The sequence below is a fragment of the Nocardia exalbida NBRC 100660 genome (assembly GCF_000308575.1).
Taxonomy (GTDB): Bacteria; Actinomycetota; Actinomycetes; order Mycobacteriales; family Mycobacteriaceae; genus Nocardia; species Nocardia exalbida.
Map to the genome: position 1 here is coordinate 1 of NZ_BAFZ01000008.1, position 56,897 is coordinate 56,897.

General features: G+C 69.2%; 53 protein-coding genes, 1 tRNA gene and 1 pseudogene (1 of these 55 running past the window's edge). 36 read left to right on the forward strand and 19 right to left on the reverse strand.

Translation table 11 applies throughout. The annotated features are described in order from the left end of the window. Positions 1-11: 11 nt before the first annotated feature. From ON29_RS03580 to ON29_RS03605, 6 genes are all read left to right on the forward strand, one after another. On the forward strand, positions 12-1,073 hold the full coding sequence (locus ON29_RS03580) for an MCE family protein (protein ID WP_040864702.1): 1,062 nt from the start codon (positions 12-14) through the stop codon (positions 1,071-1,073). 82 nt (positions 1,074-1,155) lie between these two features. Then, the gene (locus tag ON29_RS03585; RefSeq protein WP_040864703.1) at positions 1,156-2,427 is read left to right on the forward strand and encodes an MCE family protein; all 1,272 of its coding nucleotides are present in this window, start codon (positions 1,156-1,158) and stop codon (positions 2,425-2,427) included. Continuing rightward, positions 2,424-3,677, forward strand: a complete 1,254-nt coding sequence (locus ON29_RS03590; RefSeq protein ID WP_040864704.1) for an MCE family protein — start codon at positions 2,424-2,426, stop codon at positions 3,675-3,677. The genes ON29_RS03585 and ON29_RS03590 overlap by 4 nt, the downstream gene beginning before the upstream one ends. Further along, complete coding sequence (locus ON29_RS03595) at positions 3,674-5,098, forward strand: MCE family protein (RefSeq protein ID WP_040864705.1); 1,425 nt, start codon at positions 3,674-3,676, stop codon at positions 5,096-5,098. The genes ON29_RS03590 and ON29_RS03595 overlap by 4 nt, the downstream gene beginning before the upstream one ends. After that, positions 5,095-5,988 carry an Rv1363c family protein gene (locus ON29_RS34435; protein ID WP_157172640.1) on the forward strand — a complete coding sequence of 298 codons (894 nt, stop codon included), beginning with the start codon at positions 5,095-5,097 and terminating at the stop codon, positions 5,986-5,988. The genes ON29_RS03595 and ON29_RS34435 overlap by 4 nt, the downstream gene beginning before the upstream one ends. Before the next feature lie 14 nt (positions 5,989-6,002). Then, positions 6,003-6,491, forward strand: a complete 489-nt coding sequence (locus ON29_RS03605) for a hypothetical protein (protein WP_040864754.1) — start codon at positions 6,003-6,005, stop codon at positions 6,489-6,491. A 19-nt stretch (positions 6,492-6,510) separates the two neighbouring features. Here the strand turns inward: ON29_RS03605 and ON29_RS03610 are convergent, their stop codons facing one another. The 4 genes and pseudogenes from ON29_RS03610 to ON29_RS36335 form a co-directional block, all read right to left on the reverse strand. Next, complete coding sequence (locus ON29_RS03610; RefSeq protein ID WP_083863217.1) at positions 6,511-7,968, reverse strand: sensor histidine kinase; 1,458 nt, start codon at positions 7,966-7,968, stop codon at positions 6,511-6,513. After that, positions 7,965-8,696, reverse strand: a complete 732-nt coding sequence (locus ON29_RS03615) for a response regulator transcription factor (protein ID WP_040864706.1) — start codon at positions 8,694-8,696, stop codon at positions 7,965-7,967. The genes ON29_RS03610 and ON29_RS03615 overlap by 4 nt, the downstream gene beginning before the upstream one ends. 67 nt (positions 8,697-8,763) lie before the next feature. After that, positions 8,764-10,227: pseudogene (locus ON29_RS03620) on the reverse strand (alpha,alpha-trehalose-phosphate synthase (UDP-forming)); the annotation flags it as partial. Positions 10,228-10,386: 159 nt separating this feature from the next. Beyond that, on the reverse strand, positions 10,387-10,557 hold the full coding sequence (locus tag ON29_RS36335) for a hypothetical protein (RefSeq protein ID WP_168434172.1): 171 nt from the start codon (positions 10,555-10,557) through the stop codon (positions 10,387-10,389). 189 nt (positions 10,558-10,746) lie between these two features. Between ON29_RS36335 and ON29_RS03625 the strand changes: the two genes are divergently transcribed. From ON29_RS03625 to ON29_RS03635, 3 genes are all read left to right on the forward strand, one after another. Beyond that, positions 10,747-11,565: an alpha/beta fold hydrolase gene (locus ON29_RS03625; protein ID WP_040864707.1), complete on the forward strand. Its 819-nt coding sequence runs from the start codon at positions 10,747-10,749 to the stop codon at positions 11,563-11,565. 169 nt (positions 11,566-11,734) lie between these two features. Further along, the gene (locus tag ON29_RS03630; protein ID WP_011207082.1) at positions 11,735-11,977 is read left to right on the forward strand and encodes an MbtH family protein; all 243 of its coding nucleotides are present in this window, start codon (positions 11,735-11,737) and stop codon (positions 11,975-11,977) included. Positions 11,978-12,195: 218 nt separating this feature from the next. After that, positions 12,196-12,270: transfer RNA gene (locus ON29_RS03635), tRNA-Thr, on the forward strand. Between the two features lie 213 nt (positions 12,271-12,483). Here the strand turns inward: ON29_RS03635 and ON29_RS35575 are convergent. Beyond that, on the reverse strand, positions 12,484-12,651 hold the full coding sequence (locus ON29_RS35575) for a hypothetical protein (protein ID WP_157172641.1): 168 nt from the start codon (positions 12,649-12,651) through the stop codon (positions 12,484-12,486). Continuing rightward, the gene (locus ON29_RS35580) at positions 12,648-12,812 is read right to left on the reverse strand and encodes a hypothetical protein (protein ID WP_157172642.1); all 165 of its coding nucleotides are present in this window, start codon (positions 12,810-12,812) and stop codon (positions 12,648-12,650) included. The genes ON29_RS35575 and ON29_RS35580 overlap by 4 nt, the downstream gene beginning before the upstream one ends. Positions 12,813-13,000: 188 nt before the next feature. Between ON29_RS35580 and ON29_RS03640 the strand changes: the two genes are divergently transcribed. From ON29_RS03640 to ON29_RS34440, 3 genes are all read left to right on the forward strand, one after another. Next, positions 13,001-13,747, forward strand: coding sequence for a helix-turn-helix domain-containing protein (locus tag ON29_RS03640; protein ID WP_040864708.1), 747 nt, complete (start codon positions 13,001-13,003; stop codon positions 13,745-13,747). A 138-nt stretch (positions 13,748-13,885) separates the two neighbouring features. Continuing rightward, positions 13,886-14,374 carry a helix-turn-helix domain-containing protein gene (locus ON29_RS03645; RefSeq protein WP_040864709.1) on the forward strand — a complete coding sequence of 163 codons (489 nt, stop codon included), beginning with the start codon at positions 13,886-13,888 and terminating at the stop codon, positions 14,372-14,374. 339 nt (positions 14,375-14,713) lie between these two features. Beyond that, entirely contained in the window at positions 14,714-16,423 is a 1,710-nt protein-coding gene (locus ON29_RS34440) for a glycoside hydrolase domain-containing protein (RefSeq protein ID WP_083863218.1), read from the forward strand. Positions 16,424-16,476: 53 nt separating this feature from the next. On the opposite strand, the gene ON29_RS03660 is transcribed toward ON29_RS34440, so the two are convergent. Next, complete coding sequence (locus ON29_RS03660) at positions 16,477-16,902, reverse strand: HIT family protein (RefSeq protein ID WP_040864710.1); 426 nt, start codon at positions 16,900-16,902, stop codon at positions 16,477-16,479. 38 nt (positions 16,903-16,940) lie between these two features. Next, the gene (locus ON29_RS03665) at positions 16,941-17,318 is read right to left on the reverse strand and encodes a PH domain-containing protein (RefSeq protein ID WP_040864711.1); all 378 of its coding nucleotides are present in this window, start codon (positions 17,316-17,318) and stop codon (positions 16,941-16,943) included. A gap of 131 nt (positions 17,319-17,449) precedes the next feature. Between ON29_RS03665 and purD the strand changes: the two genes are divergently transcribed. Then, positions 17,450-18,721, forward strand: coding sequence for a phosphoribosylamine--glycine ligase (purD, locus tag ON29_RS03670; protein ID WP_040864712.1), 1,272 nt, complete (start codon positions 17,450-17,452; stop codon positions 18,719-18,721). Positions 18,722-18,924: 203 nt separating this feature from the next. Here purD and ON29_RS03675 read toward each other — a convergent pair whose 3' ends face one another. Next, the gene (locus ON29_RS03675) at positions 18,925-19,911 is read right to left on the reverse strand and encodes a M23 family metallopeptidase (protein ID WP_040864713.1); all 987 of its coding nucleotides are present in this window, start codon (positions 19,909-19,911) and stop codon (positions 18,925-18,927) included. Between the two features lie 54 nt (positions 19,912-19,965). Between ON29_RS03675 and ON29_RS03680 the strand changes: the two genes are divergently transcribed. The 4 genes from ON29_RS03680 to ON29_RS03695 all read left to right on the forward strand — a co-directional run bounded on the left by ON29_RS03680 (position 19,966) and on the right by ON29_RS03695 (position 23,960). Further along, on the forward strand, positions 19,966-21,135 hold the full coding sequence (locus ON29_RS03680; protein ID WP_085994824.1) for a pyridoxal phosphate-dependent aminotransferase: 1,170 nt from the start codon (positions 19,966-19,968) through the stop codon (positions 21,133-21,135). A gap of 127 nt (positions 21,136-21,262) precedes the next feature. After that, a complete protein-coding gene (locus ON29_RS03685; protein WP_245548814.1) occupies positions 21,263-21,961 on the forward strand; it encodes a TetR/AcrR family transcriptional regulator in 699 nt (232 codons plus the stop codon). 6 nt (positions 21,962-21,967) lie between these two features. Further along, entirely contained in the window at positions 21,968-23,389 is a 1,422-nt protein-coding gene (gene purB, locus ON29_RS03690; protein WP_040864715.1) for an adenylosuccinate lyase, read from the forward strand. A gap of 148 nt (positions 23,390-23,537) precedes the next feature. Then, positions 23,538-23,960 (forward strand): HIT family protein, encoded by a 423-nt coding sequence (locus ON29_RS03695; protein ID WP_040864716.1) that lies wholly within the window; start codon positions 23,538-23,540, stop codon positions 23,958-23,960. A gap of 38 nt (positions 23,961-23,998) precedes the next feature. Here ON29_RS03695 and ON29_RS03700 read toward each other — a convergent pair whose 3' ends face one another. Then, a complete protein-coding gene (locus ON29_RS03700) occupies positions 23,999-25,087 on the reverse strand; it encodes an alkene reductase (protein WP_040864717.1) in 1,089 nt (362 codons plus the stop codon). A gap of 46 nt (positions 25,088-25,133) precedes the next feature. Between ON29_RS03700 and ON29_RS03705 the strand changes: the two genes are divergently transcribed. The 3 genes from ON29_RS03705 (at position 25,134) to ON29_RS03715 (ending at position 28,531) form a co-directional block, all read left to right on the forward strand. Beyond that, positions 25,134-25,505 (forward strand): MerR family transcriptional regulator, encoded by a 372-nt coding sequence (locus tag ON29_RS03705; protein ID WP_040864718.1) that lies wholly within the window; start codon positions 25,134-25,136, stop codon positions 25,503-25,505. Positions 25,506-25,515: 10 nt separating this feature from the next. After that, positions 25,516-27,687, forward strand: coding sequence for a S9 family peptidase (locus ON29_RS03710; protein ID WP_051174841.1), 2,172 nt, complete (start codon positions 25,516-25,518; stop codon positions 27,685-27,687). Positions 27,688-27,829: 142 nt separating this feature from the next. Then, positions 27,830-28,531, forward strand: a complete 702-nt coding sequence (locus tag ON29_RS03715; protein WP_040864761.1) for a DUF2334 domain-containing protein — start codon at positions 27,830-27,832, stop codon at positions 28,529-28,531. Positions 28,532-28,651: 120 nt separating this feature from the next. On the opposite strand, the gene gad is transcribed toward ON29_RS03715, so the two are convergent. After that, positions 28,652-30,043, reverse strand: coding sequence for a glutamate decarboxylase (gene gad, locus ON29_RS03720; protein WP_040864719.1), 1,392 nt, complete (start codon positions 30,041-30,043; stop codon positions 28,652-28,654). 204 nt (positions 30,044-30,247) lie between these two features. Here gad and ON29_RS03725 point away from each other — a divergent pair, with 204 nt between their 5' ends. Beyond that, the gene (locus ON29_RS03725) at positions 30,248-31,603 is read left to right on the forward strand and encodes a dipeptidase (RefSeq protein WP_040864720.1); all 1,356 of its coding nucleotides are present in this window, start codon (positions 30,248-30,250) and stop codon (positions 31,601-31,603) included. A 2-nt stretch (positions 31,604-31,605) separates the two neighbouring features. Here the strand turns inward: ON29_RS03725 and ON29_RS03730 are convergent, their stop codons facing one another. Continuing rightward, on the reverse strand, positions 31,606-32,250 hold the full coding sequence (locus tag ON29_RS03730) for an MBL fold metallo-hydrolase (RefSeq protein WP_040864721.1): 645 nt from the start codon (positions 32,248-32,250) through the stop codon (positions 31,606-31,608). A 131-nt stretch (positions 32,251-32,381) separates the two neighbouring features. Here ON29_RS03730 and purS point away from each other — a divergent pair, with 131 nt between their 5' ends. The 4 genes from purS to ON29_RS03750 all read left to right on the forward strand — a co-directional run bounded on the left by purS (position 32,382) and on the right by ON29_RS03750 (position 35,862). Then, positions 32,382-32,618 carry a phosphoribosylformylglycinamidine synthase subunit PurS gene (gene purS / locus ON29_RS03735; protein WP_040864762.1) on the forward strand — a complete coding sequence of 79 codons (237 nt, stop codon included), beginning with the start codon at positions 32,382-32,384 and terminating at the stop codon, positions 32,616-32,618. Continuing rightward, positions 32,615-33,292 (forward strand): phosphoribosylformylglycinamidine synthase subunit PurQ, encoded by a 678-nt coding sequence (purQ, locus tag ON29_RS03740; protein ID WP_040864722.1) that lies wholly within the window; start codon positions 32,615-32,617, stop codon positions 33,290-33,292. Before purS ends, purQ begins: the two co-directional genes overlap by 4 nt. 602 nt (positions 33,293-33,894) lie before the next feature. Further along, positions 33,895-34,326 carry a MarR family winged helix-turn-helix transcriptional regulator gene (locus tag ON29_RS03745; protein WP_040864723.1) on the forward strand — a complete coding sequence of 144 codons (432 nt, stop codon included), beginning with the start codon at positions 33,895-33,897 and terminating at the stop codon, positions 34,324-34,326. Between the two features lie 237 nt (positions 34,327-34,563). Further along, the gene (locus tag ON29_RS03750; protein WP_040864724.1) at positions 34,564-35,862 is read left to right on the forward strand and encodes a M18 family aminopeptidase; all 1,299 of its coding nucleotides are present in this window, start codon (positions 34,564-34,566) and stop codon (positions 35,860-35,862) included. Here the strand turns inward: ON29_RS03750 and ON29_RS03755 are convergent. Then, entirely contained in the window at positions 35,811-37,124 is a 1,314-nt protein-coding gene (locus ON29_RS03755; RefSeq protein WP_083863219.1) for a glycosyltransferase 87 family protein, read from the reverse strand. The genes ON29_RS03750 and ON29_RS03755 overlap by 52 nt on opposite strands. A 128-nt stretch (positions 37,125-37,252) precedes the next feature. Between ON29_RS03755 and purL the strand changes: the two genes are divergently transcribed. Next, positions 37,253-39,547 carry a phosphoribosylformylglycinamidine synthase subunit PurL gene (gene purL, locus ON29_RS03760; protein ID WP_040864725.1) on the forward strand — a complete coding sequence of 765 codons (2,295 nt, stop codon included), beginning with the start codon at positions 37,253-37,255 and terminating at the stop codon, positions 39,545-39,547. 61 nt (positions 39,548-39,608) lie between these two features. On the opposite strand, the gene ON29_RS03765 is transcribed toward purL, so the two are convergent. Next, positions 39,609-39,899: a YiaA/YiaB family inner membrane protein gene (locus ON29_RS03765; RefSeq protein WP_040864726.1), complete on the reverse strand. Its 291-nt coding sequence runs from the start codon at positions 39,897-39,899 to the stop codon at positions 39,609-39,611. 153 nt (positions 39,900-40,052) lie between these two features. On the opposite strand from ON29_RS03765, the gene ON29_RS03770 reads away from it, so the two are divergent. From ON29_RS03770 to ON29_RS03780, 3 genes are read left to right on the forward strand one after another with little or no spacing between them, the layout of a single operon-like run. After that, complete coding sequence (locus ON29_RS03770; RefSeq protein ID WP_040864727.1) at positions 40,053-41,786, forward strand: alpha/beta hydrolase; 1,734 nt, start codon at positions 40,053-40,055, stop codon at positions 41,784-41,786. A 32-nt stretch (positions 41,787-41,818) separates the two neighbouring features. Continuing rightward, positions 41,819-42,439 carry a CPBP family intramembrane glutamic endopeptidase gene (locus tag ON29_RS03775; RefSeq protein ID WP_245548815.1) on the forward strand — a complete coding sequence of 207 codons (621 nt, stop codon included), beginning with the start codon at positions 41,819-41,821 and terminating at the stop codon, positions 42,437-42,439. A 22-nt stretch (positions 42,440-42,461) separates the two neighbouring features. Continuing rightward, positions 42,462-42,881: a sterol carrier family protein gene (locus ON29_RS03780; protein WP_174371780.1), complete on the forward strand. Its 420-nt coding sequence runs from the start codon at positions 42,462-42,464 to the stop codon at positions 42,879-42,881. 181 nt (positions 42,882-43,062) lie between these two features. On the opposite strand, the gene ON29_RS03785 is transcribed toward ON29_RS03780, so the two are convergent. After that, positions 43,063-44,331: a YhgE/Pip domain-containing protein gene (locus tag ON29_RS03785; protein WP_040864729.1), complete on the reverse strand. Its 1,269-nt coding sequence runs from the start codon at positions 44,329-44,331 to the stop codon at positions 43,063-43,065. A gap of 216 nt (positions 44,332-44,547) precedes the next feature. On the opposite strand from ON29_RS03785, the gene purF reads away from it, so the two are divergent. The 6 genes from purF (at position 44,548) to purM (ending at position 53,160) form a co-directional block, all read left to right on the forward strand. Then, positions 44,548-46,140: an amidophosphoribosyltransferase gene (gene purF / locus ON29_RS03790; protein WP_040864730.1), complete on the forward strand. Its 1,593-nt coding sequence runs from the start codon at positions 44,548-44,550 to the stop codon at positions 46,138-46,140. Positions 46,141-46,590: 450 nt separating this feature from the next. Further along, the gene (locus tag ON29_RS03795) at positions 46,591-48,126 is read left to right on the forward strand and encodes an ABC transporter substrate-binding protein (RefSeq protein ID WP_051174842.1); all 1,536 of its coding nucleotides are present in this window, start codon (positions 46,591-46,593) and stop codon (positions 48,124-48,126) included. Between the two features lie 122 nt (positions 48,127-48,248). Next, positions 48,249-49,262: an ABC transporter permease gene (locus tag ON29_RS03800; protein WP_040864731.1), complete on the forward strand. Its 1,014-nt coding sequence runs from the start codon at positions 48,249-48,251 to the stop codon at positions 49,260-49,262. 35 nt (positions 49,263-49,297) lie between these two features. Further along, positions 49,298-50,272, forward strand: a complete 975-nt coding sequence (locus ON29_RS03805) for an ABC transporter permease (RefSeq protein ID WP_085994826.1) — start codon at positions 49,298-49,300, stop codon at positions 50,270-50,272. Beyond that, positions 50,265-51,953: an ABC transporter ATP-binding protein gene (locus ON29_RS03810; protein ID WP_040864732.1), complete on the forward strand. Its 1,689-nt coding sequence runs from the start codon at positions 50,265-50,267 to the stop codon at positions 51,951-51,953. Before ON29_RS03805 ends, ON29_RS03810 begins: the two co-directional genes overlap by 8 nt. 130 nt (positions 51,954-52,083) lie before the next feature. Then, positions 52,084-53,160, forward strand: a complete 1,077-nt coding sequence (purM, locus tag ON29_RS03815; RefSeq protein ID WP_040864733.1) for a phosphoribosylformylglycinamidine cyclo-ligase — start codon at positions 52,084-52,086, stop codon at positions 53,158-53,160. 148 nt (positions 53,161-53,308) lie between these two features. Here purM and ON29_RS03820 read toward each other — a convergent pair whose 3' ends face one another. The 4 genes from ON29_RS03820 to ygfZ form a co-directional block, all read right to left on the reverse strand. Continuing rightward, positions 53,309-53,518, reverse strand: coding sequence for a DUF3073 domain-containing protein (locus ON29_RS03820; RefSeq protein WP_040864734.1), 210 nt, complete (start codon positions 53,516-53,518; stop codon positions 53,309-53,311). Between the two features lie 175 nt (positions 53,519-53,693). Then, a complete protein-coding gene (locus ON29_RS03825; RefSeq protein ID WP_040864735.1) occupies positions 53,694-54,647 on the reverse strand; it encodes an asparaginase in 954 nt (317 codons plus the stop codon). After that, positions 54,644-55,363 carry an MOSC domain-containing protein gene (locus ON29_RS03830; RefSeq protein WP_040864736.1) on the reverse strand — a complete coding sequence of 240 codons (720 nt, stop codon included), beginning with the start codon at positions 55,361-55,363 and terminating at the stop codon, positions 54,644-54,646. The genes ON29_RS03825 and ON29_RS03830 overlap by 4 nt, the downstream gene beginning before the upstream one ends. 101 nt (positions 55,364-55,464) lie before the next feature. Beyond that, on the reverse strand, positions 55,465-56,628 hold the full coding sequence (gene ygfZ / locus ON29_RS03835) for a CAF17-like 4Fe-4S cluster assembly/insertion protein YgfZ (RefSeq protein WP_051174843.1): 1,164 nt from the start codon (positions 56,626-56,628) through the stop codon (positions 55,465-55,467). Between the two features lie 134 nt (positions 56,629-56,762). Between ygfZ and ON29_RS03840 the strand changes: the two genes are divergently transcribed. After that, positions 56,763-56,897, forward strand: the 5' end (the start) of a protein-coding gene (locus tag ON29_RS03840; RefSeq protein ID WP_040864737.1) for an aminodeoxychorismate lyase. 786 nt of this gene lie beyond the right edge of the window; 135 of the gene's 921 nt are visible here — the first part of the coding sequence; its start codon is at positions 56,763-56,765; the stop codon falls past the right edge of the window.

Here is a 56,897-nt window from a genome sequence, read left to right on the forward strand (position 1 = left end):
GCGGACAACCGATGAAAGAGCAGCGATCATCCGCCATCACCATCGGCATCGTCGGCCTCGTGCTCGCGGTGGCGGTGGCGTTGTCGGCACTGCAATTCGACCGCCTGCCGTTCATTCGTTCCGGCGCGACGTTCACCGCCTACTTCGCCGACGCGGGCGGCCTGCTCCCCGGTGACGCGGTGCAGGTCGCGGGCGTGCGGTCCGGACGGGTGGAGGAGGTCGGCCTGGACGGCGCGAAAGTGCTCGTCCGGTTCACCCTCTCCGAGTCGATCGTGCTGGGTGAGAAGACCTCGGCGGCGATCAAGACCAACACGGTGCTCGGACGCAAATCGCTGGAGGTGACGCCGTCCGGCCCCGGCGCGCTGCACACCGACGAAACCATCCCGCTGGAGCGCACCACGTCGCCGTACTCGCTGAACGAGGCGCTGAGCGACCTGGCGGGAACGGTGCACGACCTGGACCTCGATCGGGTCGACCAGACCCTCGACGCGCTCTCGGCGACCTTCGCCGACACCCCCGCCCCGTTGCGCTCGGCGCTCGACGGCGTCACCGCGCTCTCCCGCAGCATCAACGCCCGCGACCAGGCGCTGACCGATCTGCTGAAGCGGGCGCAGAGCGTGACGAAGATCCTCGCCGACCGCGGCAACCAGATCAACGCGCTGATCCTGGACGGCAACGAGCTGCTCGGCGAGCTGGACCGGCGGCGCACCGCGCTCGGGCAGCTGATCGTCTACGTCAACGGACTCGCCCAGCAGCTGTCCGGCCTGGTCGCCGACAACGAGGCACAGCTCAAACCCGCCCTCGACAAACTCAATTCGGTGCTGGCGCTGTTGCAGCGCAACAAACAGAACCTCGCCGACGCGCTGGACGGTCTCGGCCCGTTCGCCGCCGCGCTCGGTGAGCAGGTTGGCAGCGGCCCCTACTTCCAGGCGTACGTGATCAACGCCGCGAGCAAGACGCTGCAACCGCTGGTGGACGCGCTCGTGTGGCCGCAGCACCTGCCGAACGATCTGCAGAGCTACCTCACGCCGTCCCCGTCGATCGAACCCGCGATACAGGAGCCGCCGCGATGAGTGGGCATTACCCGTCCATCCTGTACCCGTCTCGAGCCGTCGATAGATCCGCGCCGGCCACGGGGGAGTCGCGTCCGGGGGGATGCGCATGCTGAACGGCGTACGGAAACTGCCCCGTTGGGCGCTGGTGCTGGCCGGAGTGGTCGTCGCGGCGCTCGTGGTCGCGGTCGCGTGGAACGGCATAACCCGGATCGGGACCACCAAGGTCACCGCGTATTTCCCGTCCACATCGGGCTTGTACGCCGGTGACGACGTGCGGGTGCTCGGCGTCAAGGTCGGCCGGATCGACTCCATCGAGCCCGGCGCCGACCGGGTGAAGGTGACCATGACCCTCGATCGCGGAATCGACGTCCCCGCCGACCCGAAGGCGGTGATCATCTCGCCGTCGCTGGTCTCGGCGCGTTTCATCCAGATCGCGCCCGCCTACACCGGTGGCCCGAAGCTGAAGGACGGCAGCGTGATCCCGATCGAGCACACCGCGGTGCCGGTCGAGTGGGACGACATCAAGTCCGAGCTGTCCAAGCTGGCCACCGCCCTCGGTCCGGTCGGTGACGACAAGCAGGGGTCCTTCGGCCGCTTCATCGACACAGCCGCCGACAACCTCGACGGCAACGGGCAGCGGTTCCGCGACACCCTGCGGGAACTGTCGGCCACTTTGAGCACGCTCTCCGACGGGCGCACCGACCTGTTCGGCACGGTGCGCAACCTGCAGAAGTTCGTCGACGTGCTGTCGGCGAGCAACGAGCAGATCGTGCAGTTCGGCGGACGGCTGGCGTCGGTGTCCTCGGTGCTGGCCGGGGTCTCGGCCGATCTCGGCGCGGGGCTGGACAATCTGGACGCCGCGATCGTCGACGTGCGCCGGTTCATCGACGGCAGCGGCGCCGAACTCACCGAAGGCGTGCAGCGGCTGGCCGACGCCACCCAGGTGCTGGTCGACAAACGGCCCGAACTGGAACGCGTACTGCACTCCGGCCCGACCGCGCTGGTGAACTTCTACCAGATCTACAAGCCGGCCCAAGGCACCCTGACCGGCGCGATCGCGCTGAACAACCCGGCCGACCCGCTCGGGTTCCTGTGCGGCTCGGTCCGCGCGCTGGAGACCAACGACGCCGATCGCAGCGCCGACCTCTGCGCGCAGTACCTCGCTCCGGTGATCAACAGCCTGAGCATGAACTACGTGCCGATCATGACGAACCCGGCCAGCGGCGTGACCGCGTTCCCCGACCAGCTGGTGTACACCGATCCCAGCCTGGCCGATCGGGTGCAGAGCCAGACTCCCGCACGGCCGCAGCCCGCTCCGGTGAGCGTGCCCAGCGGTCTCGCCGGACTGGCCATTCCGGGAGGAGTGCGATGACGCCGACGCGGCGATTGCACCGCACCGCCACGGTCGCGGTGGGGCTGGCGGTGGCGCTCGGCGTCTCCGGCTGTGAGTGGGACGGACTGAATTCACTGCCGATGCCCGGCACCGAGGGCACCGCGCCGGGATCCTACGAAGTGCGTATCCAGATGCCGAACGTGACCACGCTGACCCGGAATTCCCCCGTCCGGGTGCACGACGTGGCGGTCGGCGCGGTGTCGAAGATCGAGGTGGAGGACTGGCACGCGCTGGTCACGGTCAAGCTGAACCCGGACGTGCAGTTGCCGGCGAACGCCGTCGCCAAGATCGGGCAGACCAGTTTGCTCGGGTCGAACCATCTCGAGCTCGCCGCGCCGACGGATCAGGCTCCCGAAGGCCGGTTGCGGGCGGGCGATGTCATCCCGCTGGCGCGGGCCGGGACCTATCCGACCACCGAGCAGGTGCTGTCCTCGCTGTCGGTGGTGCTCAACGGCGGCGGCGTCGCGCAGCTGGAAACCATCACCCACGAACTCAATTCGGCGCTCACCGGGCGCGAGGAGGCCATCCGCGACCTGTTGCCGCAGCTGAACGAGCTCACCACGAACCTGGACCGCCAGACCGGCGACATCATCGCGGCGATGAGCGGGCTGGACCGGCTCGGCGGTCAGCTCGCCGAGCAGCGTGAGGTGGTGGCGGCGGCCATCGAGCAGATCCATCCGGCGTTGACCGTGCTCGCCGACCGCCGCGCGAACATCACCAGGGCGCTCACCGCGCTCGGCGAGCTGAGCGACGTCGTCCGGCGCATCGTCGACGCCAGCGGCGAGGACCTGAAGGCCAACCTGCGCAGCCTCGTGCCCGCGCTGAAATCGCTGTCGGACACCGGCGGCGACCTGACCGAGGCGCTGAAGATCCTGGCGACCTTCCCGTTCCCGATGAAGAACCTGGACCACGCGATCAAGGGCGACTACCTGAACCTGTTCATGACCGTGGACATCACCGGCAAGCGGCTGGATTCGAACTTCCTCACCGGCACGCCGCTGGGCGGACGGTTCGGCGGCGTGGAAGGCGCTCTCGGCAGCTTCGCGCCGGGCACGGCCGCGCAGAACGGCGACCCGGCCACCGGGCCGTTGCAGGCGCCGCCGCCCACGGCGAGCCAGCCCGCCCCGACCATCCCGGGACTGCCGCCGATCCCCGGCCTGCCCGCCATTCCCGGATTGACCGTGCCCATGCCGGGCAACTCCGCGCCGCAAGGGGGTCCGGGCCAGTGACGCTCACCCGGTTCGTCCGTACCCAGCTGATCATCTTCTCCGTGCTGACGGTGATCGGCCTGGTGGTCATGGGCGGCACATACGTGAAGGTGCCCGCGATGTTCGGCATCGGGCGCTACGAGGTCACGGTGAAACTGGCCGCGACCGGCGGCCTGTACCCGACGGCCAATGTCGCCTATCGCGGCACGAACGTCGGCGTGGTGAAGGAGGTCCGGCTCACCCCGGTGGGCGTGGACGCGAAACTGTCCATCGCCAGCGACTACAAGATTCCCTCCGACGTCGACGCGTGGGTCCGCAGTGTCTCCGCGGTGGGCGAGCAGTACGTGGACCTGGTCCCCGCCGAGCATCGCACCGGCGGGAACCTGCGCGACGGCAGCATCATCCCGGTGGAGCGCACCAAGCTGCCGCAAGACGTCGGCGCGCTGCTGGACCAGGCCGACCGGTTGCTGTCGAGCGTGGCGGACACCCGGCTGCGGCAGGTCATCGACGAGGCGTTCCTCGCGTTCAACGGCGCCGGACCGGACCTGCAACGATTCATCGACTCCGCGTCGCTGCTGGTGCAGGAGGCGCAGGCGAACGCCGAACCGACGAAGCAGTTGCTCGACCAGATCGGGCCGCTGCTGGATACCCAGACCCGTTCGGACGCGGCGATCCGTTCCTGGACCGCCGATCTGGCGACCGTCACCGACCAGCTGCGCGGTCACGACCCCGCGCTGCGCGGTGTGTTGCGCGAGGGACCGTCCGCGATGCAACGGGTGACCAACCTGTTCGAGGATCTGCGTCCGACGCTGCCGCTGCTGCTGTCGAACCTGGTCAGCGTCGGCCAGGTCGCGGTCACCTACCACGCGGGACTCGAGCAGATCCTGGTGGTCTATCCGCCGCTGGTCGCCGCGCTGCTCACCGCGGTACGCGGCCCGCTCGAATACGGAGCCCTGGTCGACTTCATGGCGTTGGTCAACGACCCGCCCGCCTGCACGACCGGCTTCCTCCCGCCCGACCAGCGCCGCTCGCCGAGCGAACTCGACACCCCGCCCACGCCTTCCGGCCTGTACTGCAAGGTGCCGCAGGACGCTCCCGAAGCGGTGCGCGGCATCCGGAACACGCCGTGCGCCGAAGTGCCCGGTGTGCGCGCCCCGACGCCGGAGATGTGCCGGACCGGGTACGTTCCGTTGGGTGACAACCCGCCGTTCGGGCCGCCGCGGCCGGTCGCGCCCGCGGCAGCGCCCGCCGATGAGCCGCCCGTCGTGGCGCCGGCGAGTTACGGCGTCGGCACACCGGCCGCCGCCCGAGCGTACGACCCGGACAGCGGCGTCTACATCGCCCCCGACGGGCGGACATACCGACAGGGCGATATCGGACCGAGCGGTTCGGGGACGGTACCGTCGAGCTGGCAGGCGATGCTCGAGGAGCAGCAACGATGAGTGAGAGCAACGGAGAAGGTCACCGCACGCGGCGTCGTGCGGTGCGCTCGGCCGGGCCGCCGGTCGAGGAGACCGCGACCGACGCCGCGACCGTGACCGGTGCCGCGACCGTGAGCGACGCCGCGACCGCGAGCGCGAGCGACGCCGCGACCGCGAGCGCGAGCGACGCCGCGACCGATGCGAAGACGGCCGTTACTGCGAAGACGGCCGTTACTACGGGTGCGAAGACCACGGCCGCCACTGACGCGAAGACCACAGCCGCAGACGATGCGAAGCCCGCGCCCACCGAGGTCTCTTCTGACCCCACGGCCGAAACCGCCGACGCGGACAAGGCGACGGTCACCATGACGAAAGCCGCCGCCGAGTCGCCGTCCACCGAGCAGCAGCCCACCCCGGGCAAGAACCGCGGCCTCCCGCGCATTCTCGCGATGGCCGCCGCTGCCCTGCTGGTCGTCGCGCTCGTCTGCGGCGCGACCCTCTCGGTGCTCGCGATGCGCTCGGCGCACGAACGCGACGAGCGCCGCGCCGAATACGTGGAAACCGCCCGGCAGGCGATCGTCAATCTGACCACCATCCGCGCCGATTCCGCCAAGCAGGACATCGACCGGATCCTGTCGCTGGCCTCGGGCGAGTTCAAGACCGAGTTCGACGGGCGGGTCGACCCGTTCACCAGCATCGTGCAGCAGGCCAAAGTGGTCTCCAGCGGCGAGATCGTGGAGGCCGCGCTGGAGAGCGACGACGATCGCTCCGGGCGGGTGCTGGTCGCCGCCAAGCAGACGCTCACCAACGCGGGTCAGGCCGAGCCGCAGACCAGGTATTACCGGTTCCGGGTCACCGTGTCCCGCGGCGATTCCGGGCTGACCGTGTCCAATGTGGAGTTCGTGGCATGACCGGTGGACGCAGCATGAACGGAATTCGGGCCAAGATCCTGCTCGCGGTACTCGGTGTCGTGGTCGCCGCGGCCGCGGTGATCGGCGGCGTCAACGGTTATCGCTACTGGGACGACCGGCAGGCCGAGCAGTCGCGTCAGGACGCGGTCGCGACGGCGGGACGCACCCTCGAGGCCATGTTCACCTACAACCCGCAGACCGTGGACACCGAACTGCGCAAGTCCGCTGACAACCTGACCGGTGACTTCCGCGACGACTATCTGACGCTGATCGACAAGCAGATCGCGCCGGGTGCCAAGGAGAAGCAGCTCACCGTCACCGCGACCACCCAGGCGGGCGGTGTCATCTCCGCGGACCGTTCGCACGCGCAGGTGCTGTTGTTCCTCAACCAGGTGATGACGAGCAAGGACACCCCGCAGGGCACCACCACCGGCAGTCGCGTGCGCGTGACTCTGTCGAAGGCGGACTCGCACTGGTTGGTCTCGGCGGTCACCCCGGTCTGAGCCGGGCGAATTCGCCAGGTCACTCCGGCAGCGTGCGTGGCAGCCGCACCGTGAACGTCGTGCCCGCCTCGGGCGAACTGCGCACGCCGACCTCGCCGCCGTGCGCGGTCACCAGCGCCTGCACGATGGACAAGCCGAGCCCGGTGCCGCCGCTGGTTCGCGCGCGGGAGGTGTCGGTGCGGTAGAAGCGCTCGAAGACGCGTTCGGCCTCCTCCTGGGGCAGGCCGGGCCCCGTATCGGCCACCTCGAGCCGCACGTCGTCGGCGCCGGGAGCCAGCCGCACGGTCACCTTCGCGTCGGGCGCGGTGTGCGTGACGGCGTTGTGCAGCAGGTTGCCCAAGACCTGGCGCAGCCGCGCCTCGTCGCCGACCACCTCGAGCGTTCCCTCGCCCGGTTCGATCTTCAGTTCGATGGTGCGGCCAGGACCGTCGGTATGCCCGGCGGCGACCACGGCGCGTGCGTTGTGCACGGCGTCGCTGGCGACGGCGAGCAGGTCGACCGGGCCGAGTTCGAGCGGGCGCTGGGCATCCAGGCGCGCGAGCATCAGCAGGTCTTCCACCAGCACGCCCATCCGCTGGGATTCGCGCTCGATGCGGTCCATGAACGCGGCGGGATCGCCGGTGGCGCCCTGGCGATACAGTTCGGCGAATCCGCGGATGGTCGTCAACGGCGTGCGCAGCTCGTGGCTGGCGTCGGCGATGAAACGGCGCATGCGCTCCTCGGACTTGCGTGCCGCTTCCTCGGACGCGGCGGTCGCGGTGAACGCGCGCTGGATCTGCGCCAGCATGCCGTTCAGCGACCTGGACAGCCGGTCGACCTCGGTGTTGGTATCGCGCACCGGCACGCGGCGGTGCAGGTCACCGCGGGCGATGGCCGCGGCGGTGCTCTCCACCCGGCGCAGCGGACGCAGGCTGCGCCGCACCAGGAAATACGAGAGCACCGCCAGCACGGCCAGGACTATCGCCCCGACGATCAGCTCGAGCATCACGAGCCGGTGCACGGTGTCGGTGTTCTGCGTGAGCGGCAGTGCGACCGTCGTCGTGCCCTCCGGTGTGCGCAGCGTCAGCACGCGCCACTGGATCGGCCCTCCGTTCACGGAGCCGACGGTGTACGGGCCGGACGGTGGGGTCGCGGGCAGGTCGGGTTCGGAGTCGACGGCGAACGCCGGGACGAGGAACAGGCGCCCGTCGGTGCGCATCGAGCGCACGTAGAACTGGCTCGGGGCGTGGCGCGGCTCGGGCGGCAGCACCGGTGGCGGAGGCGGGCGCCTGGACCATTCCATCGCGCCCCCGCGCAACTGCTGGTCGGTTCGGTTGGTCAACTGGCCTTCCAAGGCCGAGGTGACCACCATGCCGGAGACGAGCAGGCCGAGCCCGGCGGTGAGCACCAGCAGGATCGTCAAGGTCACGCGCAACGGAATCGCGGATAAGAAGCCGGAGACCTTCGCACGCACCAGGACGAGCCGGCTCGGGCTCATGAACCACTCTTGCGATGGGGCGCGCGCATCACATAACCGACGCCGCGCAAGGTGTGGATCAGCCGCGTGTTGCCGGTGTCGACCTTTTTGCGCAGGTAGGAGACGTAGGTCTCCACCACGCCGACCTCGCCGCCGAAGTCGTAGCGCCAGACGTGGTCGAGGATGCGCGGCTTGCTCAGCACAGTGCCCGCGTTGACCATGAAGTAGCGCAGCAGCGTGAACTCGGTGGGCGACAGCGCGACCGGTTCGCCCGCCTTCCACACCTCGTGGGTGTCGTCGTCGAGTTCGATGTCCTCGAAGCGCAGACGCGAAGTCTCCCGCTGCGGGGCCGCGTGCCCCGCGCGGCGCAGGATGACGCGCAGCCGGGCCACCACTTCTTCCAGGCTGAACGGCTTGGTGACGTAGTCGTCGGCGCCCAGGGTGAGGCCGGTGATCTTGTCCTGCACGTCGTCGCGCGCGGTCAGGAAAAGCACGGGCGCGTCGACCCCGTCGGCGCGCAGCCTGCGCAGCAGACCGAAGCCGTCCATGCCGGGCATCATCACGTCCACGATGAGGGCCTGGGGACGGAAGGAGCGCGCCTTGTCCAGCGCTTGGGCGCCGTCGGCCGCGGTGTCCACTTCGAAGCCCTGGTAGCGCAGGCTCACCGCGAGCAGTTCGACGATCATCGGCTCGTCGTCGACCACCAGGACCCTGGCCTCGGGTGTCTGCTGCACGGGGGCACCACTCATGGCTAAATGGTCCGGTATCCGGCTGCGAAGTTCCTGGACCGAAGCTGGGTGATTCCTGTGAACGGCCTCAGCGCGGGTCGCGGTCCTCGGGGTAGACGTCGTCGTCGGTCAGCAGCGCGCTGCCCGCGACCTGGTCCTGGGCCAAGGCGTCGAGGAAGGCGCGCGCCCAGCGATCCACGTCGTGGGCGAGCACTTGCCTGCGCATCGAACGCATCCGCCTGCGTTTGACGTCGCGCTGGTCCTCGACAGCCGCGACGATGGCGTCCTTCACGTCGTCCAGGTCGTGCGGGTTACACAGGTACGCCTGCCGCAGCTCGGCCGCCGCGCCGGTGAACTCGCTCAGCACCAGGGCGCCGTTGAGCCCGCTGTGGCACGCGACGTACTCCTTGGCGACGAGGTTCATGCCGTCGCGCAGCGGCGTCACCAGCATCACGTCGGCGGTCACGAAGAACGCGATCAGCTCGTCGCGCGGGATCGGACGGTGCAGGTAGTGCACCACCGGGTAGCCGACCCGGGCGAACTCGCCGTTGATCCGGCCGACCTGGCGTTCGATGTCGCCGCGCATCTGGATGTAGCTCTCGACCCGCTCGCGACTGGGTGTGGCCAGCTGGATCATGACCGTGTCGGCGGGATCGATCCGGCCCTCGATGAGCAGCTCCTCGAGCGCGTTGAGGCGGATGTCGATGCCCTTGGTGTAGTCCAGCCGGTCCACGCCGAGCAGGATGGTCTTCGGGTTGCCCAGCTCGGCCCGGATCTTGGCGGCGCGTTCGCGCACCGACCTGCGCCTGGAATGCTCGTCCAGTTCGGCGGAGGCGATCGAGATGGGGAACGCGCCCACCCGCACCGTGCGGAACCCCACCTGGACGACGCCGAGCTTGGAGCGCACGCCGATCGAGCCGCGCGAGGTCGGCTGCCCGGCCAGTCTGCGGGCCAGATAGAGGAAGTTCTGCGCGCCGCCGGGCAGGTGGAAGCCGATGAGGTCGGCGCCGAGCAGACCCTCCACGATCTCCGTGCGCCACGGCATCTGCATGAACAGCTCGACCGGCGGGAACGGGATGTGCAGGAAGAATCCGATGGTCAGGTCCGGGCGCAGCATGCGCAGCATCTTGGGCACCAGCTGGAGCTGGTAGTCCTGCACCCACACGGTCGCGCCCTCGGCGGCGACCTTGGCGGTGGCCTCGGCGAAGCGCCGGTTCACGGTGACGTAGGCGCTCCACCATTTGCGGTCGTAGACCGGCCGCACGATCACGTCGTGGTAGAGGGGCCACAGCGTGCCGTTGGAGAAGCCCTCGTAGTAGTCGGCCACCTCGTCCGCGGACAGCGGGACCGGATGCAGTTCCAGGCCGTCCTCGATGATCGGGTCCACGTCGACGTTGGGGACCCCCGCCCAGCCGACCCACGCCCCCTTGTTGTTGCGCAGGACCGATTCCAGCGCGGTCACCAGACCGCCCGGGCTGCGCTTCCATCGGGTGCTGCCGTCGGGCAGTCGTTCGAGGTCGACGGGGAGCCGGTTGGCGACGACGACGAAACCGGAGCCGGTGTTCTCCGCCGCGGCGTCAGCAGTCGAGGTGTCTCTGGCTCGCTCGGAGTCGTCGGACGGATTCATCTGGTCCACTCACGCATCCTTTGCGCGTTGCTTCATCCCGCTGGAGTTGTGTAGTCGACGTCGCCGTTGGCGTCGAGAACGAGACTATTCGCCTCGCGCGTTCGGTCCAATACCCAACATGGACAACAACATCCGGCACTCATCGGCGTCCTCGGCGTATGCCGCGACCACCCGCTGCGCCTGACGCGCGGTTTCGTCGGCGAGCGGTTCCAGATCGTCGTCCGCAATGTCGTTCGCGCTGCCCTTCACGGCCATCGTCAAGTCCTCCCGGCTCAGTGCGCTCTTACCCTGCGAAAAGCCAATGGTATGCGACGCTGGAGGGTGCGTCCGCCGGGGCGCTGGCCGAAAGGCGGCACGCGCCGCCGGGGCACCCCGGTCGATGCGTCCGCCCCGCCGGTCCCTATACCGTGGGAACCAGCACCAACTCTCCACGAAAGGGTCGATATGCCGCTGGCCACGGTGAACGGGATTTCCCTCAACTATCAGGTGAAGGGTGACCGCGCCAAGGGCTCCGCGCCGCTCGTGGTCATGATCATGGGCACCGGCAGTCCCGGCCGAGTGTGGGAGCTGCACCAGGTTCCCGCCCTGGTCGCGGCCGGTTACCGGGTGTGCACGTTCGACAATCGCGGGATCGCGCCGTCGTTCGAGGCCGCCTCGGGCATGTCCATCGACGAGCTGGTCGCCGACACCGCGGCCCTGATCGAATTCCTGGACGAGGGTCCGGCGCTGGTGGTGGGCACCTCGATGGGCGCGCGCGTGGCGCAGGAGCTGGCGCTGGCCCGCCCCGACCTGGTGCGCAAGGCGGTGTTCATGGCCGGGCACGGGCGGCTGGACCAGTTCCAGAAGACGCTTTCGCTCGGCGAACACGAACTCGACGCCGCCGGGGTGAAACTGCCGCCGAAATATGAGGCGGCGATCACCGCGGTCATGAATCTCTCGCCCGCGACCATGGCCGACACGAACGCCGCGCGCGACTGGCTCGACCTGTTCGAGTTCACCGGCGGGCCGGTCACGCCCGGCATTCGCGCCCAGCGCAGGATGGACCACGATTTCGACCGGGTGCAGGCCTACCGGGCGATCCGCGTGCCTTGTCTTTCGGTCGGATTCGCCGACGACCGGATGATTCCGCCGTATCTGTCCAGGGAGATCGCCGCCGTGATTCCGGGCGCGCGGTATCAGGAGGTACCGGACGCGGGGCATTTCGGGTATTTGGAGCGTCCCGAGGCGGTCAACAAGATTCTCTTGGACTTCTTCGCGGGCTGATTGTGAGTCGGCCGGGGTGGCGGCCTAGGTAACCGCCCAGGCGTAACGTCTTGCTTGCTAGTGTCGAAACAACGCTCGGGGTCTCTCGGTGTCAGGGGTTCACAGCAGCCCGGCACCGGGTGAACCAGGAGCGATCCCGTACATAGCGCCAGTATCCAGTGAGGTGAAATTGAGCACCAACCCCTTCGATGATGAAGACGGCCGCTTCTTCGTCCTGGTCAACGACGAGGAACAGCATTCCCTGTGGCCGGCCTTCGCAGAGGTTCCAGCCGGATGGCGAGTCGTGTTCGGCGAGGACAGCCGCGCCGCTTGTGTCGAGTACGTGGAGAAGAACTGGACCGACATGCGTCCGAAGAGCCTGCGCGACGCCATGGCCGCCGACGACGCGGCTCGTCAGGGCGCGCAGTCCTGATCGGTCCTCCGAGTGCCGCGCTCCCGGCGCGGCAGGTTCGTGGTCCCGTCATGTCTCGCGTCCGAGCGACCGCCGCCGCCGACTTCATCGTGGGCGGGCCGGTCGCTCGGGCCTGAGTTCGAAAGCGGTTGTCCGGTCGTAAGGGTCGCGTTCGGCGCCGAACGCGGTTCCGCTGTCCCCCGGACAGCGCCCCCGGTTATGATGACAACCGCTTTCCCGCCTCCTTAGCTCAGTGGTAGAGCACTCGCCTTGTAAGCGAGCGGTCGTCAGTTCAATCCTGACAGGGGGCTCCATGTCGCAGCCGCTGCGCGTCTGAGCTCAGTGGTAGAGGCCGTGCCCGGTGTTGTAAGCGAGCGGTCGTCAGTTCAATCCTGACAGGGGGCTCCATGTCGCAGCCGCTGCGCGTCTGAGCTCAGTGGTAGAGGCCGTGCCCGGTGTTGTAAGCGAGCGGTCGTCAGTTCAATCCTGACAGGGGGCTCCACGTCGCAGCCGCTGCGCGTCTGAGCTCAGTGGTAGAGGCCGTGCTCGCGGAGATAGCGCTCGGCGCTCAGCTTTCGCGGACACGGCGGGGCGCAGCTCGCGTGCAGTTTCATCAGCCCTCGCGCGTGTTCGTCGTCGGCAGGCAGATTGCCGTCTTCGCAGTAGTCCTCCACCCAGGAACGCCGCGCCGTCATCGCTGCTCGTCCTCCAGCCGCGCGAAGATCTCACGCGCCGAGACCGACTCGTCGGGCTCGCCGCCGAGATCGAGTAGCCAGGGCAACACCCAGAAGACGAGTATCAGCAGTCCGCCGACGGCGGCCATGACGATCAGGGTGACTGCGAGGTCTGTGGGCATTCTGGTAACCCCTTCAAGCATTGTGGTGTAGTTGGTTTGCGCCCGGCGCCGAGGAGGTCGGTTCTCGACCCGACGCCGGGGCCACATCCAGAATCGGCTGACGGGGTGTGTCCGCGCGATGACGTAACCGACGTCAATGCACCTCTATTCAGGGCGACATTAAGGCGTCAAAGGGTTACCGTGACGACATGGCTTCCGCACCGAACACGGCACTGCGCGCGGCCCGGAACGCGCGCCTGATGAGCCAGGACGACCTAGCGCGCGCACTCCGGGAAGCCGGGTGCGCCAGCGCAACCAAACGCCTTGTGCAGCGCTGGGAATCCGGGCTCACCGCCAACCCGCGGCCGTCGCACGCGCGGGCGCTGGAGAAAGTGATGCGGCTACCGATCGAGTCGTTGGGGTTCGGTGCCGTGATGGCCGGCCGAAGTCTCACCGGCGGTGAGGACGGAACCGAGGTCGACTCCGCTATCGGCGAAGTCGCGCCCGAACAGTTCGCCGCCGCGCGGCGACCGAGGACGCCGGGCAATTACTCAGGGATTTGGTTATCCCGCTACGAGTACTACTCGTCCGGGCGAGATGCGACGTTCACGGCTGTGCATCATGTCGTGGTGTTGCAGCACGACAGCCGCCTGACCGTGCGCTCCCTGCCGAACTCCGCGCAGTCCTCCTTGGAAATGGACCTGACCGTCGACGGGCACGTCGCTACGGGCACATGGCGCGAACACACTGCCCAGGACGGCTACTACCGCGGTGCCTACTACCACGGGGCCATCCAACTGCTGATCGAGCTGACCGGCGCCCGGATGGCGGGTAAGTGGGTCGGATTCGGCAAGAGTTTCGAAATCAACTCCGGGCCGTGGGAGTTGGTGTTGCAGGACTCCTCGACATCCAAGGCCGCGATCGACGCTTACGACCGCCCGCCGGACATGGCTTGACGGCTTTCGCGTTCGCTCGCCATCGTCACACCTCGGTTTGACTGTCCGACCTGCATGGACCCGACGCCGGGGCCCGCGGATACCTGTCCTCGGGAGAACCTGTGAAGCTCTTCGTGCGTCACCGTGGAGGCATGGACGATGCCGGGGTCGGGGAACGGACCGCCAGGGCGCGCAAGCTGGTTCGGCTCACAGCTACAGCTTGCGCTGAAGGCGAACGTCTCGGTGTCGCTGCTGCGCAAGGTGGAGCGAGGCGCCCGGCCCGTCTCGCCCGCGTTCATCGCAGCCGTGGCAGCCGCTCTGGGCGTGAACATCGAGGACCTGACCGGGCAGCCCTACAGCCCGGCGGGTGACTATGCCGGAGCGCACGCCACCATTCGCGAGTTGCGCCGGAAGATCCTGGCGTTCGACGACGAACCTCTGAGCGCGCCGAGCACGCTGAAAGAGCTGACGGCCGCACTGCGCCGGGCTCAGGAGAGCGTGGGTCGCGGCCGGGCCCTGGGATACGCGGTCTCGTGCGGGCGGCGAGACCACGCCGACCGAGTTCGGTCGGGGCTTCCTCATGGTGAAGGTCGGTGGTGCGTGGTTCCGAACGTGTCCGGTCCGAATTCGGCCGAATGCGTCGGGTGATTCGTCGTCGGATCCGGTCGAAATGGCCGAGCGAAGCGGGCGACCAGTATGACGGCCGGTAGCGAACAGCCAGCAGATCTGATTACCGACTGACGAGCATGTTTTCGGCTACGAGTCTGTTTGTAGTCTGGTGTGCGCAAACATCTCTCGCCATGAGCCTGTTCAGGTCACGGGCAAACACCAGATGAGCTACAAACGGGACTAGTCGGCATACTTCGCGCACATTGGGGTGAACCTGGCTGTATCGGGTTCTTCATCTGCCGAAAGTTGCTGAGATGTACGAATACAACGCGTTGCTGCCGACCGATACGCGGGCTCGTACGAGCACGGGGGTGCGCGATGACTGAGCTGATCGACTTCTCCGCCGCACTCATCGATCCGCGAGCGATCAAGGACGCCGGATACGCGGGCGTCATCGGTTACTTCAGCGATTCCCGTCCAGGCACGAATTTCGGGGCGAAGCCGCTGCGGCGGGAATACTGCGACCGATTGCGCGCCATCGGGCTCGAGATAGTGAGCAATTACCAGTACGGCAAGGGCGAGACGTCGGATTGGAAAGGCGGTTACGACGCGGGCGTGCGTCATGCGCGGATCGCGCTGGATTATCACCTCGCGGCCGGCGGGCCCCGTTTCCGTCCGCTGTATGCCCCGGTCGACGCGAATCCGTCTTTGGCGGAGTGGAATTCGCTGATCGCTCCGTTTCTACGGGGATGGGCATCGGTGGTCGGATGGGAATGGACCGGTATGTACGGCAATGCCCGGTGCATCGACTGGGCGCTCGAGGACGGTGTCGCCTGTTGGTTCTGGCAACACAACTGGTCCGGCGATTCCTCGATCAACGGCGACCATCCCGCCGCGCACCTCCATCAGATCCGCATCGACCGCGACCGGGTCGCGGGCGTCGTGGTGGATGTGAACAGAGTCCTCGCCGACGACTACGGCCAGTGGTCGAAGGCCATCTCGAATCCAGGGGGAGTCATGCAGAAGCCGGATTACGTCGAATTGGACCGAATGGGCGACTCCGCCTCCAGCAGGCACGGGGCGCGCGTCGAGAACTTCCTGCTGCACACTCAGGAAGGCAACGGAACGGCCGAGAGCCTGGCCAACTACCTGAATAATCCGGCGAATGGGGTGAGCTACCACTACACCGTGCGCGATCGCGTGGTGGTAGACGTGGTCGACACCGATCTGGCCAGTTGGTCGGTACTGGACGCGAACTCGTTCACGATCAACCTCTGCTTCGCGGGCAGCCGCGCGGCGTGGAGCCGCAACGACTGGCTGAGCATCCGCGACGACATCCGGATCGCGGCCTGGCTCGCGGTGCAGGACGCGCGCAAATACGGGTTCGACACGTATGTCATCGCGCCGCCCTATCAGCGGCGTCAGGGCATCTCCGACCACAAGTACGTCACCGAGTGTCTCGGCATCGGCACGCACACCGACGTGGGACCGAATTTCCCCTGGGACGTGTTCGCCGCCGACGTGCGCGGTTTCGCCACCGGCGAGCCGACCGGGTCGGAACCGAACGCGATCAACGATTGCGCGGCCGCGAATCCATGGCTGGGCGCCCGGATCACGCAGGGTGAGATCGCGACGCCCGACGGCGCGGGCCGCTTCGCCCAGTTCGAGCACGGGTACATCTATTGGCATCCGGATACCGGTGCGCACGCCATCCCGGAGACGCTGTGGGGAAAGTTCGAGCAGTTGGGCTGGGAGGCGGGTCCGCTCGGCTACCCGATCACCGATCGTGCCGTCATGTCCGGGCCGGACGGCCAGACGGCGGGTGAGGTGCAAGGCTTCCAGGGCGGGGCGCTCTACCGGCGGCAATCCAGCGGCAGCGTCTACTGGGTGCACGGCGCGATCCGCGACCGCTGGAACCGCGCGGGTTACGAGAACGGGCCGCTGGGCTGGCCGGCGAGCGATGAGATCCCCTGGGACACCGGCACCTATCAGGATTTCGAGCACGGCCGGATCTATTGGACACCGGCTCAGACGCTCGCGACGGTGGCGGTCGGAGGGGTGGATACTCCGCTGCACGACGTGGGCTGACGGAAAGCGGAAGGTCCGACCGCGAGCCGCGGCCGGACCTCTCCGAACGCGATTCAGTCGGGGACGTTGGCGCCGTGGCCGAGGTCGCGCAGCGCCTGCTTGATCTTGGCCTGGGCCTCGTCCAGGGACTCGGGACTCGGATTCGGGTCGGCGCCGGAGATGTCGAAGTTGCCCATCGAGAAGGCGGGGAACACATGGACGTGCAGGTGCGGCACCTCCAAGCCCGCGATCAGCAGACCGGCGCGCGGGGCCTCCCAGGCCGCACGCACGGCCTGGCCGATCTTCTGGGCGACGGCGGTGATCCGGGCGAAGGTGTCGGCGTCGACGTCCTGCCACTGGTCGATCTCTTTGCGAGGCACCACCAGGGTGTGACCAGGAGTGACCGGGGCGATGGTGAGGAAGCCGACGAACTCGTCGTCCTCCCAGACGAAACGGCCCGGGAGCTGACCGGCGATGATCGCGCTGAAGACAGAAGCCATGTCCCGCAGCGTAGACCGGGCGGTGCTCCGGTCCCGCGCTACACCGCGACGAAGTGCGACAGGATGCCCTGCACCTCGTAGATGTCCACCTGCCGGTTGAACCGCTTCAGCAGCGGTTCGGCGGTGCCCGCGATCCAGATGGCCAGCTCGGCGTCCAGATCGAAGGTGCCAGCGGTCTCCACCGAGAAATGGGTGATCGCGCGATACGGCACGCTGTGGTAGCTCACCTTGCGGCCGGTGACGCCCTGCTTGTCGATGAGGATCAGGCGGCGGTTCGTGAACAGCATCGCGTCCCGAACCAGCAGGTAGGCGGCATAGACCTGTTCACCGCTGCCGAGGAGCTTGCCGTACTCCTGTTGCGCCTGCGCGGGATCGATCCGGCCGGCGTTGCCCATCAGTCCGTCGATCAGACCCATTCTCAGCACTTCCTTCGGGTGCTCCGGTGGCAGGAGCGGTCAGGCCCCACATCCGTTGTCCCTATTCATCATCCCCTTCGCGCGCACCGGCAGCGGCGAAGACGGCGAACGGCTCGTTTAGGCTGTCTGCCGTGCGTGTACTCGTCATCGGTTCCGGAGCCCGTGAACATGCCCTCGTCCTGGCCCTGCGCCGGGACCCCGCGGTGACCGCGCTCTTCGCCGCCCCCGGCAACGCGGGCATCGCCCAGCACGCGCAGGTCCGCCCGGTCGACCCCTGCGCCGCGGAGGACGTCGTCGCGCTGGCCACCGAAGTGGACGCCGACCTGGTGGTGATCGGTCCCGAGGTCCCGCTGGTGCTCGGCGTCGCCGACGCGCTGCGAGTCGCCGGTATCCCGTGCTTCGGCCCGTCGGCCGCGGCCGCGCGGATCGAGGGTTCCAAGGCATTCGCCAAGGATGTGATGTCCGCGGCGCGCGTGCGCACCGCGCACAGCGAGGTGGTGGACAACCCGGCCGAGCTGGACGACGCGCTCGACCGTTTCGGTCCCACCTGGGTGGTGAAGGATGACGGACTCGCCGCGGGCAAGGGCGTGGTGGTGACCGCCGACCGCTCCGCCGCGCGCGAGCACGGCGCCGAACTGCTCGAGCAGGGCCACCCGGTGCTGCTGGAATCGTTCCTGGACGGGCCGGAAGTCTCGCTGTTCTGCCTGGTCGACGGCGAGACGGTGGTCCCGCTGCTGCCCGCGCAGGACCACAAGCGCGTCGGTGACGGTGACACCGGGCCCAACACCGGCGGCATGGGCGCTTACACGCCGCTGCCCTGGCTGCCCGAATCGGCCGTCACCGCCATCGTCGAGGACGTGGTGAAACCCGTTGCGGCCGAATTGGTGCGGCGTGGCAGCGGGTTCTCCGGCCTGCTCTACGCGGGGCTGGCGATCGGCGCGGCCGGTCCCGCCGTGGTCGAATTCAACTGCCGCTTCGGCGATCCCGAGACGCAGGCGGTGCTCGCGCTGCTGGACAGCCCGCTCGGCGAGCTGCTGTACGCCACCGCCACCGGCACGCTGGCGCAGGTCGCCCCGCCGCGCTGGCGCGACGGCTCGGCGATCACCGTGGTGCTCGCCGCGGAGAACTACCCGGGCCACCCGCGCCTCGGCGACGCGATCTCGGGGGCGGGCGAGGGCGCGCTCGACGAGAACGCGACGGTGCTGCACGCGGGCACTACACAGCGCGAGGACGGCGCTCTGATCTCCGCGGGCGGACGGGTGCTGTCCGTGGTGGGTGTCGGCGCCGACCTCGCCGAGGCCCGCACCCGCGCCTACGACCGCATCGCCGCGATCAAACTGCCGGGCAGTCACTACCGCACGGACATCGGTTTGGCCGCCGTCGAAGGTCGCATCGAGGTCTGAACCCGCGGCTCGGCGGACTACGCACTGACGGTCGGATCGCTGATCCTGCGCTTGGTCGGCAGCCACTCCGACAGCGGAGGCGCGATCAGCTGCGGCCATATGACCGAACCGGTGGCCGACCGTCGTCGGCCACGACTCGCCGCGGGCCGATCCTCGGGTGCGCGGAGTCGTTTCCGATGCCCCTGACCGGACACGTGCGTTCCTCAGCCGAACGTGAGCCCGCGCACCGCCAGCCACTGCTGCGGGTCCACGTGCTGCCCGCCGACGATCACCTCGAAGTGCAGGTGCGGGCCGGTGGAGTCGCCGCGGTTGCCCATGCGGGCGATCTGCATCCCCGCGGGCACCCGCTCGCCGACCGAGACGAAGAAGTCGTACATGTGCCCGTAGACGGTGATGCTGCCGTCGTCGTGGCGGATGCGCACCCACAGCCCGAAGCCCTGCGCCGGTCCCGCGTCGATGACCGTGCCGTCGGCGACCGCGTAGATCGGCGTGCCGATCGGGCCCGCGATGTCGATACCGGCGTGGAAGGTGCCCCAGCGCGACCCGAAGCCCGAGGTGAAGACGCCGTGCGCGGGCAGCGTGAAGCCCCGGCCGCTCGGCGGCATCGCCCCTGGCTGCACCGGTGCGGTCGCGGTCATCCACGGCTGACGCTCACCGGCGACCGCGGCGGCCGCCTCGGCCTTCGCGCGTTCCAGCGTCGCGCGCGCGGCGGCCGCGACCACCGCCTGTTCGCGCAGCCGCTCACCATTGGCGATCGCGTTCAGCAGCCGCGTCACCGACGGTGGGGTGCTCTGCATCTGCGGCGGATACGCCACGGCCACGCGCTGGCCGCGATCCGGCGCGGGAGTGCGATCGGTGACCGTCCCGGCGAACGACGTGTCGCCCGCGGCGAAAACCGCGGTCGCGACGAGCCCGGCCAGCAGCACCTGGTGCTTGCGCGCCAGTGCGAGCAACTCCTCGCCGGTGGGTTTGCGCCGCCACAGGTCGCGCGGGTCCGGTTTGCGCTCCCACCAGGCTCGCAGGTGGCGACGGCGGCCCCACAGGGCGCGGGGATCGAGCTTGCCGCCACCCCCGATGAGCCGCCTGCCGGATCGTCGCGGCGAGCGAGCGCGCCAGTCGCGCGGAATGACGCCGACACCGGCCACTCCGCGCACTCGGTCGAGCCCGCCTCGTCGAGACTTATCGAGCATCAGGGGAGACCATAACCGCGGCCGCGCGGTAATTGGTGCTCTACCGTCTGTCGAGTGTCCAGAGAATCTCGCCGGTCGACCATTCCACCTTTCTACGTGATGGATGTCTGGAAAGCCGCCGCGGAACGCGCCCGGACGCACGGTGATGTGCTCGTGCTCGCCGCCGGGCAGCCGTCGACGCCCGCGCCCGCGCCGGTCCTGCGCGCGACCGAACTGGCCATTCGGTCCGAATTGCTCGGTTACACCGAGACTTTCGGCGTCCTGGCGATCCGGGAAGCGATCGCCGAACACCATCGAGACACCTATGGTTACCGGGTCGATCCGGACGACGTGGTGGTGACGACCGGCTCGTCCGGCGCGTTCTCGCTGATCTTCCTGGCCGCGTTCGACCCGGGCGACACCGTGGTGGTCGCGCGTCCCGGTTATCCGGCCTATCGCAACACCCTCGCCGCGCTCGGCTGCCGGGTGCTCGAACTCGACTGCGGCGCGCAGACCAGATTCCAGCCCACCGTCGCCATGCTCGAGGCGCTCCCGGAGCCGCCCGCCGGTCTCGTGGTGGCCAGCCCCGCCAACCCCACCGGCACCATGATCGCCCCCGCCGAACTCGCCGCGCTGGCCCGCTGGTGCGAGGAGCACGGCACCCTGCTGATCTCCGACGAGATCTACCACGGCATCACCTACGACAGCGTGGGCGCCGACAACGCGACCTCGTCGGCCTGGGAGACCTCGCGGGAAGCGGTGGTGATCGGATCGGTGTCCAAATACTTCTCCATGACCGGCTGGCGGCTGGGCTGGATGCTGGCTCCGAGCGGGCTGCGCCCCGCCTTGCAGCGGCTGGCCTCGAACCTGACCGTGTGCCCGCCCGCCATCTCCCAGTACGCGGCGCTGCACGCCTTCGGCGCCGAGGCCAAGGAGGAACTCGACGGGCACGTCCGGCGGTACGCGGTGAACCGGCGGTTGCTGCTGGACGGGCTGCCGAAACTGGGCATCACCGACCTCGCCCCCGCCGACGGCGCCTTCTACGCCTACGCCGACATCGGTCACCTCACCGACGACTCCCGCGCCTGGTGCGCCGACGTGCTGAACCACACGGGCGTCGCGCTCGCGCCGGGGGTGGATTTCGACACCGTGAACGGACACCGCACGGTACGTTTCTCGTTCGCCGGAGCCACCGCCGACATCGAGGCGGCGCTGCTGCGTCTAGGGCACTATCTAGGTGGGTGATGCCCTGCCCGGCAAGAACTTTCCGCAGTTCGGCACCCTGGCCGCGCGGATGCGGTAAAACAACCTTGGTTGCTTTTCCTCGCTGATTTCCCCTGGAAGAACTGATGACGACTGGCACGATGGCACGGTGATCACCGCGACGACCCCGAAAGGCGAACGGCGTCGCCAGGCTTTGATAGCCGCCGCCGCCGAACTCCTGCTCGAAGGCGGGTTCGAGGCGGTGCGGCACCGTTCGGTTGCGACGCGCGCTGATCTGCCCCTGGCGTCGACCACCTACTACTTCGAATCCCTGGACGACCTCATCGCCAGGGCGGTCGAGTTCAGCGGCAATGCCGAGCTGGACGCGATGCGCAGGCGGGTCGGCGAGGTCAGCCACCGCCGCCGCGGCGCCGAGGCCACCGTCGACCTGGTGCTCGACCTGCTGGTGGGCAGCGACGGCCCCGACGAGGGCGCGCGCGGGCAGCTGATCGCCCGCTACGAGCGTTCGGTCGCCTCGGCGCGGCACCCGGAGCTGCGCGAAGTCCAGCTCCGGTTGCGCGCTCAGCTGGACGAGCTGCTGGCCGACGTGCTGCGCCGCTCCGACCGGATGGTGCGGCCGGAACAACTGCGCAGGCTGGTCGCGGTGGTGGACGGCGCGGTCGTCGCCGCGCTCACCGAGATCGACCCCGAACCGCGGCGGATGGCCCGCGGCGCCCTGCTGGAAGTCATCGACATCGTCGCGCCTCCCGCGCGGGCGGCCACCCCCGAACCGGCGGCCTACGCGAGCGCGGACGGCCCCGTGCGCGCCACGCCCCAGCAAGTGGATCGTTACCGCGCACTAGACTGACCGGACGTGAGCATCGTCCCCAATGTCCTCGCCACCCGTTACGCCAGCCCAGAGCTGGTGCACCTGTGGTCGCCGGAGCACAAGATCGTCCTCGAGCGGCGGCTGTGGCTGGAGGTGCTGCGGGCACAGGCGGAGCTGGGCGTCGACGTGCACGACGGGGTCATCGCGGACTACGAGCGGGTGCTCGACGAGGTCGACCTCGCCTCCATCGCCGAACGGGAGCGGGTCACCCGGCACGACGTGAAGGCGCGCATCGAGGAATTCAACGCGCTGGCCGGGCACGAGCACGTGCACAAGGGCATGACCAGCCGCGACCTCACCGAGAACGTGGAGCAGTTGCAGATCCGGCTCTCGCTCGAGCACGTGCACGCCCACGGCGTCGCGATCGCCGCGCGACTGGCCGAGCGCGCCGCCGAATACCAGGCGCTGGTGATGGCGGGCCGTTCGCACAACGTCGCCGCGCAGGCCACCACGCTGGGCAAGCGGTTCGCCTCCGCCGCCGACGAATTGCTGATCGCGCTGACCAGGCTGCGCGAGCTGATCGATCGTTACCCGCTGCGCGGGATCAAGGGCCCGATGGGCACCGCGCAGGACATGCTCGACCTGCTCGGCGGCGACCCGGCCAAGCTGGCCCGGCTGGAGCAGCAGGTGGCCCGGCACCTGGGTTTCGCGACCGTGTTCACCAGCGTCGGCCAGGTCTACCCGCGGTCGCTGGATCACGACGTGCTCTCCGCGCTGGTGCAGGTGGGCGCGGGCCCGTCCTCGTTCGCGCACACCATCCGGCTGATGGCCGGGCACGAGCTGGTCACCGAGGGTTTCCAGCCCGGCCAGGTGGGCAGCTCGGCGATGCCGCACAAGATGAACACCCGCTCCTGCGAACGCGTCAACGGCTTGCAGGTGGTGCTGCGCGGTTACGCCTCGATGGCGGCCGAGCTGGCTGGCGCGCAGTGGAACGAGGGCGACGTGTTCTGCTCGGTGGTCCGCCGCGTCGCACTGCCGGACGCGTTCTTCGCCATCGACGGCATGATGGAAACCTTCCTCACCGTGCTGGCCGAGTTCGGCGCCTACCCCGCGGTGGTCGCCCGCGAACTGGACCGTTACCTCCCCTTCCTGGCCACCACCCGCATGCTCATGGCCGCCGTCCGGGCCGGTGTCGGTCGCGAAACCGCGCATGAGGTCATCAAGGAGCACGCCGTAGCGGTCGCCCTGGCCATGCGCGAGCAGGGCCGCGAACCCGACCTGCTGGACCGCCTCGCCGCCGACCCGCGTTTCCCCCTCGATCGCCCCGCCCTCGACGCGGCGCTGGCCGACAAGTCCGCCTTCGTCGGCGCGGCCGAAGCGCAGGTCGCCGACGTCGTCGGGCAAGTGCAGAAACTGGTCGACCGCTACCCGGACGCGGCGCGGTATTCGCCGTCGCCGATCCTGTAGCGGGAACGCCTTTCGCGACGAAGCGTCGAGGTCGACAACTACTCCGGATAGCGCGAAACCCGACTGCCCACCGTCCCCGCACCTGTTGTGTTCGAGCTATGCGATTGCGTAGTACGAACACAACCGATGACCGCATAGGCTGCGGGTCGTGAATCCCTACACGATTTTCGCCGATATCGTTGCCGGGCGGGCGCCGTCGAGCAAGGTCTACGAGGACGACGATGTGGTGGCGTTCATGGACATTCGACCGATGACGCCGGGGCATCTGCTGGTGGTGCCGAAGGTGGCTGCGCGCAGTCTGGCGGAGCTCGATCCGGTGGTCGGGGGAAAGTTGTTCCAGGTGGGGCAGCGGCTCGCGGCGGCGATGCGGGCAAGTGAGGTGGGGTGCGACGGGGTCAATTTCTTTCTGGCGGACGGGGTGACGGCGGGGCAGGAGGTCTTCCATGTGCATCTGCACGTCATCCCGCGCACCCCGGGGGACGGGTTCGGGTTGCGTGGCCGCCCGACCAGTCCGCGGCGGGAGGATCTGGATTATCTCGCCGCCTCGATCCGGGGTGCGCTGGGGAACTGAGTCCGCCGACTCGGCCTCCGCCCTTCCGGCGGGACGGGTCAGTCGCGCACCAATTCGGCTGCCGTCCAGTTCGGATAGTCGCTGTAGCCCTCGGCGGTGCGGCCGTAGAGGAATTCCTCGCGAATGGGAGCCAGGGGCAGGTCGTAGCGGATGCGGTGCACGAGATCGGGATTGGAGATGAACGATCGGCCGAACGAGACCAAGTCGGCGAGGCCTGCGCGCAGCACCTGTTCGGCGCCCGCCGCCGTGGTCGGCTCGCGGTTCTCGCCGATGTTCGCGATGAGCGTGCCGTGCCAGCGCGGCCGCAGGTCACGCAGCGCGGGGTAGCGGTCGTCGTCGGTGAGGTGCAGGTAGGCCAAGCCGCGCCGGTCGAGTTCGGCGACGAGTGCGCGGTAGAGCGGACCCGGGTCGGCCTCGGACATGTTGAACTGCGGATTACCCGGCGAGAGCCGGATGGCGGTGCGTTCCGCGCCGATCGCCCCGGTCACCGCGTCCACCACCGCGAGGGGCAGCCGCATGCGGTTGACGATGGAACCGCCGTATTCGTCGTCGCGCAGGTTGGTGTTGTCGGCCAGGAACTGGTGCAACAAATAGCTGTTCGCGCCGTGGATCTCGACGCCGTCGAAGCCCGCGTCCATCGCGTTGCGCGCGGCGGCGGCGTAGTGCTCCACGGCGGCCGCGATACCGGCGCGATCGAGGGCGGCCGGCGTGATCGGATCGGCCTTGCCGCCGTCGATCAGGTGCACCCGGTCGTCGTCCAGCACCGCCGACGGTCCGGCGGGCCAGGACCCATCGATCCGGGCGAGCGGGTGGCCCTTGCGTCCCCCGTGCATCAGTTGCGCGAAGATCCGGCCGCCGCGCGTGTGCACCGCCTCGGTGACCCGGCGCCACGCCGCGACGTGCGCGGGGGTCTGCAAGCCGGGCACCCAGGCTTCGCTCTGGCCGGTCGAATGCGGCCAGATGCCCTCGGTGACGATGAGCCCGGCCGTCGCGCGCTGGGCGTAGTAGTCGGCGACGTCGCTGGTCGGCGAGCCGTCGGGCAGCGAGCGCAGCCGGGTCATCGGCGACATGACGATCCGGTTGGGCAGGTCGAGCGGATGGTTGCGGTATTCGGTCAACAGCAGCATGGCTGTACCGTAAAACCTGACATTGATGTTAGGTCAAGGAGCGAAAGTGCGGATCGGTGAACTGGCCGAGCGGACCGGCGTGAGCGTCCGGTCGCTGCGGTACTACGAGACCAGAGGTCTGCTGGCCTCGCACAGGACCTCCGGTGGGCAGCGGGAGTATCCGGAGTCGGCGGTCGACCGGGTGCGGCGCATCCAGGAGATGTTCGCCGCGGGCCTGCACAGCGACACCATCGGCGAACTGCTGCCGTGTATCCACGACGTCGACGGCACACCCAATGCCACGGCGACGCCGTTCCTGGTGGAGAAGCTCACCGAGGAACGCGCCAGAATCGATCAGGCGATGCGCGATCTGCGCCGGACGAGTGACGTGCTCGACGGCATCATCCGTGCGGCGGGTGGCGAGGCATCCGGACAGTAGGGTGGACGCCATGGCTCTCGACAGCGGAACGATCTCCGAACCCGGTAGCGGCGCGGTGGCGCCGCCGGTCGCCGAGACGGTGCCCACCCGGCGGGTGCACCACGGCGACGTGTTCGTCGACGAGTACGAGTGGCTGCGGGACAAGGAGAATCCCGACGTCATCGCCTATCTGGAGGCGGAGAACGCCTACACCGAGGCGCAGACCGAGCACCTGAGCACGTTGCGCGAGACGATCTTCGACGAGATCAAGGCGCGCACCCAGGAGACCGACCTCTCGGTGCCGACCCGGCTGGGCGACTACTGGTACTACTCGCGCAGCTTCGAGGGCAAGCAGTACGGCGTGCACTGCCGGTGCCCGATCGCCGCGGGCGCTCGAGGCATCGACGAGTGGACCCCGCCCCAGCTGAGCGCGGAGACCGAGGTCCCGGGCGAAGAGGTGCTGCTCGACAGCAACGAGCTGGCCGAAGGGTACGACTTCTTCGCCCTCGGCGCGTTCTCGATCAGCCATGACGGCACGCTGCTCGCCTACTCGGTGGACAACGTCGGTGACGAGCGGTACGTGCTGCGCTTCAAGGATCTGCGCACCGGCGAGCTGCTCGGCGACGAGATCGCGGGCACCGCGCCGGGCGCGACCTGGTCGCTGGACGGCAGCCACGTCTTCTATCAGACCGTCGACGAGTCCTGGCGGCCCGACACGGTGTGGCGGCACCGGCTCGGCAGCACCGATCCGGACGTCAAGGTGTTCCACGAGCCCGACGAGCGCTACTGGGTGAGCATCGGCGCCAGCCGCTCGGAGAAGTACCTGATGATCTGGGTCGGTTCCAAGATCACCAGCGAGGGCTGGGTGCTGGAGTCCGACGATCCCGAGGGTGAGTTCCGCGTGCTGCTGCCGCGCCGCGAGGGTGTGGAGTACTCCGCCGAGCACGCGGTGATCGGCGGCGAAGACCGCTTCCTGATCCTGCACAACGATGTGGTGGACGGCGTCAAGGCGGAGAATTTCGTGCTGGCCGAGGCGCCGGTCGACGACCCGTCGAACCTGACGCCACTGATCGGGCATCGCGAGGACGTGCGGCTCGAGGACATCGACGCGTTCCGCGACCACCTGGTGCTCAGCTACCGGCGCGAGGCGCTCACCCGGATCGCGGTGTGGCCGCTGACCGCCGAGGGCTACGGCGAGCGGCGCGAACTCGACTTCGATCTGGAACTCTTCGCGGTCGGCGTCGGCGCCAACCCGGAGTGGGCCCAGCCGACCCTGCGTATCGGACTGACCTCGTTCATCACGCCGATGCAGGTGTTCGACTACGTCCCGGCCACCGGCGAGCTGCTGTTGCGCAAGGAACAGCCCGTGCTCGGCGGCTACGACGCGAACGACTACGAACAGCACCGGCGGTGGGCGGTCGCCGAGGACGGCACCCGGATTCCGATCTCGCTGGTGCGGAAGAAGACCTCCGCGGCCGACGAGCCCGAACCGTTGCTGCTCTACGGCTACGGCTCCTACGAGGCGAGCATCGACCCGTCGTTCTCGGTCGCCCGCCTGTCGCTGCTGGATCGCGGCATGGTCTTCGCGGTCGCGCACGTGCGCGGCGGCGGCGAGATGGGCAGGCTCTGGTACGAGCACGGCAAGACGCTCACCAAGAAGAACACCTTCACCGACTTCGTGGCCTGCGCCCGGCATCTCGTCGACGCGGGCGTCACCGCGCCGGACCGGATGGTCGCCGACGGCGGCAGCGCGGGCGGCCTGCTGGTCGGCGCGGTGGCGAATCTGGCCCCCGAGCTTTTCGCGGGCATCCTGGCGAACGTGCCGTTCGTCGATCCGCTCACCTCCATCCTCGACCCGTCGCTGCCGCTCACCGTGATCGAGTGGGACGAGTGGGGCAACCCGCTGGCCGACAAGGACGTCTACGAGTACATGAAGTCCTACTCGCCGTATGAGAACGTCGAGGCCAAGGACTATCCGGCGATCCTGGCGATCACCAGCCTGAACGACACCCGGGTGCTCTACGTGGAGCCCGCGAAGTGGATCGCCAAGCTGCGCGCCACCGCCACCGGCGACGCGCCGCTACTGCTGAAGACGGAGATGAGCGCGGGCCACGGCGGCGTCAGCGGGCGCTACGAGAAGTGGCGGGAAGTGGCCTTCGAACACGCCTGGCTGCTCGACACGGTCGGTCTCGCCGACGCGTAGCGCACCGCCCGATCGCCGGGCGCGCCGGTGAAAGCGGCGCGCCGACCGCGGGGTGAGCGGCCGACGCAGGCGTGACGGAGTGTTCGCCACCTGGTCATATAGCCTGCACGTCGCGGACACGTGCGGCTGGCACCGTGGGTTCATGAACGCTGAGCTGGTCGTATCGGTTTCCGGGATCAGGGACACCACCCGGGACACGGCGATGGGGTTCGCCGAGGAGATGGATCGGCGCGGCGTGCCGCTCTCGCTGCTGGTGGCTCCGCGGCTGAAGGGCAAATACCGGTTGCTCGACGACCCGGCGACGCAGGCCTGGCTGCGCGTCCGCCGGGCCCGCGGCGACGCCATCGTGCTGCACGGCTACGACCAGGCGGCCACCAAGCGGCGGCGCGCCGAGTTCGCCGCGCTGCCCCGGCACGAGGCGCGATTGCGGTTGACCGCCGCGGATCGCGTGCTGGAGCAGGCCGACTTGCGTACCCGGCTGTTCGCGGCCCCGCGCTGGGATGCCTCGACGGGCGCGCTGGACGCGCTGCCCGAGGCCGGTTTCCGGCTGGCGCTCGGGTTGACCTCGATCATCGACCTGGAGCGCAATATGGCGCAGAAGTCCAGGGTGTACGGCATCGGCGATGGCTTCCGCGCCGAACCCTGGTGGTGCCGGGCCCTGGTCATGGGCGCCGCGCGCACCGCCCGTCGCGGCGGCGTGCTGCGACTGGCCGTATCCGCCGCGCAGCTGACGCGTTCCGGCCCCCGCCAAGCCGTGCTCGACGCCGTCGACCTGGCGCTGTTCCACGGTGCGGCGGCAACGACCTACCGGTGGGAGCCTTTCCCGGCGGTCCGAGCCGCATGACTGACGCCGCGGGCGGCGGCGGGTCGGCCCCGTCGCCCGCGGCCGGTCGGGACCGCTGTCGCGCGACCGATCGGCGCCGCCGCCCGCGAATGGCGTAGCCGGGCGGCGGCGCTGTCACGATCAGGACGGAGCGATCGTCGTCTCCGCGACGGCAGCGGTCGCGTCGTGTGTGAAGCCGCCGGCGTCCTCACGTGTCAGCGAGGTCGAGAACGGCCGCCGCCGCAGCTGTCGCATGCAGCGCCCGAGATCGGCGATCAGCATGTCGGCCATGTCGACGGTGAAGCCGTGGCGCAGCACAGCGCGCATCACCGTCTCGTCGTTCCGGTCCGCGGGTAGCGGATAGGCCGCGATCAGCCAGCCTCTGGAGCGCAGCCGGTCGGACAAGTCGTAGAGGTTGAAGCCGGGATCGCCGGTCAGGCGCCAGCACACCGCGGTGATGCCGCGCTGCGGGTCGCCGTCGTGGATCAGCTCGAAGACCCCGAGGCCGCGCACTCCCGCGGCCAAGTGCTGCGCCACCCGGTAGATCGCGGACTGCACCCTGGCGTAGCCGGACCGTCCCAAGCGGATGAACTGGTAGTACTGCGTGATCGCCTGCCCGCCGGGCCGGGAGAAGTTCAGGTTGAAGGTGGCCATGCTGCCGCCGAGATAGTCGACATCGAAGATCAACTCCTCCGGCAGGTCACCGGCTTCGCGCCAGAGCGCCCAGCCCGCGCCGAGCGGGGCCAGCCCGGTCTTGTGGCCGGAGGCGTTGATCGACTTCACCCTGGGCAGCCGGAAATCCCAGACCAGATCCGGTGCGGCGAAGGGGGCGAGGAAACCGCCACTGGCCGCGTCGACGTGGATGGGGATGTCCCAGCCCTTCTCGCGCTCGAGCGCGTCGAGCGCCGCGCTCGTCCCGGCGACGTCTTCGAACAGGCCGGTGTAGGTCTGCCCGAAGGTCGGGACGACCATCATGGTGTTCGCGTCGCAGTACTCGGCGAGGTCGTCGGGATGCATGGTGAGCCGATCGCCGCGCAGCGGGATCTGCCGGATCTCGACGTCGAAGTACCGCGCGAACTTCTCCCAGCACACCTGCACGGGGCCACAGACGAAGTTGGGTGTGCCGGTGCCACCACCCTTGCGCCAGCGGAACTTCGCCGCGAGCCCGCCGAGCATGGCCGCCTCGCTGGAGCCGATGGTCGAGGTGCCGTGCGTGCCGGCCGGGTCGGGCGCGTGCCACAGATCGGCGACCATTCGCACAGCCCGGCGCTCCAACTCGGCCGTCTGCGGGTATTCGTCCTTGTCGACGATGTTCTTGTCCAGGCATTCGGACATCAGCCTGCGCGCCTGGTCCTCCACCCAGGTGGTGCAGAAGGTGGCCAAGTTCATCCTCGAGACGCCGTCGAGCATCAGTTCGTCGTGCACGATCTCGTAGGCGACCTGCGGGAACATCTCGTGCGGGGGAAATCCGGTTCGCGGCGCGGACCGGCTGAGCCCCGGCAGGGCGAACAGATCATCGGCTGCTTCGGACATGCGGGCCTCCCGGTCGACAGGGTGCGGGTGTGCCTCATCTCTCGCGGAGGATGCCCTGCGATAGCTGACATCTTCCCTCGCTCACCTTGACACACCGCGCCCGTCCCGCGGACGTACTTCGCCTTCTCTCCGGAGACATCTCGCGCGCGGACACCCGCCCCGCTGTGCGAACTTCACCCGCAAGGCCGGGGATAGGGTTGGGGAATGACAGACGATGTGCGTGTCGCGGCGCTGCGCAGCGCGGTGGCGGAGTTGATGAAGCAGGCGAAAACCGATCTGGCTCAGCTCGTTTCGTTCAAGTCGGTAGCCGATCCCCGGCAGTTCCCTGCCGAGGAGTGCGACGCGGCGGCGCAGTGGGTGGCCGACGCGTTCGCCGCGGCGGGGCTCACCACGGTCGGCCTGCACGAAACGCCGGACGGCACCAAGGCGGTGGTCGCCTCACGGCCCGCTCCTGAGGGTGCGCCGACGGTGTTGCTCTACTGTCACTACGACGTCCAGCCCCCGATGGACGAGGCCGCGTGGCGCACCCCGCCGTGGGAGCTGACCGAGCGCGCCGGGCGCTGGTACGGGCGCGGCAGCGCCGACTGCAAGGGCAACATCGTCATGCACCTGACGGCTCTGCGCGCGCTCGGGGCGGATCTGCCGGTGGGGGTCATCGTGGTGGCGGAAGGCTCCGAGGAACAGGGCACCGGGGGGCTGGAACGGTTCGTCGAGGCCGAGCCGGAACTACTGCGCGCGGACGCGATCGTCGTCGGCGACTGCGGTAACTTCGCCGCGGGCGTGCCGACCCTGACGCAGACGCTGCGCGGCGGAGTGAACGTGGTGGTCACGGTCGAAACCCTCGCCGGGCCCTTGCATTCCGGCATGTTCGGCGGCCCGGCTCCCGACGCGCTCGCCGCGCTGATCCACCTCCTTGCCTCGCTGCGCGACGAGCGGGGCAACACCACCATCGACGGGTTGCCGAACGATCAGGTCTGGCCGGGCGTCCAGTATCCGAGCGAGCAGTTCCACGCCGACGCGCGCGTCTTGCGCGATGTGGAACTCGTCGGCGACGGCACCGTCGCCGACCTGCTCTGGGCGCGGCCGGCGCTGACGGTGCTCGGCATCGACGCGCCTCCGGTGGTCGGCTCCGCCGCCGCCATCCCCGCGATCGCGCGAGCCCGGCTGAACCTGCGCATTCCGCCGGGCACCGACCCGGATCAGGCGCACCGGGCGCTCGTCGCGCACCTCGAGGCGCACACGCCGTGGCGCGCCAGGCTGACCGTCGAGCTGGAAGGCGCCGGAGCGCCGTTCCGGTCTTCGACCGGCGGGCCGGCGCGCGCCGCGATGGAAGCGGCGCTCGCCGCGTCCTATGGTCGCCCGGCGACCACCCAGGGGCAGGGCGGCTCGATCCCGCTGTGCAACGTCTTCGCCACCACCTACCCGGACGCGGAGATCATGCTGCTGGGGGTCGAGGAACCGAAAGCCCTGATCCACGCGCCCAACGAGAGCGTGGATCCGAAGGAGATCGAGCACATGGCCCTGGCCGAGGCGATCTTCCTGGCCACCTACGCCGGATAGCGCTACAGGTCGGTGTCCTTCTCTGGGCCGAGCACCCGGAATTCGGTTCCGGCGGGAGCCATTTCGGACAGCCTGCCGAAGTAGATGCCCTGCGCCTCCTCGCGGATGATGCCGTAGTGGATGGGCAGCGCGACGCGCGGAGCGACCGCGCGCAGGTAGTCGACCGCTTCGCTGACCCGCATCCACGGCGCCGCGGCAGGCGCGGCCAGCACGCCGACCGGGACCGGCGGCACCCACAGCGAGTCGCCGGGGTGCACGAGCTGCGCCGGGTCGTCGGCGGTGCCCAGTTGGAAGACGGTGTTGTCGATGACGGGGATCTCCGGATGGATCACGGCGTGCCTGCCCCCGCCACCGGTGATCCGGAGATCGCCGAGGGTGAGCACGTTGCCCGCGTGTACCGCCTCCCACCGCTCGCCGCGCTGCTGAGCGGTCTGCGGATCCGACAGCAACCGCGCGCCGGGGTTCGCCTCGACCAGTGCCTCGATCCGGTTCGGGTCGATGTGGTCGGGATGCTGGTGGGTGACCGCGATCGCGTCCAGGCCGGTGAGGCCCTCGAAGCCGTGTGAGAACGTGCCCGGGTCGAACAGGATCTTCTTGCCGTGCAGCTCGACGAGGAGACAGGAGTGACCGAAGTGGGCTATGCGCATGCCGCCATGCTAGCCACGCCGGGTGTGTTCTCCACGACATCGCGGGTGTCTCGGCGCACCCCGCGGATGCCGTGCTCGACCAGCACAACTACGCTGCTGAGGTAACCCCCCAACCACATGAGGAGCAACGCGTGGCACGAGTCGTGGTCGAGGTGATGCCGAAGGCCGAGATCCTGGATCCGCAGGGGCAGGCCATCGTCGGCGCACTCCCGCGCCTGGGATTCGAGGGCATCTCGGACGTGCGCCAGGGCAAGCGATTCGAACTCGACGTCGATGACAGCATCGACGACGCGGCGCTCGAGCAGATCGCCGAATCGCTGTTGTGCAACACCGTGATCGAGGAGTGGAAGGTGGTTCGCCTCTCATGAGCGCGCGCATCGGGGTGATCACCTTTCCCGGCACGCTCGACGACGTGGACGCGGCACGGGCGGTGCGCCTGGCCGGCGCCGAGGCGGTCAGCCTGTGGCATGCCGACGCCGACCTCAAGAGCGTCGACGCGGTGATCGTGCCCGGCGGCTTCTCCTACGGCGACTACCTGCGCGCGGGCGCCATCGCCCGGTTCGCGCCCGTCATGGGTGAGGTCGTGCGTGCCGCGGGCGCCGGACTGCCGGTGCTGGGTATCTGCAACGGCTTCCAGGTGCTGTGCGAGGCCGGGTTGCTGCCCGGCGCGCTGACCCGCAACGAAGGGCTGCACTTCATCTGCCGCGACGAGTGGCTGACCGTGGAGTCGGTGTCGACGGCGTGGACCTCCCGCTTCGAGCCGGGCGCTCAGATCCTCGTCCCGCTCAAGTCCGGTGAAGGGCGCTACCAGGCCTCGGAAGCGGTGCTGGACCAGCTCGAGGGCGAGGGCCGGGTGGTCTTCCGCTACGCGAGCGGCAACCCGAACGGCTCACAGCGCGGCATCGCGGGCATCGCCTCGGCGAACGGTCGCGTCGTCGGTTTGATGCCGCACCCCGAACACGCCACCGAGCCGCTGACCGGTCCCAGTGACGACGGTCTCGGCCTGTTCCTCTCGGTACTGGACTCGCTGGTAGGGGTGTAGTCCTCCAGCGTTCGCATTCGTCTTCCGCTGGTCCGGTCGACGATCTCGAAGCCGACCCGATCCGCGCGGGCGATATGTCCGCGCTGGATTGTCGGGTCGCCTCGGAAACCCCTTACGCCGCAAAAGGTTTCGAGTAGCGGGCCCTGGTAGAAGGAGTCGCGTATCTCGGGCCCTTCCAGCGATCCGGCCGCCCGCCCCGTCGCGCCCGTTGTGTGGACGGCTGTGACTTGCCGAAGCTGGTGAACGCGGGGGTGAACGCGCCGTACCGGGCGCGATAGCGGGTCATCCGGTCCCACCCGTCGGGTGTGCGGTCGTCCAGGAAGAAGCTGGACGCCACGAAGAAGCCGTGGTCGGCGTCCGGTGACGGCGTCCATCATGCTGGTGGACAGCAGCGCGGAGACCTCCGTCCGCCCTCGTCGATATTCGTAGTATGAATTCCGCGCCCCAGAATTCCCGCACTCCGGTTGATTTCATCGGCCGCGCCCGGTCCCCGTCGCGGAACTATGTCGAGGACCTCGATCGTCCCCGCAGGGCTCTCGAACGACGTCGACATTCGGTACTCTTCTTCTCGTTCGAGCGAAATTCACGGCAGGCGGGAAATAATGACGTCCATTGTGAGCGGAAATTCGACGCTACATGGCGCGCTGCGTGCCGCGGAGCGCGGTTGGGTACGGCATCTGGACGTGGCGTTGTGCGCCAGGCAGCTCTCGCCGGATCAGTGGTCGATGCTGTCGAATCTGTGCGGCGACGCGGGGATCACCATGACCGAACTGGCGGCCAGATCGCAGCTGGCGCCGTCCTCGGCCACCAGGCACGCCGACTATCTGGCCGAGCGCGGCCTGATCTTCCGGCTCGCCGCGCAGGACGATCGCCGCCGCATCCTCATCGGCCTCAGCAGGCTCGGCGCCGACCTGGTCGCCGAGGTGCGCGCGGAGGAGGCGCGTGCCGAACAAGAGTTGCGCGGGCGCATCGGCGCGCGCCGATATACCGAACTCATGCGATTGCTCGACCTGGTTTCCATCGCCTCGGAGTAATACTCCGAAGTACCGGCATTCATCCGATGAATGCCGCGAACGTCCGATTCGTGATCGGACGCCGGACCATTCTCGCCCTTGTGTTCCGGGGCGAATCGACTCGTGCCGAGTAGTGATTCAACGGCTCGATTTCTCGCGATTACCGCATCGGCCACGGCGTTTTCGACCGGGTATTCGCCACACCCGCCGGTCGACCGGGACACACCGGTCACGGCCCGCTTGCCTAGGATCGCAGGCATGCCCGTCTCCACCACCGCAGCCACGGCCGCTGGGCTGTGCGCGTTCATCGATGCGTCTCCGTCGCCGTTCCACGTCTGCCGCACGGTCGCCGCGGAATTGGACGCGCGCGGATTCACCCGGCTCGCCGAGCCGCAGACCTGGCCTTCGGACGGCACGGGCAGGCACTACGTGGTGCGCGGCGGGTCGCTGGTGGCCTGGGCCGCAGGGGACACGGCGGGCGCGACCCCGTTCCGTGTGGTCGGGGCGCACACCGACAGTCCGAACCTGCGCGTCAAGCAGCATCCCGACCTGACCTCGGCGGGCTGGCAGCTCGTGGGGCTGGAACCGTACGGCGGCGCGTGGCTGAACTCGTGGCTGGATCGCGAGCTCGGCGTCTCCGGGCGGTTGAGCGTGCGCGACGGAAACACGGTGGGCGAGCGCCTGGTTCGCATCGATGAGCCGATCCTGCGGGTGCCGCAGCTGGCCATCCACCTGTCCGAGGACCGCAGGGGCGTCACGCTGGACCCGCAGCGGCACGTCAACGCGGTATGGGGCGCGGGGTACGAGGCGGCGTCGTTCATCGATTTCGTCGCCGATCGGGTGGCGGTCGATCCCGAGGACGTGCTCGGCTGGGAGTTGATGACCCACGACCTGACGCCGAGCAGGCTGATCGGGCGGGATCAGGACTTGGTCAGCGCGCCCCGCCTGGACAACCAGGGCACCTGCTTCGCGGGCCTGCAAGCGTTCCTCGCCGCGATCGACGCGCCGGGGGCGGCCATCCCGGTTCTGGCCATGTTCGACCACGAGGAGGTCGGCAGCCAGTCCGACCGCGGCGCGCAGTCGGATCTGCTGCCCACGGTGCTGGAACGCATCGTGCTCGCGCGCGGCGGCGGCCGCGCCGATTACCTTGCCGCGCTGGCCGGTTCGGTGTGCGCGTCCGGCGACATGGCGCACGCGACCCACCCGAACTATCCGGAGCGCCACGAGCCCGCGCACCGCATCGAGGTCAACGGCGGCCCGGTGCTGAAGGTCAACCAGAACCTGCGCTACGCCACCGACGCCACCGGCGCGGGAGCGTTCGCGCTGGCCTGCGCGCAGGCCGCGGTCCCGTTGCAGCGCTATGTGCATCGCGCCGACCTGCCCTGCGGCTCCACCATCGGACCGATGACCGCGGCGCGCACCGGCATGCCGACCGTCGACGTGGGCGCGCCGCAGCTGGCGATGCACTCCGCGCGCGAGTTGATGGGCGTGTTCGACGTCCCGGCCTACGCCGCGGCGCTGGCCGCCTTCCTCACGCCGGAGGCCATCGGGCGGTAGGTGAACACCGCGACGAGGAACGCCGCGAACGTGGCCAGCACGTAACTGCTTCCGATGATCTGCTGCCACCAGGCCCACTCCAGCTCGCGGTCGCGCGAGTGCGGCAGCAGCCAGTGCGGGCCGATCAGGAACAGCACGGCGCCCGCGGCGACCACGCCGATCACCCGCGGGCTGCGCGTGCCGCGCACCATGAGGTCGGCGGTGAGCACCAGCGCGGGCGCGATCCACACCCAGTGATGCGACCAGGACACCGGCGAGACCAGCAGCACCGCCGCGGCGTTCACCAGCAGCGCCGCCGCGGTCGCGCCCGCCTCGATCAGCCTGCGCATCCACACCGCGGCCAGCGCCACCGCCAGCACCGACAGCGTGATCCACAGCAGAGTGGCCGCCGTGTCATCGATGCCCAACCGGAAGGCCATGCCCTTGATGGACTGGTTACCCGCGAAGTAGGGCGGTCCGATCCGGCCGGTGTCGGCGAGGGTGTGGAACCAGTAGTCCACGGAATCATCGGGAAACAGCAGGAATCCGAGACCGACCGCCGCGATCGCGGACACCACCAGCGTGCCGGCGGCCTTCCAGTCCTTGCGCAGCACGAAGTACAGCAGGTATCCGGCCGGTATCAGTTTCACCGACACCGCGATGCCGATCAGCATGCCGCGCGGCCAGAACGGCTTGCGCGCCAGGCAGTCCAGGGTGATCGCGGCCATCAGCACCAGGTTGATCTGGCCGAAGCCGAAGGTCTGGCGGACCGGTTCGAAGAACTGCGCCACCGCGACCGCGCCGACGACCAGGGTGAGCACGGCCGGACGGGACAGGCCGGGACGCAACCGAGCCAGCACCAGCCACAGCGAGATGGCCAGGGCGGCTACGGAGGTGACGACCACCACCACCTCGGCGATCACCAGCGGCAGCAGCGCCAGCGGAGCGAAGAACAACGCGGCCAAGGGCGGATAGGTGAACGGCAGCCCGATCCCCTCGACCGGTGGCATCGGGCCGTACAGATCGCCGCCGTCCAACCAGACCCGGGCGCCGTTGCGATAGACCTGCAGGTCGATGTAACCGTGCCACCAGTGCGCCAGCAGCGAGACGAGCACCGACACCGCGAACAACGCGGCAGCAGCAATCAGCCAGCGCACTTGCGGTGTCCCGGGGTTCGGCGACGCGTCACCGGGCGCGGCTCCCGAATCCCCGCTCCGGGCCGACGCGGCGTCCGAGGCGATCGATCGCTCACCCGGATTCGCGACCCCCGATCCTTCGTTCACCGGCTCAGACTAGCCGGTGCGTATGGCCGGTACCCACTGCCTCTAGACTTACACCCAGGCATCTCGCCGCCCCCCAGTGACAACGCTCGTCGCTTCACAATGCCCGGCCGAAAGGACCCTGGTACTCCGTGACTCCGCAGGTCGACACCGTCAGCGCAGCCGCAGCAAACCCCGACGTGCCGCAACCCTACAAAGAACTCGGGCTCAAAGACGACGAGTACGCCCGGATCAAGGAGATCCTCGGCCGCAGGCCGACGGACGCCGAACTGGCGATGTACTCGGTGATGTGGAGCGAACACTGCTCCTACAAGTCCTCGAAGGTGCATCTGCGCTACTTCGGCCAGACCACCACCGACGAGATGCGCGAGTCCATGCTCGCGGGCATCGGTGAGAACGCGGGCGTCGTCGACGTCGGCGACGGCTGGGCGGTCACCTTCAAGGTGGAAAGTCACAACCACCCGTCCTACGTCGAGCCGTACCAGGGTGCGGCCACCGGCGTCGGCGGCATCGTGCGCGACATCATGGCGATGGGCGCGCGCCCGATCGCGGTGATGGACCAACTGCGCTTCGGCGCCGCGGACGCGGCCGACACCCGCCGCGTGGTGGACGGCGTGGTGCGCGGTGTCGGCGGGTACGGCAACTCGCTCGGCCTGCCGAACGTCGGCGGCGAGACCGTGTTCGATGCCTCCTACCAGGGCAACCCGCTGGTGAACGCGCTGTGCGCCGGCGTGATGCGGGTCGAGGACCTGCACCTGGCCTTCGCTTCCGGCGCGGGCAACAAGATCGTGCTGTTCGGCGCGCGCACCGGCCTGGACGGCATCGGCGGCGTCTCGGTGCTGGCCTCGGACACCTTCTCCGGTGACGAGTCCGGCTCCGGCCGCAAGAAGCTGCCCTCGGTGCAGGTCGGCGACCCGTTCACCGAGAAGGTGCTCATCGAGTGCTGTCTCGAGCTGTACGCGGCGAAGCTGGTGGTCGGCATCCAGGACCTCGGCGGCGCCGGATTGTCCTGCGCCACTTCCGAGCTCGCGGCGGCCGGTGACGGCGGCATGCACATCGAGCTGGACAAGGTGCCGCTGCGCGCGACCGGCATGACGCCCGCCGAGGTGCTCTCCAGCGAGTCGCAGGAGCGCATGTGCGCGGTCGTCACCCCGGAGAACGTGGACGCGTTCATGGCCGTGTGCCGCAAGTGGGACGTGCTGGCCACGGTGATCGGCGAGGTCACCGAGGGTGACCGGCTGGTGGTCACCTGGCACGGCGACACCGTGGTGGACGTGCCGCCGCGCACCGTCGCGCACGAGGGCCCGGTCTACGAGCGCCCGCTCGCGCGGCCCGACGAGCAGGACGCGCTGATCGCCGACACCCCGGACCGGCTCGCCCGGCCGGAGACCGCCGACGAATTGCGCGCCACGCTGCTGCGGATGATCTCCAGCCCGCAGCTGTGCAGCCGCAAGTGGATCACCGAGCAATACGACCGCTACGTGCGCGGCAACACCGTGCTCGCCGACCAGGCCGACGCGGGCGTCATCCGGATCGACGAGCAGACCGGCCGCGGTATCGCGCTGGCCACCGACGCCTCCGGCCGCTACACCAAGCTGGACCCCTACGCCGGTGCGCAGCTGGCGCTGGCCGAGGCCTACCGCAACGTGGCCACCACCGGCGCGACGCCGAAGGCCGTCACCAACTGCCTGAACTTCGGTTCGCCGGAGGACCCCGGCGTGATGTGGCAGTTCCAGCAGGCCGTGCGCGGCTTGGCGGACGGCTGCGTGGCGCTCGGCATCCCGGTCACCGGCGGCAACGTCAGCTTCTACAACCAGACCGGCCAGACCGCGATCCTGCCGACCCCGGTGGTCGGCGTGCTCGGCGTGATCGACGACGTGCACCGCCGCATCCCGACCGGCCTCGGGCTGGAGCCGGGCGAGACGCTGATCCTGCTCGGCGAGACCCGCGACGAGTTCGGCGGGTCGATCTGGTCCCAGGTGGAGCACGATCATCTGGGCGGCGTGCCACCGAAGGTCGACTTCGCTCGCGAGCAGCTGCTCGCGGAGGTGCTGACCGCCGGTTCGCGCGACGGCATGATCAGCGCCGCGCACGACCTCTCCGAGGGCGGTCTCGCCCAGGCCGTCGTCGAAGCCGTGCTCGCCGGTGAAACCGGTTGCCGCATCCTGCTTCCCGAGGGCGAGGATCCGTTCGTCACGCTGTTCTCCGAGTCGGCGGGGCGCGTGCTGGTCGCCGTGCCGCGCTCGGAGGAGACCAGGTTCACCCGGATGTGCACCGCGCGCGAACTGCCGTGGGTGCGTATCGGTGTGGTCGATCAGGGCTCGGATTCGCTCGAGGTGCAGGGCCGATTCTCGATCCCCATGGACGAGTTGCGGACCGCGCACGAGGGCACGCTGCCGAAGCTGTTCGGCGCCGGCACCGTCTGACGAAACGCCCACCTGGGCGGGCCTGAACCCCTCGTTACCGGGCCCGCCCAGGTGCGCGTACTCAGGCGACGGAATTGAACGGATCGTGCTCGGAGAGCAGCTTCTCCATCCGCGCCTGATCGATGCGACCGTTTATGGTCGCCGCCTCGTGCTGGTCGCGGACCACCTTCGCCAGCGTGAAAGTGCTCGTGACCAGGAAGAGCATCGACATCCCCAGGAATCCGCGCTGCCAGACATCCAGTGGCAGCGCGTAGATGCCGATGCCGATGCCGACGAAGCTGATGCCGAAGGCGAGCGAGGCCTGCGCGACGTATGCGGCGCTGGCTTTCGTCCGCGTGGTCGTAGTGCTCATGGATAAGAGTTTCCGGACGGCGCGGCACGAGCACCCCTGTACAACTACTCGAGCGGAATGGGTAGTTGCCATTCGGTGTGAGCCGCGCCCGGTGCGCCCGCGTCGCGGTGGGTGACGCGCCGGGCCGTCGGCGCCGACCGCCATACTGATCGAATGCTGGAGAGCGCCGGGACCATGCGAAAGCTGCGCACGCGCGCGGTCGCGATGACCCGGCACGCCGAGGACGTCATCGATCTCAACTACGTCGGCCTGGTCGTGGCCACGGTGTTCTTCGCGCTGTCGGTGACGCCTTCGCTGCTGCCGCGCGACTGGCTGTTCCAGGGGTTGATCAGCGGAATCAACGCCGCCATCGGCTACGGCGCCGGCTGTTTGCTGGAGTGGCTGTTCCGGCTGTGGGTACGGCCACGGTTGAAGATCTCGCCGCCGCCGACGTGGGCGCGTTACGCGATCAAGTCCGCCGTACTGCTCACCGCCGCGTTGAGCGCCGCGCTGATGCTGATCCAGTCGGCGCGGTGGCAGCGTGAGATCACGGCGTTGATGGGCATGGAAGGCACCACCACGCCCGCCTACCTGCGCACCGGTCTGCTCAGCCTGGCGGTCGGCGTCGCGGCCGTCTCGGCCTATCGGACGCTGCGGGAGATCATCCTGTTCCTGGCCCGCCTGCTCAATCGGTGGGTGCGGATCCCGCGCGAACTCGCGCCCGCCGCCGGGTTCCTGGTGCTGGTGGTGCTGGCGGTGACGATCTTCAACGGTGTGGCCACCCAGGCGTTCTTCGCGGTGGCCAACTCGGCCTTCAGCGTGCAGAACGACCACACCTCGGTGAACGCGGTGCAGCCGCAGCAGCCGGAACGCTCCGGCAGCCCGACCTCGCTGGCGAAGTGGGAGACCCTCGGCTTCGAAGGGCGCTGGTTCGTCTCGCACGGCCCCACGGCGAGCCGCATCACCTCGGTCACCGGCCGTCCGGCCAAGGAACCCATCCGGGCCTACGTCGGCTTGGAGTCGGGCGAAGGCGACGAGGAACCGGCCGAGCTGGCGGTGGCGGAATTGGAGCGAACCGGAGCGTTCGACCGGAAGGCACTCGTCGTGGTCACCACCACCGGGACCGGGTGGGTGAACTCGCTGGCCGCCGGGGCGATCGAGTACATGTACGACGGTGACACCGCGATGGTCGCCACGCAGTACTCGTACCTGCCCAGCGTCCTGTCGTTCCTGGCCGACCGCAACAAGGCCGCCGCGGCGGGCAGGGACTTGTTCGACGCGGTGTACCAGCACTGGTCCGCGCGGCCGCCGCAGGTTCGCCCCAAGCTGCTGGTGTACGGGGAGAGCCTGGGTTCGCAGGGTTCCGAGGCGGCGTTCGACGGTCTGGCCGATCTGCGGGCCAAGGTCGACGGCGCACTCTGGGTCGGGCCGCCCAATTCCAACCGGCTGTGGCAGCAGTTCGTCGCCCGCCGCGATCCGGGGTCCCGGGAGGTCCAGCCGCTGTACGCGGACGGGTTGGTGGTCCGGTTCGCCAGCGACAGCGCCGACCTGGCGCGGCCCTCGACGGAGTGGCGGCCGCCGCGCATCGCGTATCTACAGCACGCGTCCGACCCGATCGTCTGGTGGTCGCCGGACCTGATCTTCTCGCGCCCGGATTGGCTGTCCGAGCCGCGCGGCTCGGACGTCTCCTCCCAGATGCGCTGGTGGCCGTTCGTCACCTTCTGGCAGGTGGCCGCCGACCTCACCAACGCTCAGGGCGTCACCGACGGGCACGGACACCGCTATGGCAGCCTGGTGCTGGACGGCTGGGCGGCCATCGCCGCGCCGCCGGACTGGACCGCGGAGCGTTCCGAACGGATCCGGGCCGAAGTCGAGGCCGCCGAGGATTACGAGCGGACGACCAAGTGAGACGGAGGCGGCCCGCGAGAATCATTGCGGCCGTGGCATTTCCGTTGATCTGGAGCAACGTGGTCCTGCCCCGCCTCGGTCTCGGCATACGCGGGCGAACCGCGGCAAACGCCGGGTTCGCCACCGCGTACGCGCTCGCGTCGCGCGCCGAGCCGGGCCGTGGGTCGTGGCGTGGTGCGCGCTGCGGGCTGCTCGCCGCCTCGGGCGTCGTGGCCGGTTACGTCGCGGCCCTTGCCGTTCCATCGCTGCGATGGCGACTGGCCGAACTCGCCGAACGTGGGCCGGACGTGTCGACGGCGGAGTGGGCGGCCGTGCACATCCCCCTCGGGACCGTCTACAGCGAGGAACTGGTTTTCCGCGGCACGCTGGATCCCCTGCTGGACCACGTCTTCGGCCCGCGCACGGGTGCGTTGCTCGGCGCGGCGGCTTTCGGGCTCTGGCACATCGCTCCCGCGCGGGCCGTGGGCGACAGCGTCCCCGCCACCGTGGCCGTCACCACGGCGGGCGGCCTCGTGTTCGGTCGGCTGCGCCGCCGCACCGCGGGCACCGTCGCCCCGGCTCTGTTGCATCTCGCCATGAACGCGGGCGGGGCGATCGCGCCGCGCTTGGCCCGCCGCATCGAGACTTCTTCGCGCGGATCCCGCCCGGCGTAGTACGGCTTGGGGACAACTGTGGATGAATTCGGGAAGTAGGGTCGCGAAGGTGGCAGGACGAGGGACGGTCGACCCGGCGCAAACGAGGGCAGCGGTGGCGGTGGTGAGCGAGTGGTTGCGTGACGAGTCGGTCGCCGCGCCAGCGCGCGCCGAACTCGCGGCGGCGGTGCGGACCACGGCGCGCTCCCTGGCGGCCTCCGCGCCGGGACATTCGGTGGAGGTGCGGGTGCCGCCGTTCGTCGCGGTGCAGTGCGTCGAGGGGCCGCGGCACACCAGGGGCACCCCGCCGAACGTCGTCGAGACCGACCCGCGCACCTGGCTGCTGTTGGCCACCGGCCTGCTCGAGTTCGGCGACGCCGTCGCCTCCGGTGCGGTCACCGCCTCCGGCACCCGCGCGACCGAGATCGCTCATTGGCTCCCGATCGTCCGGGCCACCGCCTGAGGTCCGGCCGCATGCGGCGCTGATGGAACGTCAGGGTGTGCTCGTCAACCCTTGCGCCGAGGCGTGTTTCGCTGCCGTGCCGTGACCGCCGACGAGGTCGGCTCGGCGGTGCCATCCGCCGGGATCTCCTCGGCGCATGGCAGACCTCCGCGCCGGTGACCGGTAATCCCGCGCGTACGTGTCACGCCTGGACGATGTTGCGGCGCTCCAGCCCCTTATGGTCGTAGAAGCGGGTGACCGCCGCGCCCAACGCCAACCCGATCGCCAGCCCCAGGACGGCCATCCACACCCCGCGCGTGAGTCCCGCCTCGAAATTCGCGTCGAAGTACAGGATCGACCGCACCCCGAGGAACACCTGGTGCATGGGCTCGAAGGAAGCGAGCGAGCCGAAGTATCGCGGCGTCGCCTCGATCGGCACGGTGCCGCCGGAGGACGGCAAACCGAGGATGACGAACAGGATCAGGTTCACCAGCAGGCCCGCCGAGCCGATCGCCGCCAGCATGGACAGCCCGGTGACGCCCACGGCGGTGAGGGCCAGCACGCTGTAGAGATACAGGGCGAGCGGATTGCCGATCGGCATGTCCAGCAGCTTGCCCACGACCAGGAACACCGCCGAGACGATGCTCGCCGCCAGCACGAACACGCCCCACTTGATCAGCAGCGTCCTGAATCGCGAGATCGGCGTGGACGGGTAGTGCACGTACCAGGGTCCGTACTCGGTGGGCACGAAGCCGAGTTGCGCGTCGATCATGGTGTGGATCACCATCGCGCCGACCACGCCCGCCAGCAGCAGCAACAGGGCGTAGAAGAACGCGGTCAGTCCCTGCCCGCTACCGTGCGGCAGCGGGTGGTACTGCTGCGTGACCACCTCGATCGGCGACGCCAGTGCGACCTTGGTCGCCCCGGTCAGCTCGGGCGCGGGCGGACCGCCGGGCGGCGGGGCGAGCTGCGCGGTGACCTGATCGAGCAGCTGCTTGCCGACCTGCTTGTTCACCTCGGTGAGCGCCTCGTCGCCGACCCGGAGCACGATCTGGGTGCCGAACGCGCCGGTGCGCGGATTCGTCTGCAACGTGATGGTCGGCCGCTGGATGTCGCCCGGTATGACACTGCCCACACCCAGATTCCCGAGCCGCTTGCTGAAATCGCTCGGGATGATGATCGCGCCGTAGACCTGTCCGGACTGCATCTGCCGCTCGGACTCGTTGATGCTGATCACCCGCAGGTCTACCTTGTCCGACGGCACCCCATCGGACAGCGCCTGGGTGATCTGGTCGCCGAAATTCACCTTCCGCGCGGTGCTCCCGTTGCCGATGGTGTCGCCGACGTCCTGGTTGACCAGGGCGATCGGGAAATCGTGCAGGTTCTTCTCCGGATCGACGACGTAGTCGAGGTACATGATGCCCAGCAGTGCGGTGAGCAGGCTCAGCACCGCGAGGGGGAAGAGCACCATCCGAGGCCATGGCCTGCGCGCGGGGGCCGCACCCGACTCCGTCGTGCTCGCGTCGTCCGTAGTCGTCACGGTGCGCACCGTAACAGCTGCCCGCGTCGCACCGGCCGTGCTTCGGTCACCCCGGATTGCTGCTCGGATGCGGCGGCGGTGTCGGTGCGCCACCGAGCACCCGTAGAATGAAATCTGCCCCCAGCCCGCCCGAACAGGGAGCAAACGGTGACCAACGCCGAACTGCCGGTCCAGAGCATTTCCGCCCCCTCCTGTCCCGCCCCGGACGTCAACGAGAACGAGCCGCGCGAGGAGTGCGGAGTCTTCGGAGTCTGGGCGCCGAGTGAAGAAGTGGCGAAGCTCACGTATTACGGGCTCTATGCGCTGCAACACCGCGGACAGGAGGCGGCGGGCATCGCGGTGTCGGACGGCTCGCAGATCCTGGTCTTCAAGGATCTGGGTCTGGTCAGCCAGGTGTTCGACGAGCAGACGCTGGCGGCCATGCCGGGTCATATCGCCGTCGGGCACTGCCGCTACTCCACCACGGGCGGGGTGACCTGGGAGAACGCGCAGCCCATCTTCCGCACCACCGCCGTCGGTTCCGGACTTGCCCTGGGACACAACGGAAATCTGGTCAATACCGCCGAATTGGCCGGTCGCGCACGCGAACTCGGCCTGCTCGGCGCTTCCGTCCGGGGCGGGCGCCCGCAGCCCGCCGCGGCGACGTCCGACTCCGACGTGGTCACCGCGCTGCTCGCGCACGCCTCGGCCGACTCGAGCATCGAGCAGGCCGCGATGGAACTGCTGCCCACCTTGAAGGGCGCGTTCTGCCTGACTTTCATGGACGAGCACACCCTCTACGCCGCGCGCGACCCGCACGGCGTCCGCCCGCTGTGCCTGGGCAGGCTGGAGCGTGGCTGGGTCGTTGCCAGCGAGACGGCCGCGCTGGACATCGTCGGCGCCGCGTTCGTCCGCGAGATCGAACCCGGCGAATTGCTGGCGATCGACGCCGAAGGCGTGCGCTCGATGCGCTTCGCCAACCCCGAACCCAAGGGCTGCGTCTTCGAGTACGTGTACCTGGCCCGGCCGGACAGCACCATCGCGGGCCGGTCGGTGCACGCCACCCGGGTGGAGATCGGCCGGCGCCTCGCGAAGGAACACCCGGTGGACGCCGATCTGGTGATCCCGGTCCCCGAATCCGGCACGCCGGCCGCCGTCGGCTACGCGCAGGGGTCGGGAGTGCCCTACGGCCAGGGTCTGATGAAGAACGCCTACGTCGGGCGCACCTTCATCCAGCCCAGTCAGACCATCCGGCAGCTGGGCATCCGGCTCAAGCTCAATCCGCTGCGCGAGGTGATCCGGGGCAAGCGCCTGATCGTCGTGGACGACTCGATCGTGCGCGGCAACACCCAGCGCGCGCTCATCCGGATGCTGCGCGAGGCGGGCGCGGTGGAGATCCACGTGCGCATCGCTTCGCCGCCGGTGAAATGGCCGTGCTTCTACGGCATCGACTTCGCCTCGCGGGCGGAACTGATCGCCAACGGCGCGGGGACCGAAGGCGACGTCGCGGACATGGTCGAGGGCGTGCGCCGGTCGATCGGCGCCGACACCCTCGGCTACATCTCGCTCGACGGCATGGTCGCCGCGACCGAACAGCCGCGCTCGCGGCTGTGCTGCGCGTGCTTCGACGGCACGTATCCCATTCCGCTGCCCACCGAGGCGGCCATCGGGAAGAACGTGCTCGAGGGCATGCTCACCGGCCAGTCCGAGGCCGCGCTGCTGAGCGATAACGCGAATGCGAGCGCGCTGAGCCGTCCGTGAGCGGCCGCTGATCGCCTTGTGATCACCTGCGCCGGTGGGTCGCCCGCTCCGGGCGTGCGCCGGAATCCCTTTCGCCGCGTCGAGTGATGCGTCCGCCGGTACCGCCATGTCCTGTCGCGCAGCGTCGCGTGGCGTGCTCGAGACATGACGCCCAGTCCGACGCCGCCGTCCTGGACATACGACCGGTTCAACCCGCGGTCGTAGGAGCCGCGCATAACGCCTGCTGACGGGCTCGCGGATTTTCTTCGAAAACGTAACGTGCCGAAAATGCTTCGTAGGTACGGTGCCGATCAGACCGGAAGTTCACCCGCGTCCGCACCGGGCCCGCGATCCACGCCGAGCGCGGTGCGGCGCTCGAGAAGTGGGGCCGTGATGAGGAATTCGTGGTTGGGGCGACGGATCGGGACGCGAACCATCGCGGCCGTCGGCTTACTGGGGTTGGCGGCGTCGATGCTGGCGGGCTGCGGTTCCGGCCGAACCGGCGAGGACGACGACGGCGGCGGCCTCGTGGCGGGCACCACCGACAAGATCTTCTCGCTCGATCCGGCGGCCGCCTACGACAACGGCTCGCTCGTCGCCGAGACCCAGATCTACCAGTACCTGCTGAACTTCGCGCCCGGCGACGCTACGCCGCAGCCCGATGCCGCGCAGAAGTGCGAGTTCACCGCGCCCACGGTGTACACCTGCACGCTGAAGGACGGCCTGAGATTCGCCAATGGCAACCCGCTGACCGCCACCAGCGTGAAGTTCTCCTTCGACCGCATGCTGCGGATCAACGATCCGAACGGGCCCGCGGCACTGCTCGGCAACCTGGAGAAGACCGACGTGGTGGACGCGCGCACCGTCGCCTTCACGCTGAAGGTGGCCAACGATCAGACCTTCCCCGCGATCCTGCCCACCCAGGCGGGACCGATCGTCGACGAGAAGGTGTACGCCCCGGACCGGGTGCTGCCGGACGAGGATGTGGTGCGGGGCAAGGGATACTCCGGCCCGTACACCATCGCCGGTTACGACAAGAACAAACTCGTCGAGTACCGGGCGTTCGCCGACTACAACGGCATCCTCGGCACACCGAGAACCAAGACGGTGTCGACGAAGTACTACGCCACCACCGACAACATGAAACTCGACCTCCAGAACGGTTCGCTCGACGTCGGATATCGGTCGCTGACGCCCACCGACATCGAGTCGCTGCGCAACGACAGCAAGGTCACCGTGCACGAGGGCCCGGGTGGTGAATTGCGCTACCTGGTGTTCAACCTGAACACCATGCCGGGCGGTACGCCCGCGCAGAAACTGGCCGTGCGCAAGGCCGTCGCGTCCACCGTCGACCGGGCCGCGCTGGCCGACGGCGTCTACAAGAAGACGTACCTGCCCGCGTATTCGTCCGTGCCGCAGGGCGTGCCGGGAGCGGCGGAGCCATTCGAGGACATCTACGGCGCCCGGCCGAACAAGGGTCAGGCGGCGCGATTCCTGGCCGACGCCGGGGTGCCGATTCCGGTGGAGCTGAATCTCCAATACAACCCGGACCACTACGGCTCCAGCAGCTCCGAGGAGTACGCGGCGATCAAGTCGCAGCTGGAGGCCACCGGGTTGTTCTCGGTCAACCTGCAATCCACCGAATGGGTGACCTACCAGCGCGAACGCGCCCGCGACGGCTACCCGCTCTACCAGTTCGGCTGGTTCCCGGACTTCCCGGACCCGGACAACTACCTCTCTCCGTTCTTCGGCCCGAACAACTTCCTGCAATCGCACTTCGAGGACCCGGGCATCTCCGCGCAGCTGATCGCGCAGGCCACCCAGCCCGACAAGGACAAGCGGCTCGCGCAGATCCAGCAGGTGCAGCGCGACCTCGCGCAGAACTTCCTGCCGATCGTCCCGCTGCTGTCCGGCAAGCAGATCGCGGTCTCGGCCGCAGGCGTGCACGGCGTGGAGCAGACGCTCGACGCGTCGTTCAAGTTCCGCTATACGGTGCTGAGCAAGTGAGTTCCGGCGAGACGGCCGGGCCCGAGGCGGCGATATCGGCGGACAGCGCGCCGGCAGCGGTCCGGGCTCGGCCCTGGGGCCTGCGTCGAACAGGCAGGGGCGGCGACGATTCCCGGCACCGCATGTTGTCGCGCTACCTCGGCGTCCGCCTGCTGCTGATCCCGGTCACCGCGTGGATCCTGGTCACGGTCGTGTTCTTCCTGATGCGCGTGGTCGGCGATCCGATCAGCGCGGCCATGGGCGGACGCATGACCCAGGAGCAGATAGCGGCGCGCAAGGAGGCGGCCGGGCTCAACCGGCCGATCCTGGCCCAGTACCGGGACTACCTCTCCGGGCTGCTGCGCGGGGATCTCGGCCGCTCCCAGGACAATCGGGAGATCAGCGAGGTGGTGCTAACGTACGGCGCGGCCTCGCTGGAGCTGGTGTGCTGGGCGCTGATCGTCGCGTTCGCGATCGGCGTCCCGCTGGGCAGATACGCCGCCACCCACCGGGATTCGGCTGCCGACACCATGCTGCGCCTGCTGGCCATCCTGTTCTACGCCGCGCCGGTGTTCTTCGTCGGCCTGCTGCTCAAGCTGGTGTTCGCGGTGCGGCTGGGCTGGCTGCCGGTAGCGGGACGGGCGAGCACCAACGTGGAACTGCGGTTGCAGCACGTCTCGCCGAAGACCAACATCATGCTGATCGACGCGATCCTCTACGGCGACTCCGGCTACCTGCTCGACGTGCTGAGACACGCCGTGCTGCCCGCCGTCGCGCTGGGCCTGCTCACCGCGGGCATCTTCCTGCGGCTGGTGCGGATCAACCTGATCCAGACCCTGCGCGCCGACTACGTGGACGCCGCACGGGCGCGCGGTCTGTCCCGCCGCGTGGTGACCGGGCGGCATGCCTTCCGCAACGCGATGATCCCGATCGTCACGGTGATGGGCATGCAGATCGCCATGATGCTCGGCGCGTCGGTGCTCACCGAGACCACGTTCGAGTGGAAGGGCCTCGGCTACCAGTTCGCGCAGTACCTGTCGGCGCGCGACTTCATCGCCGTGCAGGGCATCGTCGCGTTCATCGCGCTGATCGTGGCGGTGCTGAGCTTCGTGGTGGACGTCCTGGTCGCGCTGATCGATCCGAGGGTGAGGTTCTGATGACCGCTCCGGAACTACTGAACGAACCTCCGGTCATGCCGTCCGCGCCGCGAAGGGGCGTACCCGGCCTGCGGTTGTTCGCGATGACCGCGGGGTTGCAGCGCGCGACGCTGATCCTCGGGCTCGCGTTGGTCGGCGTTTTCGTCGTGGCCGCCGTTCTCGCTCCGCTGATCGCGCCGTACGGGTTCGCCCAGAGCGCCGCCGACGGTGTCGAGTTCACCCGCCAGCAGGCGCCATCGGCCGAACACTGGTTCGGCACCTCGGTGCGCGGCGAGGACGTGTTCTCCCGGGTGATCTACGGTGCGCGCACCGCACTGTGGGTGATCACGATCTCGCTGGTGCTCTCGCTGCTGATCGGGGTGCCGCTGGGGCTGCTGTCCGGCTATGCCGGGCGGTGGCCGGACCGGCTGCTGGTGCTGTTCATGGACGCGATGTACGCGTTTCCGACGCTGCTGCTGGCGATCGTGGTGTCCATCGTGGTCGCGGGCGGCCGCTCGACCAGCCTGGGCGGTGTGCTGTCCGCGGCGGTGGCCATCACGGCGGTCTTCGTGCCGCAGTACTTCCGCGTGGTGCGCAACGCGACCGTGGCCGTGAAACAGGAGCCGTACGTCGACGCGGCCCGGGTGACCGGTGCGTCGACCACGCGAATCCTGTTCCGGCACATCCTCGCCAACGTCACCCAATCGCTGCCGGTGATCGTCACGCTCAACGGATCGGAGGCCATCCTCACCCTGGCCGGGCTCGGCTTCCTCGGTTTCGGCATCGAACCGACCCAGGCGGCGGAGTGGGGCTTCGACCTGAACAAAGCGCTGTCGGACGTCTCCAACGGCATCTGGTGGACCGGCGTCTTCCCCGGCGTCGCCATCGTGCTCGTGGTGCTCGGCATGACCTCGGTGGGCGAGAGCCTCAACGAAGTGCTCAACCCCATCCTGCGCACTCGTCGCGCGGCGGCGGTGGCGAGCGCGCCCGGCGTCACGCCGGGCGGAGGGAAGGACGTGACCGATGCCTGAGTCTTCCGCGGCCGAACCGGGCCGCCCCGCCCTGTCCGTCGAATCGCTGTCGGTCACCTTCGCCACCGACGCGGGGCCCGTGCACGCGGTCACCGACGTCTCCTACCAGGTCTATCCGGGCGAAGTGCTGGCCGTCGTCGGGGAATCCGGTTCGGGCAAGTCGGTGAGCTCGCGCACCGCGATGGGGTTGCTGCCCGCGACCGCCACCGTGTCCGGCCTGGTCACCCTGGGCGCCGAGCAGGTCACCGCGATGAGCGAGAAGCAGCTCACCGCATTGCGCGGCGGTGCGATCTCGATGGTGTTCCAGGAACCCGGACTGGCGCTGGACCCGTTGTTCACCGTCGGTTTCCAGATCGGCGAGGCGCTACGGGCACACACCGAGATGACCAAGAAGGCGGCGAAGGCACGCGCGGTGGAGCTGCTGCGCCTGGTGGGGCTGCCCGACCCGGAGCACCGGGTGGACTACTACCCGCACCAGCTCTCCGGCGGACAGAAACAACGGGTGATGATCGCCATCGCCATCGCCTGCGAGCCGAAGGTGATCATCGCCGACGAGCCGACCACGGCGCTGGACGTCACGGTGCAGGCCGAGATCCTCGCCCTGCTGCGGGACCTGCGCGACCGGATCGGCAGCGCGATCGTGCTGATCACCCACAACATGGGCGTGGTCGCCGACATCGCCGACCGCGTTGTGGTGATGCGCGACGGCGCGGTGGTCGAGCAGGCACCGGTGGACGAGCTGTTCGCCCGGCCCACGGCCGAGTACACCCGCGCCCTGCTGGCCGCGGTGCCACACCTGGGCGCCGAACAGATCGAACACGGGCCGTCCGACCGCACCGGAACCGCGACCGATCCGGTGCTCGAGATCCGCGACCTGGTGGTCGAATTCCCCGGCTCGTTCGGCAGGCCGCGGTTCCGCGCCGTGGACGGGGTGAGCCTGCGCATCGCGCCCGGCGAGACGCTTGGCCTGGTCGGTGAATCCGGATCGGGCAAGTCGACCATCGGCCGCTGCGTGGCGGCGCTGCAACGGCCGACCTCCGGGACGGTGCGGGTGCGCGGGCAGGACATCGCGGGGCTGTCGCAGCGCAAGCTGCGGCCGATCCGGCGGCGCTTCGGATTCGTCTTCCAGGACCCGGCGAGTTCGCTGAACCCCCGGCTCACCGTGGGGGAGTGTGTCGCGGAGCCGTTGCTGGTGCACAAGGCCGGAAGCTCCGCGCAGATCCGGGCCAGGGTGCGCGGACTGCTCGACGACGTGCGTTTGCCGGCGGGTGTCGAAGGTCGGTACCCGCACGAGTTGTCCGGCGGGCAGCGTCAGCGCGCGAGCCTGGCCCGCGCCTTGGTGCTCGACCCGGACCTGCTGGTGGCCGACGAGCCGACCAGCGCGCTGGACGTCTCGGTGCAGGCGGCGGTGCTGGAGCTGTTCGGCCGCCTACAGCGCGAATGCGGCTGGGCGTGCCTGTTCATCAGCCATGACCTGGCGGTGGTCGACCAGCTCGCCGACCGGATCGTGGTGTTGCGCGACGGTGCCGTGGTCGAGGAGGGAGATCGCGATCGCATCCTGCGCGCGCCGCGGGAGGAGTACACCCGGCGCCTCGTCGCCGCGGTGCCGGTGCCCGACCCGGTGCGGCAACGCCGCCGCCGGGAGCAGGCCGGGCGGCTCGACGGGAACGAGACGGCCTGATCGTCCGCTTTACGGTTGGTTCTGCCCTATTGTCAAGAGGGCGAGCCAACACCGGTGCGGGGTCGTTATCCGGCTCCGGTAGCGTGAGCAGGCATCTATCCGCCGATTCGGTTTGGAGCTTTCCCCGAAGATGACTGAACAGACCCCCAGTGGTGGTGCCTCATACGCCGCGGCAGGCGTGGACATCGAGGCAGGTGACCGCGCAGTCGAGTTGTTCGGGCCATTGGCGAAGAAGGCGACCCGGCCCGAGGTCCAAGGCGGCCTCGGTGGTTTCGCCGGGCTGTTCGCGTTGAAGGGCGGCTACCGGGAACCGCTGCTGGCGGCCTCCACCGACGGCGTCGGCACCAAGATCGCGGTCGCCCAGGCGATGGACAAGCACGACACCGTCGGCCTCGACCTGGTCGCCATGGTGGTGGACGATCTCGTGGTCTGCGGCGCGGAGCCGCTGTTCCTGCAGGACTACATCGCCATCGGCAAGGTCGTGCCGGAGAAGGTCGCCGAACTGGTCTCCGGTATCGCGGAGGGTTGTGTGCGCGCCGGTTGCGCGCTGCTGGGAGGCGAGACCGCCGAGCATCCCGGGCTGATGGACCCGGACGACTACGACCTGTCCGCCACCGGCATCGGCGTGGTCGAGGCCGACGCGGTGCTCGGTCCCGACCGGGTCCGTCCCGGTGACGTGGTGATCGCCATGGGCTCCTCCGGGCTGCACTCCAACGGCTACAGCCTGGCCCGGAAGGTGCTGCTCGACATCGACCGCATGTCGCTCACCGGCCATGTCGAGGAATTCGGCCGCACCTTGGGCGAGGAGCTACTCGAGCCGACCCGGATCTACGCCAAGGACTGCCTGGCGCTGATCGCCGAGACCGATGTGCGCACCTTCGCCCACGTCACCGGCGGCGGCCTGACGGCGAACCTGGCCCGGGTGCTGCCCGCGGGCATGGTGGCAGAGCTGGATCGCGGCACTTGGAACCCGGCGCCGGTGTTCAAGATGATCGCCCAGCGCGGCCGGGTGGAGCGGGCCGAGATGGAGAAGACGTTCAACATGGGCGTCGGCATGGTCGCCGTCGTCGCCCCGGAGGACGTGGACCGGGCGCTGGCGGTGCTGACCGCGCGGCACATCGAGTGCTGGACGCTGGGCACGGTCAAGAAGGCCAAGGACGCCGACGCCGTGCGCGCCGTCCTGGTGGGGGAGCATCCGCGGTTCTGACCGCGGCGAAGACACGTCAGAGTCCCGCATCCTCGTGCGATGCGGGACTCTGTTGTGTTGCAAGCCTTTTCGGCGCCTGTGACGTCAACCCGCGACAACGCTCGAAGGGGGAGGCCCGTCGGCCTCCCCCTTCAGACGTAAATCCGAGTCAGCGGCGCCAGTCGTCGTAGTCGTCCTCGTCCCAGCGGGACAAAGAGTCGTCCGCGTCGTGCTCATCGGACAGCACACCACCACTCCGCTGGGAGGTGGGGCTTCCCGAAAGCTCGCGCTGAAGGCTCGCGAAGTCGGTCGGCGTCGAGCTGTACTTCAGCTCGCGCGCAACCTTGGTCTGCTTTGCCTTAGCCCGGCCACGGCCCATGGCTGACCCCCTCGCGTCACAGCGGGGCGGCCTGGGGTTTGGTGGCGGCCCCGTTCGAATTAATACTCTTCCTGACAGACACTTTAGCGTGTGTCCGGCGGTCTCGCTTCCAGGAGTGGGTGAAGAACTCCGGAACCGGTGCCGTTTGCCCGCTTGTCGCCCCGCCGTAGAATACCTAGACCACGCCGGGTATCGCGCGAATCACACCGACTCGGGCGCCCCCGCCGAACACCGCGGGAGCCGCGAGTTCCGCGTGCGCATCGGTCCACTCGATCCCCATCCGATGCAGAATCGCCAGCGTCAGCGGCATTCGCGCCCGATCGTGGCCGTCTTCGATCTTGTACGCGAAAGCCGATCCGTCCGGCAACGCGCCTGCGTGCACACCGTCCGCGCCGATCTTGCACACCAGTCCCGGGGTGGCCTGCATGGCCAGCAGATCGGCCCCGTTCGTGCCGGAAATCACTCGCGGATGCGCGCGCACCGCGTCGGCGACCCGGCGTTCCGGGGTGCCGGGATCGGCCGTCGCCATGGTCGCGAACACTCGCGCGAGGTTGACCAGCGAGACCGGGATGATCGGCAGTCCGCAGCCGTCGATGCCCAGATCGGCTTCCGGCTCGCCGGTCAGGTCGGCCACCGTCGCGATCACCGCGCGCTGGAGCGGGTGCGTCCGGTCCTGGTAGCCCTCGGTGGGCCAGCCGTTGATCGCGCAGGTCGCGAGCATCGCCGCGTGCTTGCCGGAGCAGTTCATGTAGATCGGATGGGGCTGTTGCCCACCGGCGAGCGCCGCGGCGCGGGCGCGTTCGTCGTACGGCAGATCGGGCGGGCACGCCAGGGACGAGTCGGGCAGCCCGAAGCGGTCCAGCAGCCTGCGCACCAGCGCGACATGGTCCGGTTCGCCGAAGTGCGAGGCGGTGGCGATGGCCAGTTCGGCGTCGTCGAGCGGCTGGAACCCGTTGCGCAGCAGAGTGATCGCCTGCATCGGCTTGTTCGTCGAACGCGGGAAGATCGGCAGATGCACTTCGCCGAGCTCGAGGGTGGGCTCGCCCGCGGCGTCGAGCACCACCACCGAGCCGCGGTGCACGCATTCGCGGAAGCCCGAGCGGACGACCTCGACCAGTTCCACACTCACAGTTGCGCTCCCGTCCCGATGTCGTCGGTGCGGCCGGCCGCCGCGTGCCGGTGCGCCGCGGCCCGCGCGGCGTTGGTATGCCTGCGCGCGTGCCGTTCGACCTGCATGCGCACGTCGTCGGAGATGGTCGGCTCGTCGGCGAGCAGGATCGTCAGCAGGTCGAGATCGGCGCCGGTGAACAGGTCGCGGACGGTGATGCGGTGCTCGGGGACGTGCACCACCGAGATCCGGTCCCCCGCCGCGATCGTTCCCTCTTCGACCACCCGCAGGTAGGCGCCGGTGTCGCTGCGCAGGGCGAACCGCTTTACCCACTGCTGCTCGCCGCTCCAGTGCTGGAACGTCGCACACGGCACGCGCGGAGCGCTGACCTCCAGCAGAGTGTCGCCGACCGACCAGCGCGCGCCGATCACCGAGTCACTGACCGGAAGTCCACCCACCCGGAGGTTTTCGCCGAACCACCCGGCGGGCAGGGTGCGGCCGAGTTCCGTGCCCCAGCGACGGGCGTCCTCGTCGGCGTAGGCGTAGACGGCCTGATGCACGCCACCGTGATGCTTGGTGTCGCAGACGTGGTCGCCGTCCAAGCCGAGCGCGCGCACCGCGACCCGGCCCGCCACCGGTCGCTTGTCGATAGCGGTGCGACCCACCCGGGTCGGCACCTCGAGGTCGGCGTGCACGACACAGGCGGCGAGCACCTCGCCGGTATCACCGACGCGCATGGGCAGCGCTCCTCTCGTCGCGGATGGGGAGGCTCGGCGCTGAGCAGTGGTGCGGGTGCTGGCTGGAAAAGTCCCACGCCGAACGGTGTTTCGCCAACGGATCAACGCCCGCGCAGCCGGTCGACCGCGAGTCTGCCCGCCTGCGGCTCGTCGTCGGAGGGCATCGAATCGGGATCGATGGACGCGGCCACCGGTCCGGCGGCCAGCGCGGTATCGGCCGGAACGGCACGCTTGACCAGGGCGAGGGCGATGGGGCCCAGCTCGTAGTGGTCGACGACCGTGCCGAGCCTGCCGACCGTGCGGCCACCCGCGGTGACGTCGTCGCCGACAACCGGGCGCTCGTCCGCCGAGCCGTCCAGGTGCAACAGCAGCAGGTGCCGCGGCGGCTTGCCGAGGTTGTGCACCCTGGCCACCGTCTCCTGGCCGCGATAGCAGCCCTTGTCCAGGTGAACCGCTCCGTGCTCGGGGACGCCGCCGATCCAGCGGGCCTCGTGCGGGATGGTGCGCTCGTCGGTGTCCAGGCCGATGCGCGGGCGAACGTCCGCGACGCGCAGCGCCTCGAAGGCCCACATCCCGGCGGGGGTGGCGCCGGCCGCGGTGAGCCGGGACCAGAGGTCGGTCAGCCGGTCGCGGGGGATGATCAGGTCGAAGGAGTCCGCGGTCGGCCACGGCATCCGGCGCAGGAAGCCGCCGCCGGGCAGCGGCGCCGCCTCGTACATACCGGGCAGGGCCGGTACGCCGAGCGCTTCGGTCAAACCTGCGGCTCCCGGTCCGAGCAGGCTCAGCACCGCGTGATCGGTGGCTTCGACCGGCTTGGCGTCGGCCCAGAAGACCATCTTCTGCAGGAACGCGAGCAGGTCGGGACCGCGCTCGGCCTCGGTGTCGATCCAGACGGTGCCGTCCAGTTCGGTGAGCACGAAGTGATGCAGCACCCGGCCGTTCAGATCCAGGTCGAGGTTCTCGGCGGACTGCCCGTCGCCGAGGGCGGCGACATGCTGACTGGTGATGGTGTGCAACCAGGTCAGCCGCGCCGCGCCGGTGATGCGCAGCACGAATCGGTGCGAACGGTCGACGATCGCGGCGCGCTCCGCCGCGGCGCGCTGTTCGCCGAATGGATCGCCGTAGTGCCAGGCGACGGCGGCGTCGGGCGAACCCGCCGCTCCCGCGACGGCTCCCGACACACTGAGCAAGGGGCTGGGCGCAACGACCACGGACACCTTCTCCACTTTAGGCGGGTCCGCCCGGCGGTGCGCGAACCGGGCCATGGCGCCGCGGTCCGGCATAGCCGATCGGCATTGTCCGAGCATTACGGCGGGCGCTGTGGCGCGGCTGCACAAAAGGTCTGGCAAAAGCGGCCGTGACATAGGCATTGGCCGCTCACACCGCCTACGCTCGTCGCATGGTGGATCGAGTTCTGGTAACTCTCGATGGTGCGGTCCGAGATGTGGATGCGCCGTTGTTGTTCGCGGACGATATCGGCGTATTGCGTGGCGACGGTGTGTTCGAAACGGTGCTCGTGCGCGCGGGTGTCGCG

Bases quoted from the DNA above. Each gene is read 5' to 3' on its own strand.
- ON29_RS03730 (WP_040864721.1), bottom strand. From the start codon at position 32,250: ATGCGCATAGCCCACTTCGGTCACTCCTGTCTCCTCGTCGAGCTGCAC.
- ON29_RS03660 (WP_040864710.1), bottom strand. From the start codon at position 16,902: ATGGCTTCTGTCTTCAGCGCGATCATCGCCGGTCAGCTCCCGGGCCGT.
- ON29_RS03780 (WP_174371780.1), top strand. From the start codon at position 42,462: ATGAATTCGGGAAGTAGGGTCGCGAAGGTGGCAGGACGAGGGACGGTC.
- ON29_RS03805 (WP_085994826.1), top strand. From the start codon at position 49,298: ATGCCGTCCGCGCCGCGAAGGGGCGTACCCGGCCTGCGGTTGTTCGCG.
- ON29_RS03785 (WP_040864729.1), bottom strand. From the start codon at position 44,331: ATGGTGCTCTTCCCCCTCGCGGTGCTGAGCCTGCTCACCGCACTGCTG.
- ON29_RS03820 (WP_040864734.1), bottom strand. From the start codon at position 53,518: ATGGGCCGTGGCCGGGCTAAGGCAAAGCAGACCAAGGTTGCGCGCGAG.
- purQ (WP_040864722.1), top strand. From the start codon at position 32,615: ATGAGCGCGCGCATCGGGGTGATCACCTTTCCCGGCACGCTCGACGAC.
- ON29_RS03645 (WP_040864709.1), top strand. From the start codon at position 13,886: ATGCCGGGGTCGGGGAACGGACCGCCAGGGCGCGCAAGCTGGTTCGGC.
- ON29_RS35575 (WP_157172641.1), bottom strand. From the start codon at position 12,651: ATGACGGCGCGGCGTTCCTGGGTGGAGGACTACTGCGAAGACGGCAAT.
- ON29_RS03725 (WP_040864720.1), top strand. From the start codon at position 30,248: ATGACAGACGATGTGCGTGTCGCGGCGCTGCGCAGCGCGGTGGCGGAG.
- ON29_RS03675 (WP_040864713.1), bottom strand. From the start codon at position 19,911: ATGCTCGATAAGTCTCGACGAGGCGGGCTCGACCGAGTGCGCGGAGTG.
- ON29_RS03745 (WP_040864723.1), top strand. From the start codon at position 33,895: ATGACGTCCATTGTGAGCGGAAATTCGACGCTACATGGCGCGCTGCGT.
- ON29_RS03610 (WP_083863217.1), bottom strand. From the start codon at position 7,968: ATGAGCCCGAGCCGGCTCGTCCTGGTGCGTGCGAAGGTCTCCGGCTTC.
- purM (WP_040864733.1), top strand. From the start codon at position 52,084: ATGACTGAACAGACCCCCAGTGGTGGTGCCTCATACGCCGCGGCAGGC.
- ON29_RS03810 (WP_040864732.1), top strand. From the start codon at position 50,265: ATGCCTGAGTCTTCCGCGGCCGAACCGGGCCGCCCCGCCCTGTCCGTC.
- ON29_RS03750 (WP_040864724.1), top strand. From the start codon at position 34,564: ATGCCCGTCTCCACCACCGCAGCCACGGCCGCTGGGCTGTGCGCGTTC.
- ON29_RS34440 (WP_083863218.1), top strand. From the start codon at position 14,714: ATGACTGAGCTGATCGACTTCTCCGCCGCACTCATCGATCCGCGAGCG.
- ON29_RS03830 (WP_040864736.1), bottom strand. From the start codon at position 55,363: ATGCGCGTCGGTGATACCGGCGAGGTGCTCGCCGCCTGTGTCGTGCAC.
- ON29_RS03625 (WP_040864707.1), top strand. From the start codon at position 10,747: ATGCCGCTGGCCACGGTGAACGGGATTTCCCTCAACTATCAGGTGAAG.
- ON29_RS03615 (WP_040864706.1), bottom strand. From the start codon at position 8,696: ATGAGTGGTGCCCCCGTGCAGCAGACACCCGAGGCCAGGGTCCTGGTG.
- ON29_RS03640 (WP_040864708.1), top strand. From the start codon at position 13,001: ATGGCTTCCGCACCGAACACGGCACTGCGCGCGGCCCGGAACGCGCGC.
- ON29_RS03715 (WP_040864761.1), top strand. From the start codon at position 27,830: ATGAACGCTGAGCTGGTCGTATCGGTTTCCGGGATCAGGGACACCACC.
- ON29_RS03710 (WP_051174841.1), top strand. From the start codon at position 25,516: ATGGCTCTCGACAGCGGAACGATCTCCGAACCCGGTAGCGGCGCGGTG.
- ON29_RS03765 (WP_040864726.1), bottom strand. From the start codon at position 39,899: ATGAGCACTACGACCACGCGGACGAAAGCCAGCGCCGCATACGTCGCG.
- ON29_RS03665 (WP_040864711.1), bottom strand. From the start codon at position 17,318: ATGGGTCTGATCGACGGACTGATGGGCAACGCCGGCCGGATCGATCCC.
- ON29_RS03800 (WP_040864731.1), top strand. From the start codon at position 48,249: ATGTTGTCGCGCTACCTCGGCGTCCGCCTGCTGCTGATCCCGGTCACC.
- ygfZ (WP_051174843.1), bottom strand. From the start codon at position 56,628: ATGGCCCGGTTCGCGCACCGCCGGGCGGACCCGCCTAAAGTGGAGAAG.
- ON29_RS03590 (WP_040864704.1), top strand. From the start codon at position 2,424: ATGACGCCGACGCGGCGATTGCACCGCACCGCCACGGTCGCGGTGGGG.
- ON29_RS36335 (WP_168434172.1), bottom strand. From the start codon at position 10,557: ATGGCCGTGAAGGGCAGCGCGAACGACATTGCGGACGACGATCTGGAA.
- ON29_RS34435 (WP_157172640.1), top strand. From the start codon at position 5,095: ATGAGTGAGAGCAACGGAGAAGGTCACCGCACGCGGCGTCGTGCGGTG.
- ON29_RS03580 (WP_040864702.1), top strand. From the start codon at position 12: ATGAAAGAGCAGCGATCATCCGCCATCACCATCGGCATCGTCGGCCTC.
- ON29_RS03605 (WP_040864754.1), top strand. From the start codon at position 6,003: ATGAACGGAATTCGGGCCAAGATCCTGCTCGCGGTACTCGGTGTCGTG.
- ON29_RS35580 (WP_157172642.1), bottom strand. From the start codon at position 12,812: ATGCCCACAGACCTCGCAGTCACCCTGATCGTCATGGCCGCCGTCGGC.
- ON29_RS03770 (WP_040864727.1), top strand. From the start codon at position 40,053: ATGCTGGAGAGCGCCGGGACCATGCGAAAGCTGCGCACGCGCGCGGTC.
- ON29_RS03700 (WP_040864717.1), bottom strand. From the start codon at position 25,087: ATGCTGCTGTTGACCGAATACCGCAACCATCCGCTCGACCTGCCCAAC.
- ON29_RS03795 (WP_051174842.1), top strand. From the start codon at position 46,591: ATGCTGGCGGGCTGCGGTTCCGGCCGAACCGGCGAGGACGACGACGGC.
- gad (WP_040864719.1), bottom strand. From the start codon at position 30,043: ATGTCCGAAGCAGCCGATGATCTGTTCGCCCTGCCGGGGCTCAGCCGG.
- ON29_RS03585 (WP_040864703.1), top strand. From the start codon at position 1,156: ATGCGCATGCTGAACGGCGTACGGAAACTGCCCCGTTGGGCGCTGGTG.